Genomic DNA, 57,671 nt, shown 5'->3' with positions numbered 1-57,671 from the left:
ATATGGCAGCTAAAACATTCTGCGCTTCTGTCATTACCGATCCCGTAACCAAAAAAACGTCATGGCCAGTGGAATATCAGTTTACACTGTATTTTAACCGTCCGGTCGGTGGTGTGATGTCTGCCAGTTCAGCCATTATGAGCACATCCTCAACCGAACTTTTTTTAGACATTGAATCACTATATAGTCGTTATAATTTCGTTATATCAGCAGAAAAAAAATTCAACTGGTCATGGTATGCATCAATATTGGTTAACATTACCTGCACCCATATTAAAAACAAAGAAAACAGCACATCGAAAAACTTCTATATCACTCAGAAAAATACGCATGAAGAATACAGCATTATGCTACCAGATCCTGAAAACTATACTTTTTCAGCAACCAAAGAGTATAGCACTCGTGCTAACACACCCCATATACCAGTAAAGTTATATCAGCCTACTAGTCAAGATGTCACTCTATTTTCACGACTCTACAAACAACGAACGCTGATAATATCCCCCAAATTAAACTGGATAAAAATAACACAAATTTTAGTCAATGTGACTTACTGCTATGACCAACCCACCTCGAAATCGTTAAAAGAAGAGTTTTATTTTTCCGAAGATAAATCAGAAGATGCATTATTTAGCGCAGATCAACCCGACCCGAAATTATTACTTATCACTCTCGACATCATAATTATTAATAATGATGGTGAGATTGAGGAAAAAACACTAAAAACCGATGAAGATCATATTTATATCACTAGTCAATCATGAGGAAAAATCATGTTATTATTGAGAGAAAAGACAGTCACAATTAAAAACATCACGTTTTTTTCTGATGACTCAGATGAAAACCAATTCTGGTATTTACCTGGCAATATTCATATTGCCGTGCGCGATGGGAAACCCGTATTCTCATTAATTAAATATACCGGAGATGACGCCAATCAGCAGGGAGGATACATCAACTTTGAAGTCAATACCGCCGTCGATGAAGGTGAACTCAATATCGCATTTACCGACTATCTGAATAAGCTGAATATCAAACCCAAAAATGCCCGTAAAGCCCCCGTCCCCTTTAACAATGGCACGGTAAACTTTTTTGTGCTGGATGCACAAAATGCCAATGGCCAGTTGATCAGCGCACAAAGTCCCAGCCTATTTGGTAATAACACGGCTATTTTCAGTGCCAAACTAACGCCACAACAGGCGGTTATTCTGGAAGCTGCATTTAATCAGGCACAGGCACCAGCGGCCGTCGCTTACAATCTCACCTACACAGGTATTACCCCTGCATTGAAGGTGGATGTCACCGCAGAGTTTGACAGCGTATATAAAGAGTTCGGTGCCAAATTTGGCATTAACATTCCCATCCCTGTCGAAACACCAGCCAGTTTTTGGCTCGGCTTTGACAGCGTGATAAAAAAACTGGAACAAGATCAAAAGCTCGTCATCAAGGTGACCGAAAGTATGCCCGGTGACGAGGCGGAAAAAGAAAAAGAGTGGGCGTTACAGTTCGTCAAAGAAGAGCTGTTAAAGATATTTTTCAATGCAACCATTAAGCCGAATGAAGAAAGTAACGAGCAGGCAAAATCGGCAAGTGCTTCTATTCTGGAATCATTGATTGGCAGTAAAGATGAAGAAGAAAAAGGCGGTTTATTTCCCTGCGCATCATTGGAATTAAAAGTAGTAAAAATTACCGAACATAAAACCTTATCCTTCAACTACACGTCATCAAAGGCGATTACCCAGGCAGCGGTGCCACAAAACTTTATCGGTACCGACACGTTAAAGGCCAAAAAAGAGAAGCCCTATTTTATTGAAGTGAACGTCAACGATCCTTTCTTTCAGAAAATCGAACTTCAAATCTTCGGGCCAGATGGTTTTCAAGAACTGGGTATTAAAGCAGCGGCATTTAAGGCCAGTTATAATAATAATGTCTACACTGGTGATGCCTTTACTGAGGACGGTAAAGAATGGCAGAAAAACATTTCCAGAAGCAAAGACCGGAATGAATTATTCGATATTCAAGGCGATTTTATCTTTAAGTCAGCAAGCAGCACCGGCTGGGAAGGTAATAGCAGCTATCAGTCAAAATTCAAAACCGCCTCTAACGCTATCAGCCTCGATCCGAGTAATTTACTCACTTTCAATGAAGTTGATATTTTCCTCGATCGTACATTTTCTTGGGATAAATACAATCAGGTTCTGGTTGAACTCACCTATTGTGATGACAAAGGATTGAAGAAAAACAAAAAATTCACTTTTAACCCCGATAAAACCGCGGTGCAAACCTTCAAGTATCGCTGTCTGACAGAAAAACCCTGGACGGTTCATTATACGATTACCTATCTTGAGGTCGGTGGGCATACCCGGGTGGTCGACGGTACGGATAATCCGCCAAGCATTGTTATTCCGGCATGAACCACGGTCAATAATTATGGTTGAACGCGCTGCGGTGTTACCAGCGGCCTTGAACGCCCTGGTAACCACTTTGTGCCATCACGTGCCGGATTTAGCAGATACGCTACTACCCGATGTCGACCGTTTCAGTCAGAAGCGGATGGCATCGGGACTGCTTTCTGCGGCATTTAATACGAGTTTATTGGCCTATAATGGTTGTCCACTGGAGTTTACGACATCTAGCATAAAACCGCGGGCTGTAGCCTGCACGTTCGATACTTTTCTCCCTTTATCCACCCAGGCCCGTGATATTGGGACCTTCAGTACGGAAAATGCCCCGTACACCTCATCAAACTCGTCAGCATCTGTTGCATCCTGTTTCGCACACATAGCCCATATACAGGGGCTGGGTACGCCTCCCCAAGCGCTAAAATTTGGTTCATGGTTGGGTCGGAAATATGCCGCTGGCAAGGTTAAAACCAAGGTCTATTCCGAAATACCTCCGAACAATCAGGCTTTAATCGCTCTGTATACCTCCGCGCTAAACCACGCCAATAGCTACTATCCTCTGCATCAGCTAACCGCAGCCGGGCTATCGCTCCTGATGATTGGCTATTACCCGGATCGGCCTGATACATCAACCGAATATTACTATCAGTGGCACAGCGCGGAAATAACGTTGGCGGACATAGCCAACGTTATGCGGTTATTTGGCTCTGAAAGTAAGTTTCCTCCGTTGGCGGCGCTGCTCAATCAGGTATTAGCCAACAGACCTAATCCAGGTGAGTTTCCTGCCACCACCTATGGTTTTAGCCTGGTTTATAGTCCCCAACGCCAGTTGGAAAGTTTTAGCCTGTTTACGATGGCACCGCGCTTTTTAGGTGGTAATACTCAGGCCGCTCAGAAAATGAGTGAACTATTGCAGCACGTGGTACACCCCATGCCACTGCTACAAACGCTAATTAAAGAGAACGTGCCACTTCAGTTTAATGTCATCGGCTTTACAGTCGATGCGCAGGCAACGTGTGGTATCAGTTGTACCTTCAGCCCACAGAACGATCGCTGGTGTGACGTCCCACTGCTCGATCATAGCCAGCCACCGCCATACGATATGGCTCTGGATACGATTCTCCAGCAACAGCAGTCAGAAAACGGGGCATTTCTGTCCAGTGTCAGGACGCCCGATGGTCAGTGGCATCAGGATGCCAATGCCTTTGTCACTGCACAGGTATTAAGGACGCTCGACTACAATAAGCAAACTGCCCCCTATATCGATCGCGCACTGGATTTTCTCGCCACTTGTGAAACACGCCCTGGCCATTTCAGCTTCTGGCCCCGTCACGCTCATCCTCCGTGGATGAAAAACCAGATTATTGACGCCGATATTGATGACACGGCGATCATTACCGAAATGCTGTATAAGTTTGAGCGTATTTCATCTGATGCTGTTCGCCAGACGCTGATTGAGATGAATGGCTACCAGCTACAGAAGGTTGATGCCCGACTAACCGCACCACAGCATCAATGGGCTGAATGCCAAACCTTCCACACCTGGATGAAGCAAAATAATGAGATTACCCAGATCGACTGTTGTGTTAATACCAATGTATTAATTTTATTGTATCGTTTTTATGGTGAGCAATGCGTAGATTTATCGGCTTATTATCGGATTAGTACCATGTTGAAAAAAGCCGTAGTTTGGAGTAAAGGCGAATACCAAAGAGTAACCCAATTAACCCCTTATTATGCCCATCCCGCAGAATGGTTGGCCACGCTTGAATATGCCAAAAATATCGGTATCGATACGCTATCGGACATAATTACACCGTTAAAAAAATGGCAGTTCGCTAATGATACAAGGGAAATACCGCTTTATCGTCGTCATGATGGACAGTATCTGTGGACCTCATCCTATCTATCAACGCTGAGGCGTTGCTCTGCACTCTATGACACAAAGGACACCCATGAACATATTTCTCAATGACCTGGTTACGTTAAACAAAATCATTCTGGAAAATGCGCAGCAACAGTTTAGTGAAAACGTTAACCTGACCCGAAAACTGCGGACCTCTCTGGCATCGTTGCCCGACGAATTGACGGCGCAGGTCAGTACCGAGAATGTCTCTGGCGAAATACGCTATCAAATTGAAACCATAACTGATGGTATAAGTTGGACGATGGTTTTGAGTTTCGATCTCAATAAAAACGTCCCAGAAATGCCTTATGTAGTCCTCAATTTTAATCAGTTTGGAAAATTCAATGAGATGATATTTCAGGACGTAGCGCGGAAAGCCGGAAAACAATATCAGGCTCAACTAAAACTCACCCGACTTGAGCAGCGAGATGCGTTACTAAGAGCCTTATCTAACTACGATGCGCAAACCACGCTGGTCATCGCCATTAAATCCGATACAGGTATGCTGAATACCATTACCGATCCTAAGATATTTTATTTTGCGGAAAATTATTATCCTTATATCTATCGTGGCATTGCACCACCGAAACCGCGGTTAGAATTAATTCTCACCCCAATAAGATATGATCAAAGTTGGTATAACTATTATCAGGATAATATTCGTAAAGAATATCTTTATTATTTACCGGATACATTCCTATTAGCAAGTAACAGCAGTGACAACGATAAACCCATGTTGTCGATCACTTTTTCTGCACCAGAAGGAGCGACAGAAACGGCCCAGTTTAATGTGACCTTTGACTATTTCCTGCTGCCAAAGGTGACCAGACAACGCATTAGCGATGCCGAAACAACCTTTATTCAATCCCAGCCACAAGGCAAGTTGATTCCGTTTTCCAGCGCGCATCGCCTTAAGTTACAGTTGTCATTACCAGCGGGAAAAACCGAAGAGACCAATGCGATCATCAACCTGCAAAGCGGCATTATTGATTCGTTCACGCTGCCAGCAGCACAATTTGCAAAGATTTGGGACGCACTGTTTACTGCATCACAGCATCTGTTGCTCAATGGTGAACTGGAAGTTCAACAGGAGGGATTCAACCCTGACAATATTCCGGTACGACTCAGAATGCCGATTGAATATAAAAACAACCCTCTGCCGTTTATCGATCAGTCCACTCCAGTGGAAATTGTCAAAACGCTGGAATTTATCAGCAGCAGCGGCGCCTACGATCCCAGTGGTCCGAAACCCATTGAGCAGATATTAATCAGCATTAGCAACCAGACGATAGCACTGAATAGCGATCATCCTAGTAAGACAGTCAAAGTGAAAATGTCAGCCTTGCAGCTTATCCTTAATCCACAGGAAAAGCTGATCTACCATTATGATGTACAGATTCATTACAAAGATGGGGCAAAGAAAGATCTTAAAGATTTAACATCGACCTTCGAAATCATATATGTTCCGTAGTGTCACCGTGTTCGATAACGTTTTCTCCATACGATAACTGAACGCCGATATCCAGCAGTTCGAAACTGGTAGCATAAATCACGAATCGAGAAGAACGCGCCGGTGAGCCAGGCAGCAACGGTTCACCGAGCGATTGCATTCTCTCTGTAATATTAATGACCGTATTTAAAGTTAAAGCCTAATGCGTCACCCGTGGTGTCGTATTCGCGGAAGTTGTAGATCAGAGGTTTCCATTTTGACGAATCAACAACATCATTCGCGCCTAGTAGCTCGCTATCCACCCAGACGTTGACAATATCCAGCTCGACGAGAATAAAACGCCCTTTGTCCGTCGTGCTGACGGTTTTACATTCCGCCTGAATAGGACATTCAATCACCCGAGGCGGCGTAATATCGCGAGAAGATTCGGTGTGAAGGCCAACTTTGGAGAATTTATCGTGGCATACCTGAACGCCCCATTTTATCTGCCCCTCAGATAGCGTATCGCTCCCGGTCAACTTACCCAGTTCTTCAACCTTCTCCCAAAGTTTATAATCAGGAATATTAATCACAACATCAGATCCGGATAATAAATTACTACAGGTCTTACTTCCTTTAGTGACACCGATAATAATTTTATCGCCGAGAGAAATTGACGACGATACAGAAGCAACATTGATATTTCCGTTGTTATTATCCATCGTCGTAACGAGAAAAACTGGGAAACCATAATAAAATGAACTGAGTTTTACGTTCTTTTTCATTTGAGTTTAAACCTCATCATCAAGTAGCGTTATATTTTTTCATTTTTACTCTTTTGATTTATTTTTAACAATAACCCTAATTGAGTACCAATAAGGGTATTTTTTAGACCCACCATCCCCAATAAGGGGAGCATCAAGAAATAACTTAATGTAACTATTCCTTGATGTTAGTTTTTACCTCCGTCAACCAGGTGAGATAAATAGCCAGCGAGAGAAACGTTGATCCCTGATAATACGGTATTTCCGCAAAGCGTTGCGACATTGTAAAAATTAATTAGCAGAAAATAATTCACAAACATTAAAAGAGGTATATGATATGCACCATATGGTTTTTTCCTTCCCGCCCGTCATGTGGTTGGGTAAAACATGAGGTTTAAACATGGAACGAATTGTCATACCAGCGAATTATGTTCACACCCGTACCACGCCTTTTTGGACAAAGGAAACTGCGCCGGCGTCTATCTGGCAGCGTCATTTGGATGCAGGGACACGACAAGGCGTTTACCCACGTTTGTGCGTGATGCAAGGGACAATTCGTTATTATGGTTATACCGATGAGACCAGTCCTGAGCCCGTCGAAACGCTGACTATTGAAGCCGGACAATTTGGTGTATTCCCGCCAGAAAAATGGCACAGAATCGAAGCGTTATCTGATGACACACTATTTAACGTAGATTTTTATGTCGATCCAAAAATTCTGATAGAAGGTTGAGGTAAACATAATGACAAGTGAAAATAAAGGGTATTCATTAACACTATTGAACAGCGACAATAAGGAAAAGGCAGAGAAAGTTTATCTCAAGCCGATGGCTTTTTATGTGCCTGATTTCGCCGCAGGCGCAGTTGTAGAATTACTCAACGAACTGTCGTCAACCAGCGAAAATAAAAAAGGTTTTCTGCTGACGGTTACGAATAATAATAACGGCGTGTCCGTCGACAAAGATCTCTCTACGGTCGAAGAATTAAAAGACAAGACAGTTTCATCTGAAGCGGTAAAAGAACTGGTTAATATCGTACGTGGTTACGATGCGGATGAAGAGACTAACGTCTGCGGCTGGTAAAGCAATATAGTTTCATCACTATGAAAGCTGCTCGTGTATACATTTTTCCGCCGCTCGAATGATTTAAACGTTACCTTTAGTACCCATACTCATAAAAAAATAGGCGCTGGATGTCTTTTGACTTAACAAGCGCCCCTGTACCCTACTCTTCGATTATTCAAAATAGCCATTCATGCCGCAATACAAGCTTACCAACGGCAACCATCGATATCACTACGCTGTTTATCCGCATCGTTCGCTAATCCAGGAAGCATAGCCACATTAGCATTAGCTGACTACCTTATTCAGTCATGAGATGCCTGTCTATAGCGGTTCGTCTAACCCAATCATCTCATCCTGAAGAAACAGGACATGCAAGTTAATAATTATCATGATTATTATTAGCGCAAGTAAATTAAGAGAGGAAAGAAAATATACTTTCAAAGCCTATAAAGCGTTATTAAAATAACCATAAATACTTAAACATTTTTTATATAATGCCGATTTGTTATTAGATCACGCGGTCTGCCTGCGTTTATGGCTACAGCACACAGCGTCGTATTCCGCGCCCAATGGACTAAGAGCACCACGCCTGGCAACGGCGCACGCTGTGACCTAAGGGTGACGTATGCCAACGTCAATACTCACGACTCAGATGTAGAAATTACCATGAGATAACACCCGTACTGAAAAATAGCTGAGCACCCACTCAAGCATTTTTTATGAATAGGGATAAGCAACATGGGTCGTTACTTATCCCTGAATCACAACGAGTGAGAAGAACGAATGATTAACCTCAATGGCCTTTCAAAAAGTACGGTGGCAGGTACACAGTCCACCACTGACAGTCGCTCGATAAAAAAGCAGGAAAACGTATCCGAAGACTCACCGTCCGCGTCTACAGTGTCTGATGGTTATTCAAATAAAAAGAGTAGCGGCATTACAACGCTGGCAAAACAGCTCAGCGACGCCGCCGTCAGGGCCGAAGCCAGAGATGCTAAAAGCGACCGCAGTACATTGGCGACCAGAGCCAGGAACGTGGATGATGAACTGGTCGGCATGGGCTATGTCAGTAGTAAGAAAGCGCACGATGCGGAAGTCCCCAATAGCGATGACCCCGAGCGATTAGCCAGAGCGAAACAAGCTACAGCGTATACCAATGGTCAAGGCAGTAACCCCTTCAAAGGCCTGTCTCGTGAACAGCTGGCGCTGATTACCTATGACGACAGCGGAACCTTTACGGTGAATGAGCGGCGTGCGGCCTGGAGCGAGGCTTATGACCAGGAGCAAGTGTGGCGCACGATGGCCATGGCACAAAGCAAACTGGAGTGGAATCGCGGCGAGTTTAAACAAACCGAATTTTTCAAAATGGTGTTAGATCACCATGAGAGTCTGCCATTAATCGAACAAGCGCAGGCACCGGAAGGCTATGTACCACGCCTGAAGTACCTGATAGAAATGGACTTCAACTTTATGACGGGGGAATCAGGCAAAGATGCCGATCCGTTCAACCGCCTGTTTGAACTCCTTTCCCCCACCAAACTTCACTTAGAAGATGGCAAACTCACTCTGGATGCAATCAAAGATGCCTGATGAGCAGATGATGACCTCTGCATAGGCATTTACGATTGTGCTGTGATGACCTCAAAAGCGCGGGTTTGATCTTTTTTTCGCGTGATTTTATTGGCGTACATTGCAGCATCAGCCCGGCGAATCACGCCATCAGGCTCCTCGACGGAAGGATCTGCCGTGACAATCCCTATACTTGCGCCCAAATAGTCAATACTGACCGTACCGAGCGAGTAGTTACCCTGCAACAAGGGCGTGATATCATCCCTGAAGGAAGCAATCACACGCTCATTCTCTCCCGGCACAATGTTTACCATGCGGGCAAAAACAAATTCATCACCACCGAGACGCCCGACAACATCACCAGGGTTGCCCCACATGAGCAAACGCCGACCAACGTCTTGCAAGAAGATATCACCGGCTTCGTGGCCGAACTGATCGTTAATTCTCTTAAAGCCATCGAGGTCAATAAACACAATGAGCGCCTGCTGATGGTCATTTTTTGCCTGAGAAAACAGCGCTTCCAGCGAGTAAAATACCCCTCGACGGTTAAGCAACCCAGTCAGTGAATCGGTGTAAGAATATTCATGTAACGCGGCGTTTGCGGCCGTTAACTGCTGCACCAGCCACTCTTTCTGCACCTGCTGAGCAATAAGCTGTGCGAATAAACTCAGGATTTGTTCACCTTTGGTCGTCAGCGGCTTATGGTCGGAGCTCGCGGCACAGAGAGTGCCATACAACTGCCCGTCCTCCATGCGTACCGGCGTACTGGCATAGGTCATAATACTCAGCGCTTTCGCCGTCTGTGAATCCCCCCAACATTCGGCCACATTAGGCGTGTAACTTTGCCCTTCGTCCAACGCACGTTTGCACAACGTGTCATGCCACGGAACCGAGACACCTTCGGGAATATTGAGCGTTTTAGTGTTGTGAGCAAACAGGATATTTTGAAAGCCCGCTTCGGTGTCAACCTGCGTCAGGTAAGTCGATTCCAGATCGGTGACCAGCTCCAGCATGACCAATAACTGGCGAACGAGCCCCTCGAAAGAATCCTCCGAACGTAATGCGTTCGAGAGGTGAGAAAGCAAATTATCAGTCATAGCAATAGATCCCAACGGTGCATATTTAAAAAAACAATAAATTCAATAGTATATTTCGTACATCAACCTATCATTGGTGCAAACAGACGATCTCTCCATACTATAGAAACCATACGTGTTTTCGCCGTTCATCTGCCCATTTGCACTCTGCGAGTCTACCTCGTTCTGTTGTTTATAATCGGCTAAAAAACGCCATATTTTATTCAACATGCCTGAAATGCATCGGCCTCGTCAGGCGAAGCCCTCCATTCTGCTATTGCCATCACACTTACCCATCAAGGCGGCACGATCTGTTTGACATTCCCGCGCACAAGGACTTACAACAGCAGCACAGGCGTGTAACTAGTTTTCTAGGCAAGACCTGAAGCTATCCCACTCAACATCATGGGAGGAGCTTCAGGTCTTTTTTCGTTTCTGGATCAGGGGAACCGTCGTATGAGCCACACAGCAGCAGATAATAACGCGACAGCCTATGCCACCACCGCGGAAAAAATCATCACACTCGTCGGCGGGATTGATAACATTGAGCACATTGAACACTGCTCTACGCGGCTACGGCTGAGCCTTTACGACAATAGTCAGGTGAACCAGCGCGAGCTGGAAAAAGTGCCGGGCGTGCTGGGCGTTCGGGTCAACGTACAGTGTCAGGTGATCATTGGTAGCGAAGTGATGCAGGTGTACGAGGCGGTGCAGAACCTCGCCGCAGGCCGCAAAGAAACGGGCCGCGCCGTGCCAGCAAAAACCAACCGCACGGCTTTTGTCATCGATTTTATCATCAGCATTTTTCAGCCACTGGTTCCTGCCATTGCCGGCGGCGGCGTGCTCAAATCGCTGTTGCTGCTGCTGGACCTGCTCGGCTGGCTCACCAAAGACAGCTCAACCTACAAGGTGCTGGATAACATCGGTTCCGCCCCGCTCTATTTTCTGCCGATTCTGGTGGGAATCACCACCGCAATGAAGCTGAAAGTCAATGTGCTGGTCGCCGTTTCCGCCGTCTCAGTTATGGTGCTGCCTGCCATGTCTAAACAGCTGGCGGAAGGCGCGGAGTTTCTCTCTCTCGATCTGAAAAACGTCGCCTATGCCTCGCAGGTTTTCCCGGCAATTCTGTGCGTCATTTTCTATGCGCAAACCGAAAAGATCTTCAATCGCTACTCGCCGAGCGCCCTGCGTATTTTCCTGTCACCGATGCTCTCGCTGCTGGTCACCGTGCCCGTCACGCTGCTGGTTCTCGGCCCGCTCGGCTATGAACTTGGTGCGGGGCTGGCTAGCGTGATCCTCTGGCTGTACAGCAAACTGGGCTTTGTTGCGACGGGATTACTCGCCGCTGCGCTGCCATTCATGGTGGCGTCGGGGATGCATAAGCCGATGCTGCCTTATGCCGTTTCCTCCATGAGTCAGTTTGGTAAGGAAATGCTTTACCTGCCCGCGTCACTCGCACACAACATCGCCGAATCGGGTGCCTGTATGGCAATAGCGCTCAAGAGCAAAGACAAAACGTTAAAATCGACGGCACTTTCCGCCGGTATTTCCGCCCTGTTTGGTATCACCGAACCCGCGCTGTACGGGATTACGCTGCTGAATAAAAAAGCGCTCTACAGCGTGATCGCGGGTAGCCTGGTCGGCGGCGCGTTTATCGGCTGGATGGCGATCGAAGCTTTTGCGCTGGTTGGCCCCGGCCTGGCCAGTATTTCCATGTTTGTTTCGCCGGAAAATAGCTGGAACATCGTCTATGCCATTGCCGGTGCGGCGATCTCTTTTGCCATCGCCTTTCTCTCCGCGCTGTTCCTCTGGCGGGAAGAAAAACCCGTCGCTGCGGTAGAGGAAGAAGAAGCTCATCACGCTATCGCTGAATGCCAATTTGCCAGCCCGATTGAAGGAAAAGTGATCCCGTTGGAAAGCGTAAATGATGAAATCTTCTCCAAACGAATCATGGGTGACGGCATTGCCATCATCCCCGAGAAAGGCGTGCTCTACGCTCCGGCGAACGGCACGATTGAGAACGTGTTTGAAACGGGTCATGCCGTCAGCATGCTCACCGACAGCGGTGCCGAACTGATTTTCCATATCGGCATCGACACCATCAAACTCAATGGTCAGGGCTTTCAGCCGAAAGTCACGGCCGGGCAACAGGTTAATACCGGTGATGTCCTCGTTGAATTTGACCTCGATAGCCTCATCGCTGCGGGCTACGATCCCGTCGTCATGATGGTTATCACCAACAGCGAGCGCTTTCGCGTGATATCGGAAGCCACTGACGCCGTCATCCATCCCCACACCATCATCATGACCTTAAAGGAGTCTGTGTAATGGATAAAAACATCGCATTCCCGGAACACTTTTTATGGGGCGGCGCGATTGCCGCCAATCAGGCCGAAGGCGCATGGAATGAAGACGGCAAAGGGCCGTCGGTCGCGGACGCTATTACCTGGAAACCGAATATCGATCTGAAAAATTACCATGCCCACATGGCGCTAACGGACGACAATGTTGCCGATGCGTTCAACGGCAAAAATGATGCTTTCTATCCCAAACGGCGCGGCATCGATTTCTATCACCGCTACCCAGGCGATCTGGCGCTGTTTGCCGAAATGGGTTTCAAGGTGCTGCGCGTCTCCATTGCCTGGTCACGCATCTTTCCGACCGGAGAAGACAGCGAACCGAATGAGGCAGGCTTGCAGTTTTACGACGATCTGTTCCGCGAGATGCGCAAGCACGGCATCGAACCGCTGGTGACGCTTTCACACTACGAAATGCCGCTGGCGCTGAGTGAAAAATACAATGGCTGGGCACACCGCAACGTGCTGGATGCCTTCGTACGCTTTAGCAATGTTTGCTTCGATCGTTACAAGGATCTGGTGCGCTACTGGCTGACTTTTAACGAGATCGACAGTATCCATCGCCACCCGTTTACCACGGCAGGCATCCGTGAAGAGAAAAGCGCCCCGGGACAGGCCAAACAGGATATTTATCAGGGGCTGCACCACCAGTTTGTGGCCTCAGCCATCGTCACCCGCGACTGTCATGAAAAGATCCCAGGCAGTCAGGTCGGCTGCATGCTGACCAAGCTGACGACCTATCCGCACTCCTGCCGCCCGAAAGATGTCGAAGCCGCGCTGAAAAAGAACCTCGAAAACTATTTCTATGCCGATGTGCAGGTGTTTGGTGAATATCCGCCGCTCATCAAGCGCGACCTTGAGCGACGCGGTATTCACATCACCATGCAGCCCGACGATCTGGCTATTCTCAAGCAGCACACCGTGGATTTTGTGTCGTTCAGCTATTACATGTCGCTCACCGAATCCACACAGCCAGACGCCGAAAGAATACCGGGTAATACCGTTCTGGGCGTGAAAAACCCGTACCTGCCGGCCTCAGACTGGGGATGGCAGATCGATCCTATCGGGCTGAAAATCTCCCTGCTGGAGCTTTACGATCGCTACCAGAAGCCGCTGTTTATTGTCGAAAATGGTCTGGGTGCGAAAGACGTTGTCGAGAACGGTAAAATCCACGATCCTTACCGCGTTGACTACTTCCGTTCACATTTCGAGCAAATGCGTGAAGCGATTGGTGAAGGCGTTGAACTGATGGGGTTCACCAGTTGGGGAGCGATTGACATCATCAGCGCGGGCACCTCACAGATGTCGAAACGCTATGGGTTTATCTATGTCGATCAGGATGACGAAGGCCACGGCTCTCTGGCGCGTCTGAAAAAGGATTCGTTCTACTGGTATCAGAAAGTCATCGCGACAAATGGCGCCGACCTCACCTGACAGGCAGACACTTGCCGCAGGCCGTGTGGCCAGCGGCAGGAAACGGCGATAATTGGAAAAAGCATGATTGGAAGAAAAACGTGATTAAAGTGAAAAAAGCGTTAAATAACAGCATGCTGTTAGTCGATCATGAACAGCAGGAAATGATCCTGTTGGGCAAAGGCATCGGATTTGGTGCCAGACCCGGTTCGTTGATTGATGTGACGCACGTTGAGCAGGTTTTCATTCCACTGGAAAATCTGAAATCACGGCATTTCCTTTCATTGACCGACACGATTCCTGCGGCTTTTTTTGACATCACCCATGAGATTGTCACGCTGGCGCAAAATCAGTACGCCGAAAAGCTTAATTCGGTGCTGTTCTTTACGCTGGCGGAACATCTCTATTTCGCGGTTGAACGTAGCAAAACGGGCAACCATTTCATCAATAAGCTCAGTTGGGAAGTCAAACGCTATTACCAAAAAGAGTACGCGATCGGCGTGCAGGCAAAAGATCGCGTGTCGGCGCGTTTTAACGTCACGCTGCCTGATGACGAAGCCGTCAATATCGCGTTTCACCTCATTAATGCCGCCGGCAGCGCCGAAATTGCGGATGCCCATCAGCAGGTTCAGTTAGTGAACCGTCTGGCAGAAATTGTCCGCTACAAACTCAATAAGAATATTGACGTCAACGCCGTCGATTATCTCCGTTTTATCACCCATCTACGCTATTTTTCCGAACGGATGATTGCTCGCAAAATCGCACCGGGGCGCACGGACGATTTTTATCAGGAACTGCTGAAACACTACCCTGAAGCGATGGCAATATCCTGGGCTATCAGGGATTACGTGCAGGAAAAATACCAGATGGCCTTGCCGAAAGAAGAGCTCACCTGGCTGACCATGCATATCAGCAGGCTGGCCGAAAGCCAGACGCCGTAGCGCTCGCCTCACACCAGATAATCGCCCGGCGCTGTTTTTACCCGCTCGCAGCTCAATAAGGCCACAGACCATCTCGATAGGTGCTTATGTTGACCCCCATCACGATAACAACGCGCAAGCACTAATGAGATTGCAAACAAGAGTGATTATCATATATAGTTTTTGTCACCTGCCGAAAATATCTCCTTATTTTATTAATTTACGCATCACATTCACTCTGGAGAAGATAATAACATGTCAAAAACGCTGTCCGTTCTGCGCAAAAAAGCGCGCCTGCTGACGCTGGCTTCATCGCTGATGGTTGCCTACACCCTGCCTGCTGCCGCCGCAGATGATTCTCTGACGCTCTATACCACGCGTGAGCCCGGCTTGATTCAGCCGCTGCTGGATGCGTTCACTAAAGAGACATCGGTTAAAGTCAATACCGTGTTCATCAAAGACGGTATGCTGGAGCGTGTGAAAGCCGAAGGCCAAAACTCACCGGCTGACCTGCTGATGACCGTTGATGCCGGTAACCTGATCGATCTGGTCGAAGCCGGTGTCACACAGCCGATTCAGTCCAGCACGCTAACCGATGTCATCCCTGCTGCGCTGCGCGATAAAGACAACCAGTGGTTTGGCCTGTCGATGCGTTCCCGCGTGCTCTATGCGGAAAAATCTCTGCCGCTGACCGGCATTACGTACGAAAATCTGGCCGATCCGAAATGGAAAGGCAAAGTATGTATCCGTGCAGGTCAACACCCTTACAATACCGCGCTGGTTGCCGCAATGATTGCGCACCACGGCGAAGCCAAGACTGAAACCTGGCTGCGTGGCGTGAAAGACAATCTGGCGCGTAAAGCCACCGGCGGTGACCGCGACGTCGCGCGCGATATCCTCGGCGGCATTTGCGATGTGGGTCTGGCAAACTCTTACTATGTCGGACACATGAAGAATGCCAAAGAAGGCACCGACGCCCGTAAATGGGGCGATGCCATCAAAGTGGTTCAGCCTAAATTTGAAAACGGCGGTACGCACGTCAATATCACTGGCGCAGCCGTTGCACGCCATGCACCGCATAAAGATCAGGCGGTGAAATTGATGGAATATCTGGTTTCTGCACCGGCTCAGCAGCTCTACGCACAGGCAAACTATGAATATCCGGTTCGCAAAGGCGTCACGCTGGATTCCACCATTGGCAGCACAATCGGCGAAGTGGATGTCGATAGCATCCCGCTGACCGACATCGTTAAATTCCGTAAACAGGCCAGTCAGTTGGTAGATAAAGTTGGATTCGATCAATAAGACCGGTTCGTCAACCCTGCGCGGCGCCTTCGGGCGGCCGCGCCTCTTTTTTTCTCCGCTTCGCATCGCTGCCGTTATCATTGCGCTCGGCGTACTGGCCCCGCTGGTATCCCTGCTTTGGCTAGCCGCTGGCGCGGGTGTCGGCCATTGGGATCACCTGATGCGCTACGTGCTGCCCGATGCCGCGCTCAATACGGTGATTCTCCTGCTCGGCGTCGGCGTGCTGGTTATGGTGATTGGCGCAGGCTGCGCCTGGCTGGTGACGGCGTTTGATTTCCCCGGCAGACAGTTCGTTAGCTGGGCACTGCTGTTACCGCTGGCGATGCCAACCTACATTGTCGCTTTTGCCTGGCTCGATCTACTGCATCCCATTGGGCCAATTCAGGAAGCGATCCGCAGTGTGCTGGGCTACGACAGCCCGCGTCAGTTCCGCCTGCCGGACCTGCGTTCCATGACGGGCGCAATTCTGCTGCTCGGTCTGGTGCTCTATCCGTACGTTTATCTGACCATGCGCGCGATGTTTATCAGCCAGCCAGCACACTTGCTGGAAGCCGCCCGCACGCTGGGCTTGAGCGCAACGGGGACCTTTTTGCATGTTGCCCTGCCGATGGCGCGCCCTGCGCTGGCCGTTGGCACCAGTCTGGCCTTGCTGGAAACGCTGAATGATATTGGTGCCTCCGAGTTTCTTGGAGTGAATACGCTGACCGTGACGGTTTACACCACCTGGGTCACCCGTTCGGATTTACCTGCGGCGGCACAAATTGCCTGCACCATGCTGACGGTGGTCATCCTGCTGCTGACGCTGGAATATTACGGCCGGAAAAATCAGCGCTACGGAACCAGCCGACAAATGCGCGGCATCATGCCCGCGCCGTTGAAAAGGGTTCGCGCCTGGCTGGCAACCTGCGTGACCGCATTACCGATCCTGCTCGGCTTCATCGCCCCTGCCCTCTTTCTGGCCTGGGAAAGCGCGAAACGACTGGGTGATAGCGTGACGATCTCCGCCGGGCTGATACGGTCATTACAGAACTCGCTGCTGCTGGCCGTTGGCGTCACGCTGGTCGTCACCGTCGTAAGCCTGATTATTGCGTGGTATGCCCGCCATTCGGCCATCACCGACCGTTCACCAGAACGCCGCCGCACGATACTGAGAATCGCCTCGCTGGGCTATGCCGTGCCCGGTACGGTACTGGCGATTGGCATGCTGACGCCCGGCATGGCGACGGATAATTTTCTCGCCGACTTGCTAGGCTACAAGGGATTGCCGCTGCTTTCCGTTGGAATTCTGCTGGTGATCTGCTGCGCCATTCGCTTTATGGCGATTGGAATTGGTGCGCTTGATGCCGGACTGACGCGCATTCCTCCCGTCATGGAGCAGGCGTCACGACTGCTGGGCGAAAGTGAATTCGTCACGTTTTTCCGCGTACACCTTCCCCTGCTGCGCCCGGCTCTGGTGACCAGCGCGCTGCTGGTGTTTGCCGACGCGATGAAAGAACTCCCCGCCACGCTGCTGCTGCGGCCGGTCAATTTCGAGACGCTGGCAACCGTCCTCTATGCCGAAGCCGCCAGAGGCACCTATGAAGAAGGCGCGATCGCCGCGCTGCTGATTGTAATGGCGGGTACGCTCCCTGTCGTGCTGCTGGCACGCAGTCAGTTAAAAACGCCAGTAGAGAAAAAATGAAAATCATGAGGAAGAGTCAAGGTGTCTGAGGCTACACTCGTTCTGAATAATGTCCACGTCGCCTACGGGCATAAGCATAATTTTCATCACGTGCTGAACGGTTTTTCCATGCAGGTTGCCGCCGGTGAACTGGCCTGCTTGCTGGGTGCATCAGGATGCGGTAAAACCACGGCTTTACGCGCGATTGCAGGTTTTGAGCACCTGACTCAGGGAACGATTCACGTCGGCGGACGCTGCGTGGCTGGCCCAGACGTGCATCTGCCGCCGGAACAGCGCAACGTCGGGATGGTATTTCAGGACTATGCGCTGTTTCCCCATCTGACCGCCGCGCAGAATATTGCCTTTGGCCTGAGAAAACAGCCGAAAGATCTACAACAATCACGCGTCCGCGCCATGCTTGAACTGGTCGATCTTGCCTCCCTGGCGCAACGCTACCCGCATGAGATGTCCGGCGGACAACAGCAGCGAATCGCGCTCGCACGGGCATTGGCCCCGCAGCCTGCTGTGCTGCTGCTCGACGAGCCGCTATCCAGTCTCGACCCCGACAGCCGCAAACGGCTGGGGCAGGAAGTGCGCGACATCCTGCGCGATGCCGGACAAACCGCGCTTCTCGTCACACACAGCGAACAGGAAGCCGAGCTGATGGCCAGCCATATTGGCTATTTGAAAGAAGGCGCGTTGCAATGGCGGGAACGAAGCTGAGACGGATTACATTATTGTAAAAACAGGAAGCATACACCGCGCTTCCTGTTTTTAATTATCATAAACAACGCTACGCTTTGCCCTGCCGGTGTTTATCCGCATACTCGGGACTGTTGATCCACTGGTGATCCGCTTCCCAGGTGAAACGCCACTGGCGCGTAGGGCCAGCCATCACATTTAGGTAATAGCTGTCATAGCCTGCGAGAGTGGCGACCGGGTGGTAGCCACGCGGCACCTGCACCACGTCCTTATCGTATACCGCCATGCATTCATCTAATGAACGGTCATCGGTATAGACGCGTTGCAGGCAGAACCCCTGCCCTGGATTCAAACGATGGTAGTAGGTTTCTTCCAGATAGGTTTCCTGCGGCGGATTATCGACATCGTGCTTGTGGCTAGGGTAAGAGCTGGTGCAGCCTTCATCGGTGTACACTTCGACCACCAGCAGGCTATCCGCGGCTTTGTCCTCCGGCAAAATATTATGCACATAGCGCTGGTTATTACCGACGCCACGCTGCTCGGCGTCGATATCTTGCGGCGCAATCAGCCGGGTCGGATGTGTGCCAAGCCCCGGTGCGGCACAAACCGCCAGTTCCAGCGCCGTGTGCGCCGTTACCGTCACCGTCTCTCCCGCCGTGACATAAACCGCATACGGTTTTCTGCGCTCAAACGGGCTCATTCTGTCGCCAATCTGCTCAAAGCGCTCACCCGGCGTGACAACCGTCGCTTTGCCGCTCACCAGCACCAGACAGCGTTCGTTATCGCTGGCAGGCAGTGATAGCACCTGTTCCGGTGCCAGTTGATATACCTCGAACCCCACGTATCGCCAGCCCGCCGTTTCCGGCGTGATGTGCTGCGTACGACCATGTTCGTCAGGGGCGCGATGGCGTGATAACAGTCGGGACATCTTTTGCCTCCTTATCTCTCCCCTGCGTCAAGCTTCCCGCACGTTGGTGTGCTGGCAGCTTGACGGTACGGGGGATATCACCACGAATCAGATCAATTCCGCCTGCTGGGCGAAACGCTGCAAGTTATTGTAGCCCAGCGTCGCGTACGTCAGCGGATGCGCGACAGCCGGATCTTGTTCCGCTTCGACCACCAGCCACCCGCTGTAATTATGGGCTTTCAGGATGCTGAACACTGCCGGATAATCGACACAGCCATCTCCCGGCACGGTAAAGACGCCACTCAGTACCGCGTCCAGAAAACTGGTCTTGCGGTTTTTCACGTCTTTCAGCACGTCTGGACGAATGTCTTTGCAGTGAACGTGATTGATGCGGTTAATCCAGCGCTTCGCCACCGCCACCGGATCGGCACCCGCGAATGTAAAGTGTCCGGTATCCAGCAGCAACCCCACTTCCGGCCCGGTATGTTCCATCAGATTATCCACGTCCTGCGCGCTTTCAATCACCGTTCCCATATGGTGATGATAGGCAATCTGCACGCCCTGACTTTGCGTGTAGCGCGCAAACTCGGTCAGTTTTTTGCCATATTCCGGCCAGCGTTCTTCGGGGAAACGCGGGCGCAGATGGACCGGTTTTTGTTGGTCGCCGTGAATCGCGCCCGTCACTTCGGCAAACACCAGCACCGTCGCGCCGAGGTCGCGCAGCAACGCCAGATGCCCCTGCACCGCTTCAATCTCTTCTTCTACTGAACGGGTGAGCAGTTCACCGGAATACCAGCCGGAGACTAAGCGCAGATCGTGCGCTTGCAAGATCGGCCCCAGCACGCTGGCCTGACGCGGGAATTTATTCCCTAATTCAAAACCGGCGAAACCAGCCTGCCGCCCTTCGCTCAGACAGGTTTCCAGCGGGGTGTCCGCGCCCAGAGAAGGCAGATCGTCATTGGTCCAGGTGAGTGGATTAATACCAAGTTGAACAGTCATGTTATGTCCCTTTATTCGATCATATAGAAATGGGTTAACCGCGCTGACGCCAGACGGCAATCAGTTGCAGGTAGTTATGTTTAACTTGCTCAATCAATTCGGCGTCATCGATCTCGTTACGCAGCCATTTTTGTGCTGGCTGGGCAAACAGGGTGCGACCGACGGCAAAGCCTTTCACAATCGGGAAACCGACGGCGGCGCTGAATCCCTGCTGTAACGTTTCCAGCGGCGCATCCAGCCCCAGAATCACCACGCCCCGACAGTAAGGATCGCGCTGCGCCAGCAGCGGTGTCAGCTGTGCCCAGCCTTCGGAGGACAGCGGAGGCAGTTTCCACCAGTCCGGCCGTACGCCGAGGTTGTAGAAGCGTTGAATGGCACGCAGATAAAGCGCATCGCTATGCGGCATCCCCGCAGGCAGAATGACCTCAAGCAGCAGTTCATGGCCGGATTGACGACAGGCCTGATAGACCTCCATCACCTTCATTTCCTGCTCGCGCCGCAGCGCGTGAGCGTCTTCCGGGTGGAAGAACACCAGACATTTCACGACATGTTCTAGCGGCCAGCTCACCAGCTGTGAGCCAATATTGCCGCGCTCCATCATTAACGGGCGCGATCCCGGCAGCTCAATTGGCCGGCCGATCCACCAGCCTTTTCCAGTGATGTCATTCAGCGCATCCTGTCCGAACGTGCCGTCGCACAGCAGACCCGCTTTGCCGTCCAGCCCTGCCTGTTGTGCCGCGTCATAGCTGGCACGCAGAATCAGCTTCTTCAACGCCGGAATACGGCTGATTTCCGTGCCGCAGTTCAGCGCCATGTCTTCCAACTGGCTGCGGTGATCGAACGCGATCACGCATAGCTCGTGCCACTGTTTACGACGCGTCGTAACGCGGTGCAGGTGGTTAAGTTCTTCGTCCAAATCGGGACGTGGGACACTTGCCGCGCGGGCCAGATAGTTATCCAGCTCGATCTTGCTTGGCATCGCTGGCGCACAGCCGTGGCGTGATACCACCAGCGCGCCGCAGGCATTGGCATATGCACAGGCTTTCTCCCAGCCTTCACCGTTGAGGTAGCCACGCAGCAGACCGGACATAAACGCATCGCCCGCCCCCAGCACGTTCAGCACATCCACGCGCACACCTTTGATCGTGATGCCTTTATCCAGATGGTCAGGAATCGCGTCGCTAAACACCGAGCAGCCCAGCGCCCCGCGTTTGCACACCAGCTCCGCCTGCGTGTGCTGGCGTACCGTACGCAGCGCCTGCAAGGTATCCGTGCTGCCGCCCGCAATGTGGAACTCCTCTTCGGTGCCGACAATCACGTCGAACAGCGACAGCACCTGCTGTAACTGCTCCGTGACCGCCTGCGCTTCAACAAAACGGGTTTCGCCATCGCCCAGCGACGTCAGCCCCCACAGCACCGGGCGATAATCAATATCCAGCGCCGTCTTCACCCCGTTACGCCGCGCATATTTCAGCGCCGTCAGCACCGCTTCGCGCGTGTTAGGATGAGAGAGATGCGTGCCGGTAATCGCCAGACAGCGTGACGATGCGATGTAATCCTCGGTGAAATCTTCCGGCGAAATCGCCATATCGGCGCAGTTATCGCGGTAGAAAATCAGCGGAAAGGTATCGCGATCTTTGATGCCCAACAGCACCAGCGCCGTCAGACGTTCCTTATCGGTAATTAAATGGCTGGTGTCGCAGCCAACCTGATTCAGCTCTTCACGCAGAAAGCGCCCCATATGCTCGTCGCCCACCCGCGCCAGCATAGAAGAACGCAGCCCCTGTCGCGCCGTGCCGTAAGCCACGTTGCCGGACGACCCGCCCAGATACTTGGCAAAGCTGCCCATATCTTCCAGACGCGCGCCGATTTGCTGCCCGTACAAATCGACAGCAACGCGCCCCATGCAAATCACATCAAACGTCTTTTCCTTACTCATAGCAGCCAATCCTGTAAAAAAAGAAGAAATCACATCAGTTGGCGTATTAGCCCACGTCGTCCACATTCACCCAGCGTGCCGTTTCGTGTGACTGCACGATCGCATCCAGAACTCGCGAGACTTTCCAGCCCTCTTCGAAATCCGGCCACATCGGGACGTCAGCCGCAATGCCGTCGATCAGATCGCGCACCTCCACCGTTTTCTGATCGTTAAATCCAATACCGTGTCCGGCGCTGGCGCAGAAGGCCGCATAGTCAGGATGCTGCGGTCCGGTCAGCAGCGTTTTGAATCCCTGCCGGTTCTCCGGTTCGTCATGCCGATAGAGCTTCAGTTCCGCCATGCGTTCCTGCGTGTAGCTCAGGGTGCCTTTTGTACCGGTCACCACGTAGGTCAGCCCCATTTTACGGCCGCAGGCGATGCGCGACGTTTCGATCACGCCGCGCGCGCCGCTGGCGAAACGCACCATCGCATGCGCCTGATCTTCATTTTCGACCTGGACTACTTCGCTGCTGCCCGAGGCCGTCGGGCGTTGTGCAATCACGGTTTGCAGATCGCCGCAGACGCTGGCGATATCCCCCACCAGATACTGCGCCATGTTGACGATATGCGCCGCCAGATCCCCCAGCGCCCCCAGCCCGGCGGTTTCTTTGAAACAGTGCCAGTCCGCCGGTTTGTTCGGATCGGCCAGATAATCTTCGTTGTGCGTGCCGTAAAAATGCACCACCTCGCCAATCTCGCCGCTGGCGATAATCTCTTTGGCCAACTGCGAGGTCGGGTTCTTCATGTAGTTGAAACCCACCAACGTTTTCACGCCTGCCCGCTGTGCGGCATCAACCATTTCTCTGGCATCACGCGCGTTCAGCGCCAGCGGCTTTTCCGAGTAAACGTGCTTACCGTGCTGGATGGCCGCCATCGCCATCGTCTTATGCAGAAAGTTCGGCGCGCAGATATCCACCACGTCGATGTCCGGGTCCGCCACCAACGCACGCCAGTCCCCCGTTGAGCGCTGAAAACCGAACTCCTGCGCCCGTTTGGCCGCCAGCTCCGGCGACACTTCTGCCAGCATCGCCTTCACCAGGTTGCCTTTCAGCGGGAAGACCGTCGGCGCCTGCGCGTAAGCGATGGCATGTGCACGGCCGATATAGCCGGTGCCGATTAACCCAATGCGTACATCCTTCATATCCACCTCGGTGCAAAAAAAGAGTCGGTACGGGTGCGGCTCAAATAGCGCCGCGACGGCTCTTGGCATAGGTGTCGAACGCCACGGCCAGCACGATAATTAACCCGGTGATAATCTGTTGGTAGTAAGCCGATACGTTCATCAACACCAGTCCGTTAATCAGGATCCCCATGATGATCGAGCCGATAATGGTGCCGCTGATCCGGCCGTAGCCGCCCATCAGCGAGGTGCCGCCGATGACCACCGAGGCGATGACGCGCAGCTCGAAGGTGATCCCCGCGACTGCTTCTGCACTGCCGAGACGGGCGCTGAGAATAAAGCCCGCCAGCCCGGCCAGACAGCCAATCACGACGTAAACGCTGACCAGCACTCGCTGCACATTCACCCCAGCCAGACGCGCCGCTTCGGTGTTGCCGCCGATGGCGTACACGAAGCGGCCCCAGCGGGTTTTATGCAGCGCCAGATAGCCCAGCAAGGCGACCAGCGCGAAGATCAAGATTGGCACTGAAATACCGAGAATCTCGCCCCGACCCCACCAGCGATAGCCGGGATCAAAGCCAGCAATCGGCGCGCCGTCGTTCATCACCAGCGTTAACCCGCGCCAGATCGTCATCCCGCCTAGCGTGACGATGAACGGCGGCAGACGCAGTTTGGTGACACCCAAACCATGCAGGAAGCCGATGAAGGTGCCCATCGCCAGACAGATGCCCAACGCAACCAGCCAGCTCAAGCCATACCAGGCATCGGGATCGACGGTGGTGAAGTTGTCGCCTTTAATTACCGAGGCGGCGGTGATGGCACACACTGCCAGAATTGAGCCAACGGACAGGTCGATCCCGGCAGTCAGAATGACGAACGTCATCCCTACGGCCATGATGCCGTAGATGGAGACTTCGGTCAGAATGTTGGTGATGTTGCGCTCGGACAGAAAATTGCTGTTCTGCGACTGAAAGAAAATCAGCAGCAGAATCATGAAAATAAACACGCCAAAGCGTTCAAAAAAGGCGATTGGGTCAAAACGTCCACGCGGATTGGACGGCGTAATGCTCTTAGAAAGCGGCTGCTGGGACATGCGTCACCTCCGTTATGCTGCGTGTAATGCGTCGTGGCAAATGGCCATCATCGTCATCAGTTTTTCTTCTGTGGCGTCATCGCCATGAATTTCCCCGCTAATCCGCCCTTCACTGAGCGTGATAATGCGGTCGGAAATTGCCATGATTTCCGGCAGGTCGGAGGAAATCACAATCACGGCGACGCCCCGTTTCGCCATATCGAACAGCACCTGATGCACTTCGGACTTGGTGCCGACATCAATGCCGCGCGTGGGCTCATCCACAATCAATATTTTGGGATTCAACGCCATACAACGAGCAAGAATCACCTTTTGCTGGTTACCGCCCGACAGTTTGCGTACTTCCTGCTCGCTGTTCACCATCTTGATGTGCAGCGCCTGACGGTAGGCGTCAATGAGATCGTCTTCCTTGCGGGTGTTCACAAACCAGCGCCAGCGCATGAGCGACGAGAGGTTGGAGAGTGAAATGTTTTCCCTGATCGATAACCCCAACACCGCGCCTTCTTTCTTACGGTCTTCCGGCACCAGTGCGATGCCTTGCGACAGCGCATGCAGCGGCGTAGACGGATGGTAAGGGGTGCCATCCAGTACAAATTCACCGGTTGAGAACGCGTCGGCGCCAAACAGACAGCGTGCAATTTCCGTACGGCCTGCGCCTACCAGTCCGGCGATACCGAGCACTTCACCCGCATGCACCTGGAAATTGATGTCTTTTAGCGCGATGCCGTGTGCATCCAGCGGCGGTTTTTCCCGGCTTAAGCCCTTCACTGCCAGCCGTACCGGCTTATCCTGATGATGCGTTTCCGAAGGCGGACGGCGGTTAAATACCACGTCACGGCCGACCATCAGGCGAATAATCTCCTGCACATTTGTGCTGGCAACATCGCCGGAACCGGTGTAGCGGCCATCCTGAAACACGGTAAACCGATCGCACAGTTGGAAGACTTCATGCAGCCGGTGCGTGACATACACCACGCTCACGCCGCGTCCTTTAAGCTCGCGCACCACGCGGTGCAGGCTGTCGACTTCACTGTCGCTCAGCGCCGCCGATGGTTCATCCATCACAATCAGCTTGGCGTTCAGCGTCAGCGCTCTGGCGATTTCCACCATTTGCTGCTGCGCCACGCTCAAACGCGCCACCTGCGTTGTCGGCGCAATGTTCAATTTCAGGTAGTCCAGTACCGCTTTCGCCTCGCGGTTTACCGCCAGCGCATCCACGAACACGCCGCTGCGCTGCGGCTCGCGCCCCAGGAACATGTTCTCCGCTACGCTCATATTGGGCAGCAGATTAAATTCCTGATAAATGGTAATAATCCCCCGCTTTTGGCGCTCAACCGGCGATTCGAGCGGTAACAGCGTCTCGCCGCCAAACCAGATGTCGCCGCTGGTTTGCGGCTGCGCCCCAGCCAGCGCTTTTAATAGCGTCGATTTACCCGCGCCGTTTTCGCCCAATAGCGCATGAATCTCTCCCGGCTGTACGGTCAGCTGTGCGTTGCTCAGCGCCCACACGCCGGAGAAGCTCTTTGCCAGATTGGTGATGTTCAGTAGGGGTTCCGTCATGTTTACCTTCCTCCCGCAAGGCCGCGCGGACGCGGCCTGCTGAATACCTGTTATATAGAGAGCGACTTATTTACCCGCTTCGCCAATGCGTTCGGCATCGTTCAGGTTATCTTTGGTAATCATGGTGGGTTGGTAGTCTGCCCCGGTGATAGGCGCTTTACTGCGGATGTTATTGGTCAACTGCGTCAATGCAGTCGTTACCGCATAGCCCGGACGTTGATCGGCAGTCACGGCCAGCCAGCCGTCACGTACGCGAGCCAGCGCTTCCGGCACGGCGTCAAAGCCAGTTACCATCACGTCGCCGGGTTTCAGGCCTTGCCCCTGTAACGCTTCAATCGCGCCCAGCGCCATGTCGTCATTCGCAGAGAGGATGACCTGCGGACGCTTAGGCAGCGACGGCAGGACGCTTTCTACGATGCGCATCCCTTCGGAACGCATCCAGTTCCCCGTCTGATCGGCCACAATGCGGTACTTGCTGCCGCCCGCTTTCAGGCTGTCGCGAATCCCCTGCGTCCGCTCGATATTAGAAGAAGAGCCCGGCTGACCGGTCAGCAGAATGATCTCTGCGCCATCTGGGAATTTGGTTTTGACATAGTCGGCAATCGCCTGACCGCCTTTGTAATTATTCGCCCCAAAATGCGGCACGGCTTTTTCCGTTTTCACCGAACGATCCAGCGTCACCACCGGCAGTTTGGCATCCTGAATTTCGGTCACGGCGCTGGAAACGGCATTGACGTCATTCGGTGACACCACGAAGCCGAGTGCGCCACGCGTGATGGCATTTTCCAAATCGGCAGCCTGCTTCGGCGAGCTACCCTGCCCATCCAGCACCTGCAAATTCACGCCCAGTTCTTTGGCGGCTTTGACGGCGGTGCGCTGCATGTGAACTTCAAACGGCATAGCGAGATTCGGCGTACTGAAAACGATTTGTTCATTTTGGGCCTGAGCAAGACCAGACAGACCCAGTGCGATGGCGATTGCGGTAACGCTGATGATCTTTTTCATATGTCTTTTCTCTTCATCTGCTTCTGTTATGGGTATGGGTGTAGGGTTGAAAGCAGGTAAAACACGATGTGCCGATGCGGTTACACGGCGACCTCCTTGCCTTGGGCCAGGGATTCAAAGGCTTTATCCGCCAGATTCAACGCACGCTCACCGTCCAGACCGGAGCACTCCGGCTGGGTGCGGCCATTCAGCACGTCGACAAAGTGCTGCCACTCTGCCGCGTAGGCCGCGTGATAGCGTTGCAGGAAGAAATATTCGGGTTTCGCCGCCAGACAGCCGTCGTCGGTCCACTGCTCGACCACGTTTTCGCGAATATTTCCCGCGCTAAGCACGCCTTTCGCGCCATGCAGCTCAAGGCGCTGATCGTAGCCGTAGCCGGAGCGGCGGCTGTTGACGATGGTCGCCATCGCGCCAGAGGCGAACTTCAGCACAATAAACGCGGTATCGATGTCGCCCGCTTCACCAATGGCCGGATCGACCAGATTGCTGCCTTGTGCAAAGACCGACACCGGCTCCTCGCCCATAATGAAGCGCGCCATATCGAAATCATGAATCGTCATGTCGCGGAACATACCGCCGGAAACGCGAACATATTCGGCAGGCGGTGGCGACGGATCGCGGGAGATAATCAGCAGAGATTCCGGCTTGCCGATGCGCCCCTCGCCAGCCAGCGTTTTGACGCGGCGGAATTGCGGGTCATAGCGGCGGTTGAAGCCCACAAACAGCGGCACGTTCTGCTGTTTGACGACGGTCAGGCAATCGCGAACGCGGGCAATATCCAGATGCACCGGTTTTTCGCAGAAAATAGCTTTGCCATGTTTGGCAGCCAGCTCAATCAAGTCGGCGTGCGTGTCGGTCGCGGAGGCGATCAGAACGGCGTGCACTGCCGGATCGTTCATGACTTCATCCACGGTTTGCACTTTGGTATGGTAGCGTTCGGCCAGCGTCGCGGCATTAGTTGGGTTGGGATCGACAACCGCGTACAGATTGGTTTCTTTGTGTGCCGCGATGTTCACTGCATGGACCTGACCGATGCGGCCCGCGCCCAGTAAAGCGATGTTAAACATAGGTGCTCCCTTGCTGCCTGAGTGGCGTTTAATGCCAGACTGAAAAAGTGACGGATAACGGCTAGTCGCATTCTCCCCAGCCCCATCATCACCCGCTCTTTACCGCGAATCCTGATAGGTAAAATAAAACATTTATTTCAGTTTTGTATAAATTGAAAATTATGTTTTTGCGTGCCAGTTAACATTTTCATGACATCTTCGCTGTTTTCTGCAACCCCAATCACACATCTAATGAGTATGTCTGTGGCGGTATACCGGAATGTCAGAGGATCGCTCAGACGCTGGCGTAAAAAGGAGGGAAAAATGAAACCGTGGTTTGAAAATGAAATGGACATTTCAGATTGGTTCAGGAATATAAGGGAGGATTAGGCAACACTACAGATCGCAAACTTCATCTGCACAGACTGTCTCTTCATCACATTTTATTCAGATTCAGAGACAGTTTCGTGCGCTACAATAAAGACATTCCATGCCACCTCGTAGCACGCGCCCGACACAGGGCGGCTCAGTTGCCGTCGCCCTGTGAACCCTGGCTTTCGGCTAAATTATGTCGCTACGCGATGCCATCGGTGTTCATGAGCACGATTCGAGCCGCCAGTGACGCGTTCCCTACGCGGCACTGGCTTTCGCGGCATCCATGCCGCTCACTCGATGCTCACGTCCACCGCTGCATAATTTTTACGCCGAATAACACCCAAATCCCACTTACATCCCGACATTATTTGTGACTCAGAAATAGCCACTAAGGGGAGATCACCTAATATTGCCGTGCGCGGGAGAGCGCGGCTTTCACACTATTGGCGGCAGACTCGATCTCTGGGTTATCCGCAACCTGCGCCGTGCCGGTGCGCCACCAGGATTCGTAGCCGTGCGTCATGGTCTTCGGTAGCACCTTGATATCCAGCAGCACCGGCCCCGCATGCTGGCGTGATTCCACCAACGCCTGCCTAAGCGAGGCTTCATCATGCACTCGCCACGCTTTACAGCCGTAGCTTTCCGCGTTCTTGGCGAAATCGACCGGAATGAGCGCCCCGCGCAGTTGTCCCGATTCCGCATCGCGGTAGCGGTTTTCCGTACAGAAACTCCCCATTCCCTGACTCATTTGCAGGTTGTTGATGCAGCCGAAGCCCGCGTTATCGAACAGCAGCACGGTGATTTTAATACCTTCCTGTACCGCCGTTTGCAGTTCGGTGTGGAGCATCAGATAGGAACCATCACCGACCATCGCGTAGACGGGCTGCTGTGGTGCCGCAAGGCGTGCGCCAATCGCCGCCGCAATCTCGTATCCCATGCAGGAGTAGCCATATTCCAAATGGTAGCTGTCCGGCGTCTTCACCTGCCACACGCGCTGTAGATCGCCCGGCAACGAGCCCGCCGCGCCCACCACAACCGCGTTGTCTTCCAGCTCTTCATTTAGTATGCCCAGCACGCGCGTTTGCGTCAGATGGGTATGCAGCATCTGGCGGTATTCATCCAGCTTGTCTTCCAGACCGTCCACCACTTCCGGCACCAGTTCGCCTTTGTCCTGCACGGTAAACAGCCGCTGTAGCTCGCGTTCCCATTCCGCACGAGCCTGTTCAACGGCCTGCTGCCAGCCGCTGCGATACGACACCGTCGCCAGCCGTTCGGCCAGTGCCTCCAACCCGACGCGCGCATCGGCGATCAGTGGCAGTGCATCCAGTTTTAGCGCATCAAATTCGGCCACGTTGAGCAGTAAAAATTCGACGTTCGGGTTCTGAAATAGCGACTTGGAACCGGTGGTAAAATCGGTTAAACGCGTCCCGACACCGATAATCAGATCCGCCTCGTGTGCCAGCCGATTCGCCGCCAGCCCGCCCGTCACACCGATACCCCCGCAGTTCAGCGGATGTGAGGAAACAATCGCGCCTTTGCCCGCCTGCGTTTCGCCAAACGGAATCGCAAACTGCTCGGCAAACTGCGCCAGCGCATCATGTGCGCCGGAATAACGAACGCCACCGCCGCAAATCAGCATCGGACGGCGCTTGCTGGCAATCAGCGTTGCCGCCTCATCCAGCCGTGCCGCATCTGGCGGGCGACGTTCGAGGTGATGGACGCGTTTGCGGAAAAACGAGGCCGGATAATCCCAGACTTCCGCCTGCACATCCTGCGGTAAACACAGCGTTACCGCGCCGGTATCGGCCGGATCGGTCAGCACGCGCATAGCGTTAATCAGCGCACTCATCAGCTGTTCAGGACGATTAATGCGATCCCAGTAGCGAGAAACCGGTTTAAAGCAGTCATTGGTGCTGATCGACAGATCGTGATATTGCTCAACTTGCTGCAACACCGGATCCGGTTGGCGGCAGGCGAAGAGATCGCCGGGCAGCAGCAGCACCGGAATGCGGTTGGCGGTAGCGGTCGCGGCGGCAGTCACCATATTTGCCGCCCCCGGCCCCACCGACGAGGTCACGGCATAGATTTTCCGCCGCTTGTGCTGTTTAGCAAACCCGACGGCGATGTGCGCCATTCCCTGTTCGTTGCACCCCTGATGCACAGTGAGACGGTTTGCCTCCTGCTCCAGCGCCTGGCCGATGCCCAGCACATTACCGTGACCAAAAATGGTCATGACGCCCTGCACAAAGGGGGATTCTTCACCGTCTACGCTGAGGTATTGCTGGTTGAGAAACCTGACCAGCGCTTGCGCCATGGTGATGCGACACGTATCCATTGATCTACTCCTACCTGTTTTATCCAGACGGCTAGCCACCGTGCTGGCCATAGAAACGATTTCTATGTCAGTCGGCATAAAGTTTCGTGCGTGTTGCGCAAATTACTTCTTTTCCACACTGCTGCACACGCCCGACACGGGGCAGCTCAATCGCCGCTGCCCCATGACCCCAGGCTTTTCCACGGGAAATTGCGTCGCTACGCGATACCTTCGGCGTTCGTGCCCGTAGCCGGGCCACCAGTGACGCGCTCCCGACGCGGCACTGGCTTTCGCGACATCCTTGTCGCTCACCCGACGGTCACGTCACCTCAGCGCAATTTTTTACGTGAAAGAAAAAACAATAAAAATCTGCACTGCTATTTATCGTAATGAACCAGCCGGAGTTTTAGTTCTTTCATAACATCCTCACTCTAGCGTGGGCATGATGAAGCTGCTGGCGTGGTGTTCCAGACGGACGCTGGCAGGCCAGCGGCTGGTGACGGTTTTCATGCGGGTGTAGAAGCGTACGCCGTCGTTGCCGTGGACATTCAGCGGCCCAAAAATGGAGCGCTTCCAGCCGCCGAAGCTGTGGAACGCCATCGGTACCGGAATCGGGACGTTCACGCCAACCATGCCGGCCTGCACTTCTTCGCAGAACTGACGCGCCGTTTCACCATCGCGGGTAAAAATAGCCGTACCGTTACCGTATTCATGGTTGTTGATCAGCGTTACCGCCGTCTGGTAATCCGGCACGCGCACCACGGACAGTACCGGGCCAAAAATCTCTTCCTGATAGATCTTCATTTCTGGCGTAACGTTATCGAACAGCGTCGGCCCAATAAAGTAGCCTTGCGGGTGCCCTTGAACAGACAGCGTGCGGCCATCGATACGCAGCGTCGCGCCCTGATCGATGCCACTTTGAATATAGTCGGCAATCTTCGCCCGGTGCGGTGCGCTGATCACTGGCCCCATCTCATTTTCCTGCCCGTCCACCAGCCCCGGTCCGACGCGCATCGCGTTGATCTGTGCGTTCAGACGCTGATTCAGCGCTTCCGCCGTGTCATCGCCAACAGCGACCACCACTGACAGCGCCATGCAGCGTTCGCCCGCCGCGCCAAATGCCGCGCCCATAATCGCGCTGGCCGCCATGTCCATGTCGGCATCCGGCATCAGAATGCAGTGGTTCTTCGCCCCACCCAACGCCTGACAGCGTTTGCCGTGCGCCGATGCCGTCTGATAAATGTATTCCGCCACCGGCGTCGATCCCACAAAGCTCACCGCCTGCACGCGTGGATCGGTCAGCAGGACATCCACCGCTTCTTTATCCCCCTGAACGACGTTAAACACGCCGTCTGGCAGGCCCGCTTCTTTCAGCAGTTGCGCCAGCAGCAGCGAGAGCGACGGATCTTTTTCAGAGGGTTTCAGCACAAAGGTATTGCCGGTCGCCAGCGCAATCGGGAACATCCACATGGGCACCATCGCCGGGAAGTTGAACGGCGTAATTCCAACACACACGCCGAGCGGCTGCATAAGTGAATGGCTATCTACACCGGTGCCGACATTCGCCGAGTGCTCGCCTTTTTGCAGATGCGGAATACCGCAGGCAAATTCAACGACTTCCAGACCGCGCGTCACTTCCCCCACGGCATCGGAATACACCTTGCCGTGCTCCTGTGAAATCAGCCGGGCTAGCGTATCCATTCGTTCTTCCAGCAGCGCTTTGAAGCGAAACAGCACGCGCGCGCGACGCAGCGGAGAGTGTTTTGACCACGCAGGGAATGCCGCCGCCGCACTGGCAATCGCCTGCTCGACTTCCGCCTTATCAGACATCACAACCTGGCGAATCTGCTCGCCCGTCGCGGGGTTATACACCGCGGCGTAGCGTTGGCTGTTGCTGGAGGCAATCGCCCCCTGAATGAAGTTAGATACGGTTTCCATGTTTACACCTTTGTGGGTTTTGAGGAGACAAACGGCTGATATCGGATTACAGTATATGAAATGAATATTCCATTTAACGTAAAAATAAAATAAATGTTGATTATTGTGATCCGCTGCGAATTTTTAGGTAAACTTGAAAGCAGCTGTCCATAAAGACAGGTGAGCAGCCTCTGAAAATAGCCGTATCGGTAAAAGGTGTGCCGCCGGACATGTCGTACAGATAAAACAGCCGTATCCAGAAATGAATTTTCTGTTCCGTTTCAGGCGCCAGTCAGGAAATCGCGCTAATGGGATAGGTTCTTATACGTCTTTGGGAGATAACCCGATATGCCCATGGCAACCAGCCTGAGAGAATTACAGGAACAGATCCGCGAACGCTATGATTCACTCAGCAAGCGGTTACAGCAGGTGGCGCATTATGTGCTGGATAATACCAATAGCATCGCTTTCGATACCGTCGCGGTGATCGCCGAACGCGCTGACGTTCCCCCCTCAACCCTGATTCGCTTCGCCAACGCCTTTGATTTCAGCGGCTTCAACGAAATGAAACAGCTGTTCCGTATGAACCTGGTGGAAGAAACGGCCAGCTATACCGACCGGGCGCGGCTGTTTCGGGCGATGGAAGCTGACGCCGTGCCAGAAACGCCGCTGGATATTCTGCACGAGTTTGCCCGCTCAAACGCGCAGGCGATGCAGCAGCTCGCGGCACGCACTCCGCAAGAGGATCTGCAAAAAGCCGTCGATCTGCTGGCACAGGCGGATACCATCTATATCGTCGGGCTGCGGCGCTCGTTCAGCGTCGCCACTTACCTCACCTATGCGCTTAGCCATCTGGAAAGCAGCCCTATTCTGGTCAACGGCCTGGGCGGCATGTTTCGTGAACAGCTCAGCCGTGTCAGTGCACGCGATGTGGTGGTTTCCATCAGCTTCTCGCCCTATTCACAGGAAACCGTGATGGTCAGTGAGATGGCCGCGAAGGCCGGAGCGCGGCAAATTGTCATTACCGACAGCCAGATCAGCCCGCTGGCGACGCTCAGCGATGTCTGCTTTGTGGTGAAGGAAGCGCAGGTTGATGCGTTCCGTTCACAGTCCGCCACGCTGTGTCTGGTGCAATCGCTGATGGTATCGCTGGCATACCGACAGGGAAACGGAAACGGCGCAGAACAGAGCGAAAAACAGCAGCGCGGCTAGCCAGTAGCCAGAACCGTTTAATCAGCAGGATAACCATGTAGGGAGAGCCGTTTTATGCTAAAAGTCATCGCACAGGATTTTATTAAGCCTGAGTGCATCGAAATCGTTATGCCGCTGTACCGTGAATTAGTAGAGAAAACCCGACAGGAACCGCTGTGCATCTCCTATGAGCTTTTTATCAATCAGAAAGATCCGGGGCATTTCACCTTTATCGAAACCTGGCCGGATAGCGCCGCGCTGGATATTCACTGCCAGACCGAGCACTTCCAGCGGCTGGTGCCGATGATCAATAGCTACCAGCGCGCCGAGTGCACTTTCCTGCTGATGGATCCCTTTGACAGCACGACCTCCTCGCTGTAACCCATCCGATTTTAGGTCGCCTGGCGGCCTAAATATCGTCGTAATTCCTCGTTATTCTGCTTTCGTTGATGCCAAATTTTAATTCATTTTTTTTGAATTAAAATCTCAATTTTTTCTTATTTCACATTATTCACAACCGGATAACATACAAAAACCCTCTGACAACCCAAGATTTAACGGTTAAGTCAGCAGGATAATGAATATCAAACAAATTAAATAATTTGATATTCATTCTAATGATTCTGCTTATGCCTTCTTATTCTGGCAACAGCCGCAAAGAATAAAGAGTGCATCGGTAGATATCGGCTCTCATTCAGGAGGAATCGATGTTTAAACTAAAACAGGTGGTCGCATTTACGGCGCTGATGGCGACGGCAGCGACCAGCTATGCGGCAGTAGAAGCCGATAAGCGCCCGATTAACGAGCTTTATCAAAATGCGTTACGGGAAGGCGGTATTGTGACCGTCTACGCAGGCGGTGACACCCCGGGTCAGCAGGATGGCATCAAACAGGCGTTTGAGAAACGCTTTCCGGGCATGAAACTCAACGTCATTGTGGATTACAGTAAATTCCACGATGCCCGCATTGATAACCAGCTGGCAACGAATACGCTGGTGCCGGATGTGGTACAACTTCAGACCTTGCAGGATTACCCACGCTGGAAAAAAGAAGGCGTGCTGCTGAACTATAAACCTATCGGCTGGGACAAAGTGTACCCCGCGTTTAAAGACAAAGACGGCAGTTGGACCGGCGTATTTGTCGATGCGTTCAGCAACGTGGTCAATACAAAACTCATTGCCGAAAATGCCTGGCCAACAGAAGCGAATGACTATCTACGTCCCGATCTGAAAGGCAGCATTGTTTTAACCTATCCAAACGATGACGACGCCGTGCTGTTCTGGTTTAAGCAGGTCGTGGATAAATACGGCTGGGAGTATGTCGCTAAATTCAAAGAACAGAACCCGGTTTACGTTCGTGGCACACAGGCTCCCGCAGACGATGTTGAAAGCGGTAAGTCAGCAGCAACATTCTCAACCGACGGTGCACTGGCTCCCGATCAAAACGCAAATTCGCGCTTCGTTCTGCCCAAAAGCGATCCGTTTGTTTCCTGGGCCCAACGTGCAGCCATTTTCAAACAGGCTAAACACCCGGAAAGCGCCAAGCTGTATCTGAGCTGGCTGCTGGATAAAGAAACGCAGAGCAATGTCTGGTATATGTGGTCGGTGCGTACTGACGTGGCACCACCCGCTGGTTATAAACCTATCTGGGAATATAAGAACACCAGCCCGCAGGCTTTTGCTGACTTTATGAGCGATCGTGCGGCGGTAGAATCGTTCCGTGCCCAGATCGGTCTGTATCTTGGTGAAGTAAAAGGTGAACCGTCCCCAGGTAATCTGGGGCTGCATCCCAAAGAAGCTCTACCTCATTAATATGTTATTTGTGTTCTGATTATTCTGCGATAACCCCGTCTTCCGACGGGGTTATTTTTAGGCTTACTTTTTGTACAGCGATAATTATGGGCGAGGTGGATAAATTCCATTTAACGCGATACAGGCTCTTAATGCGGTTTGAGGCGGAATATTAGAAACAGGCAGTGAAGCGCCGTTATTACTTACGGCGACCGTACCACCACCGCCAGTTATTTCTCCTCCGCTGACACCCGCCAGCGGAACCTGTGTAGTCGCAGCCCCCGGTGCCGCATAAATAAGCGCAGCAGGTTTATCAGGCGTGGCTAGCTGGTTAGCTGCCTTGGTAGGCGTATTTGACGTGCCCTTATCTGTCGTTGCGTTGATGACAACAGGCTTCTGCGTGCCTGCGATAGGCGTGAACGTCGCTACATGACTGTGAACAGGCATTTGAGCAACGGTCAGCGTGTGAGTTTCCGCTCCACGTTTCTCCCCAAAGGCAACATTCTCCATTCCAGGCCCTTGACCTAACCCAATCGGGCTTCTGCCACGTAAGTCTGGGATACCAAACGTTGTACGCCCATCCCCTCCATAGGTCGTCCCCACAAGACTGTATAATGCCTGATAACTATTAATAGGTAAGACCTGTCCCAGCGCTTCAGTATAGTTATTCGGGCAATAACTTGCTGCTGTATAACAAATAGACCCCGTGTACGCTTCGCTGCTACACGTCGCGTGCGCTACTTGAGAAACGGAAAACAGAGAAAGCCCTGTTGCTGCCATACATAAATACGTTTTCAGACCACTTTTCATATGAATTTTCCTTATGCCATCCCATTGATAATCACGACAGGGTTTCCCCTCTCAGATAAACGGCGGTAATAAAATAGTCGTTAAGTCATATCGGCGATATTTATCATCGATTTATTGGCTTAATTATTTATGTAAAAACTCAAATTTCATTTCATGAATCCATACAAAGAGAAATAAAAAACCACAATAAAAAGAAATTAATAAGAAAAAGAAAATGTGGAATTATCGTGATGACTATTTACTGCATTCCGATAGAGATTTAAAAAATCAACATCTCATGGAATGCTTTTCAAGAAGAATACCGTGATGGGAGCGGAATACTATCCGCCATATGGCTATGAAAATACGCTTAGGCTATTCGGCCTAGAACCCGCTTTCTCTCACACCTAAAGCGGCAACCTGACGCCATATCCCGGCGAACAGCGATTCCGCTTCTCCGTTCATCACCACAAGGCCACGCAGTGGCTGTAATGGCAGCGTCGAATCGGTAGCGACATCAAGGTTTACACCATACCAGCCCTGAACCGGGCGCAGCTGTTTCTGCTCATCCCGCCTTACCGCTATCGGCCCGCCGTGCTCGGAAGCCAGTATGTTATGCTCAATGAAGGCAATACCCGTTGGATCAATATCTTTCAATATCACAGGTACCGCGGCACGTGCCGGATCATCAGCAATAAACTGGCCGGACATCCCAGCAGCAATGCGATTAAGTTTGTCTTCACGCAGATAACCACGCAGACGACCGCCTTCGCTGCTCACAACGCGCAACAGCGGCAGATCAGCATCCAGCCACCGTCCCGGCGTTAAATCGACAGCAATGTCCCTCACCACACCAGACTGCGGTGCACGGATTTGCAACCGTTCCTGCTGTGCTTTCAGGCCACGATATTGTGCCAGCGCCGCCGCCAGCTCCTGTTCCAGAATCAGCGAGTCGCCCACTGTGTCACGATTCGCCGCCTGACGGCGCATTTGTAATTGCAGGATGCCGATACGCTGACGAATAATCGCCAGCCGGAAATCGAGATCGCCGGATGTCAACGTCAACAGGGCATCGCCCGCCTCAACCCGCTGTCCATCCTTGACCTGTAGCTGTTTCAGCTGTGCGGCCACGGGCGAATACAGCGTACTGACGCGAGAGGCTTCCAGCACTGCTGGTATTTCTACCTGACTGCGCCAGGGGAAAAACAGGACTATGAGCAGTAGCAATAAACACAGCACGGTACGCCAGACGGCGCGGCGCTGCGAGCGTTTGCGCTGATGCCACCACTGTGCGCACTCTTGCACAACAGGCAGAACAATGAACCAGCCGACCTCAACCAGCATCAGGAAGATACCCAGCACTTTGAAAAAATAGTGATAGACCGCCAGCGCAATACCAAAGAACAGGAAGAAACGCCACACCCAGGAAGCATACCCCCACAACAGCAGCCTTTTCGCCATCGGAGGCGACCAGCGCTCCGGCGGCACGTCTCCATAGCCAAACAACTTTTCTCGCAGGTGCCAGCGGCACAGGGCATAGGCGCGCCCTTGCAGATTATCGATACGCCAGGCATCACTCAGTATAAAATAGCCATCAAAGCGCATCAGCGGATTAACGTTGATGATCAGCGTGGTAACCCAGGTGGCGCTGGAAAGAAGGAACGCCGCCGAATGCAACGGCCCTTCCGGCAACAGCGACCAGGCCAGCAGCGCCAGCGTCGCCAAGAGCAGCTCCGCCAGAATTCCCCCTGCGCCAATTAGCACACGCGCACGATGATCGCCGACCCGCCAGGCATCGCTGACATCGGTATACAACATCGGAAACATCACGATGAACGCCACACCCATACTCTGAACCCGGCAGCCCGCCTTTTTTGCCATGTAGGCGTGGCCCAGCTCGTGAATAAATTTTGCGAAAATCAGGGCGCAGCCAAATGCCATCATCCCTTCAAGGCTGAAAAGATGCGGAAATGAGCTGTGATAGCGTGGCCAGTCTCGGCTGACCAGGAATATCCCCAGCAGTAAAATCAGCGGAAACATCACGCGCAGCAGCATGGCGCCATAACGCTGTAGCCACGGCCACGTCTTATTCAGAAAAGGATCGGGACGCCACAGCGGAATGCGGAAAAACAGATACTGGTGCAGCACCTGTTTGATCAGGCTACGGCGGCGGCTGGCCGCTTTCGCCTCGTAGCTGCTTCGTTGTTCCTTATCGCTACCTGCAATCAAATCGTGTGCACGTAAAAAGCGCAGGAACTGCTCCAGATCGTCATTCCCAAGCGGTATACCGGGCTCTTTATTCACCGCGGTCATCACCTGTTCCGACTCACGTAGGGGCCAGTGACGCAGCAGGCGGATTGCCGTGCTGTTCAGTTTAAAATAGCGGCCAGAAATCGTATCCGCTAACGTCCACTGCGGGGAACCATCTCGCGCTGGCGCTGCCGGAGAAAGGTGTAGATCGTCACGCAGTGGAGGTAAAACAGCCATTAGAATCCAACCGTTTTGCGCAATGCCGCGACAGGACGGCGGAACAGATAGACGCCCAGCGGCACATATTCCCCATAAACCTTCGCCGTGCCGCGTAAGCCGATACGCGGTGCGTCGGCGATAAAACGGGCATCGAGTCGATAAGCCAACGTGCTGCGATCGGTTAACGCCGCTTCATAGGCGATACGTTGTAGCATGGCGTCATGGCGTTTCAGTGGATCGCTATCCAGGAAGAGTGCCACATCGGCTTCCACCGGAAACTGGATCGCATCGCCCACATCCAGCTCAATCTTCAGTTCCGCCTGCTGAGGATTAGCCAGCTCCATCAGGCGTTCCCCTGTTCTGACGGGCTTCCCGCGCAGCCGATCGCCATCGGCAAACACAGCGATACCATCACGCTCCGCCCTGACTTCACTGCGCGATAGCAGATCGTTGGCATACATCAGTTCGGCACGTTTTTGCTCGACCTGCGCCGACAGCAAATCAAGCTTCGATTTGGAATCTGCATCCTGAAAAGCCCGCTGCGACCCCGATCGCCACTCAGCTTCGGCTACACCCAGCGCCCGCTCTGCCACATCAGCCTGAGCTTTCAGCGTGGTGTTATCAAACCGTACCAGCACCTCATCTTTCTTCACGACCTGATTTGGCTTAACCGTGATTTCAGCGATCACACCATCCAGCGGGGCTGTCACGATCCGCCCATCCAGCGGCACAACTTCGGCGGGAGCCAGTACCGACTGACGAACCGGTATCAGCAGCGCCCCAATCAGTACCGCAACGGCAACCAGCACTTTAGCTTTTGGCACACCCGGCCGCCACGCTTTGCGCGGTTCCAGCGCCAGCCAGGCATGCGCATAGGCATCAGCCAACTGCTCCATCAGCGTCCGATCGGTTTCCTGCCACGGCAGATCACGTGCATACCATAATCCGCCAATCAGCTGTCCCTGCCGATCCCTCAGCGGTACCCAGAGCGCTTCTTGTGCAGACAGCGTTTGCCAGTCATTCTGCGTTTGCGTATCAAACCAGTCGGCACGCACCGTCGTGATTTGCTCAGCGGCTTTTTGAGTAACCAGTTGCTTGCCTGCACGTTCAATAAACGCGACAAACGGTGCATGCGGGTCGGGAACGGAAACCCCGGTGACGGCACGTACACGCCCATTGATCACCAGCGCGACATGACGGAAACCGAACAGCTTCTGGCTGTCATTCACCATCGAGTAGGCGAGCGTTTCGCTATTTTTGGCGCTACGCGCCAGACGCTCCAGATGAATGAATTCGGCAAATACCCGCTCAACCGTGAAGGAATGCGATTCGCTCACGGTTGCCCCGTGAAGCGAGCACTGCCGCTCATTCCGGCGAGCAAGCTATTATCGGGTTTGAGCACTCGCCCAATCAGCGTCAAGGTCTGGCTGCTTTCATCAATACGTGCGCCAATGCGCAGCACTTCCGCCTGTAGCGGCACGCCAGTTTCATCGGGAATGAAAGTAAATGCTTGCTTCGGTTTGAGTGAAGCGAGCCAGCGTGACGGCACCAGAACGTTGATTTCCAGATGGCGGTTATCCACAATTTCCAGCAGTGGCATCCCCTGACCGACATATTCCGAGACCTGAACTTTCCGCGATACAACCTGACCAGAGAATGGGGCAACAACGCGACAGCGGTTCGTCTGGATCTGATAAACCTGGCTTTCCGCCGTGGCCTGCGCCAGACGAGCCTCCGCCACTGCGACCGCATTGCGGCCGACGGATTTCATCTCGGCCAGTTGCCTGTTCTGACTCAACTCCTGCTGTGCCGCCCTCATGGCAGCCTGCGAAGCAGCAAACTGTGCCTGATAGGCCGAGCAGTCAAAACGCACCAGCAAATCGCCCTTCTGAAACGCTTCACCGTCGCGAAACGGCATCTCAACCACTTTCGCATTCAGCTCACTGGACAGTGTCGCCTGATCCACCGCTCTTAATACGCCTCTGGCCTCTCTCGCCGCCGCCTCTGCCGAAGCATGGCTTACCGGAGCGAGCTGTAGCTCATCCTCTATCTTTTCTGCCATCGCGGAATACGGCACACCGGAGAGTAACGCCATTAGCACGAGGGAAAGTGTCGTTTTCTTCGGCAGAATGTTATGCAGCGTCCTGCGATGAAACATCATGTGCAACGGCATCGTTTTACGAAATAGGATTTTCTTATTCAACATCGTCATCCAACACGCAGTGTGTTATGAGGCGGTCTGGAGGAGAATACCCAGACCGCACACCGTTCCTTACAGCGAAAGGTTACCGGTCGCCCAGCGCTTCTCCGTTTGGTCAAGCGCCTTCCCTACCGACGGGATATCATTCAAGGTTTGCGTTGCTGGCAGAGGATCCAAGCCCGCGGTAACAAAGATCTGGCCATACGCATTACGCAATTCAGCATAGGCCAAATCATTGCGCAAAGAAGTATTCACCGCGTTCAACTCGCCCTGAATCAGCTGTAATTCACCGATATTGCCGGCCTTGTAGCGGTTATTCAGCTGTTCAAGGATATCGACATCCAGCTTCTGTAACTCTTTACCGGTACGGTATTGGCGCTGCGCTTCATTGAAATTGGCGCGAGCCACATAAAGTTGCGCCAGTACCGCCATCGACATCGCCTGACGGCGCATTTCGGAAACGGTTTCGCCCGCTTTTGCCACATCGATAGCGGCCGGACCGGAGAACAGATTGAACAGGTTCCAGGTTACCTTCACCCCGGCATCCGCCCAATGCTGGTTAACCAGAAACGAGTTGCTGTCGTAGTTTCCTCCGACTGACATTTCAATCCCCGGCAGCATGCGAAGCAGTGATTTACGCGTTTCCGCCGCGCTGATACGGACCTGATAATCCTGTTCACGCAGTTCAGGACGGCTCACTAATGCGGCCTTCTCCAGGTCGCTAAAGGCGACTTTCAGCTCCGGCTCGACGAGTTCACTCTCCTTTGGCAAGACCAGTTTGTAATCTGTACCCAGCGGTAAATTCATCAGCGTTGCCAGCTCGGTTTTCGCCAGAGACAGCGCACGGCGCTGCTCCTCCAACTGGCGCGTCGCATCCAGCAGTGCGCGCTGGTAGCTGTAGGCTTCAATAATGTCACCGACTTTTTGCGCCGACATTTTCTGGCTGTTCTCACGCGCCATGTTAACGCGTTCGATTAAGGCATCAATACGGTGCAGCAAACGTTCAGCCGCCACGGCTCGCCAGTAGGCCGACTGCACATCCTGCACGATAGTGTGCGTCACTTTTCGGCGACGTTCTTCGGCGATCCAGCGCTTATCCGACTGTTGATGCGCCGTAACATAGCTGACGCCAAAATCGAGAATATTCCACACCATATTCAGATCCGCGACGCGGCGGGTTTGATCCTGCGAGGTTGACGGCTCCAGCGAGGTGACGCCCCTTTCTATACTGCGGCTACTGGAAGCACTCACGTTGCTGCGCGTCACATATCCCGCATTGGCCGCCATTTTTGGCAACATATCAAAACGCGCCAGATCCACCTGCTCCTGCGCCAGCGCCTGTTCCATCACTTTTAAGCGCGCTTCGAGGTTATATTTCAGCGCCCTTGCCATCGCATCGTGTAACGTAATGGGTGCCGTCACGGGCTCTTGATTGCTGAACATCACGCGCAGATCGTTATCCGCACGTCGGGTACTTTCTGCTTTATCGAGCGGCTGAGTTGATACCGCACATCCACTGACTAACAGCGCCAGCAGCGTGACGCTGAAAATTTTCGGGCATCTTTGCATAGTCAATTCCTTACCCCTGTTTTTTATTGTATTCATCACACCCTGCCACCGCCGTTTCAGGCTGGTTTGCTCATGTTTTGGAATGCGCCTTCGAGAGAAGCGATTTGCAGACGTTCATAATCATCCAATGCTTTTAGCTGCTGGCTAAATACGGGCGCGCCAAAAACGGAGACAGGCGACATGACGGATGTCGAGTTGCCCTCCGACACGGACTGCCAACTGCCGCCGCTGAACACCTCAAGCGCGGTATTACCTGGGATGATATTGTTCGCAAACATCCCCGCCAGAGTGGATTTCCCCCCCATCGGCTGGTTGAAATCAGAGACATTGCTGCGTGGTATACCGGGTTCGTAACGATTCACGCCATTGTTGGAAAAGGCCACGGCAACCGCAGAACTGCCTACTGCACCACCGCCTTGTGCCGCTGCGCTAAACACGCTGGCGGTTCCCGGCGTAGAGCCTTCCGCCGTACCGGCATTAAAGAGTGAAGACGGTGCTCCCAGCAGGCTATCGCCACTGGTCGACGCCGCCGCAACTGTCAACAGCGACAGCTGGCTTTGGACCACTGCGTTATTACCCACAATCGCCACCGCGGGCCTGCCAGCATTCGATTTGAATTCTGGATCGCCATCCGGTTGCGTAGAAGACAGGACGCGTAAGACAAATGTGGTGCTCACGCTCGCGCCCGCTGCATCCGTTGCGGTAACCAAAATTGACAGATCGCCGCTATTCGCGCGTCCCGGCGATCCACTAAAGGTGCCGGTTGCAGGATCGAAGCTCACCCAGGCTGGCAGCGCGGAGCCATCCGCTCGGGTTGCACTGAGGCGCAGCGTATCGCCCACATCAATATCAGAGAAGGTGTTAGCAGGAATCTGGAAGCTAAATGCCCCATCACCATTCACCGTTTGGTTGCTCATGCCGGTGGTGGTCGGCGCATCATTAACGTTATTCACGACAACCGTAAAATCGCTGGACACCGAGACGCTGTTTTTATCGGTTGCGGTAATACGAATCGCTAACGATCCCACATCAGCATTTTGCGGCGTACCTGAGAAGGTCTGCGTCTGAGGATTGAACACCAACCAGGACGGCAGAGCCGAACCATCGGACAATGAGGCACGGTAAGTCAGACTATCGCCCGCATCATTATCAACAAACGCGTTAGCGGGCAGCGTGAAGGTAAACGCACTCCCCTGGCTAGCGGACTGATTTCCAATACCATTGGTAACTGGTGCAGTATTGCTATGAACGTCGCCGCTGATCCCCTGACCGTTCAGGTCGTTGCCGGCCAGATCCGTCACCCCACCGTGATTACCGGTAAAGACCAACTGCACGGCCCCCGCCCCTGTCACATTGGTTAAATCAATTCGATAGGTTGTCGGACTCAGCGCTGTCACTGCACCAATTGTCGCCGTGGTGCCGTTGGCGTTAAGCAGAGAGAAGTCACGAACATCTAATCCTGTCACCGCTTCTGAAAAGACCAGCGTGTAGCTCAGTGCCTGCGAACCTGACGTTTCCGTCAGCGTCAGGCTGATCGGCACAGGACGAACGGTATCGATGCTAAAACTATCGGAAGTGGCGCTGCCCACGCCCGCGTTGCCCGCCGCATCGGTGACGCCAGCGTAGGTCAGACCAATCGCCGTGCTCGCGTTGGTCACGTTGGCATTCGGAGTAAAGGTCGCTGTCCACGTCACACCGCCGTCGCTGCTGGTCACGTTACTTAGCGTGCCGTCCGCCACCGACAGGTTGGCATTACTGAAACCGCTCACCGCTTCGGAGAAGGTAATGGTAACTTCAGCACGTTCACCCGCTTTCAGGGCGCTGTCGCTCACCGCTATCGTCGCGGTCGGCAGCGCCGTATCAATACTGATATTACCGGAGATTTCGCTCCCCACGCCCGCGTTGCCCGCCGCGTCGGTGACGCCGATGTAATTCAGCCCAATCGCCGTGCTCGCAGTGGTCACGTTGGCATTCGGGGTAAAGGTCGCTGTCCATGTCACACCGCCGTCGCTGCTGGTTACGTTACTTAACGTGCCGTTTGTCACCGACAGGTTGGCGTTGCTAAAGCCCGTCACCGCTTCCGAGAAGGTGATGGTGACTTGCGCGGTCTCGCCCACTTTCAGGGCGTTGTCGCTCACCGCTATCGTCGCGCTCGGCAATATCGTATCAATGCTGATATTACCGGAAGCTTCACTGCCCACACCCGCGTTACCCGCCGCGTCGGTGACGCCGATGTAGTTCAGAGCAATCGCCGTGCCCGCATTGGTAACATTCGCGTTCGGGGTAAAGGTCGCTGTCCACGTCACGCCGCCGTCAGTGCTGGTCACGTTACTTAGCGTGCCGTCTGCTACCGACAGGTTGGCGTTGCTGAAACCGCTCACCGCTTCGGAGAAGGTGATGGTGACTTGCGCGGTCTCGCCCGCTTTCAGGGCGTTGTCGCTGACGGCTATCGTCGCGCTCGGCAACGCCGTATCAATGCTGATATTACCGGAGGTTTCGCTGCCCACGCCCGCGTTCCCCGCCGCGTCGGTGACGCCGGTGTAGGTCAGCCCAATCGCTGTGCTCGCGTTGGTAACATTCGCGTTCGGGGTAAAGGTGGCTGTCCACGTAACGCCGCCGTCAGTGCTGGTCACGTTACTTAGCGTGCCGTCTGTCACCGACAGGTTGGCGTTGCTGAAACCGCTCACCGCTTCCGAGAAGGTGATGGTGACTTGCGCGGTCTCACCCACTTTCAGGGCGTTGTCGCTGACGGCTATCGTCGCGCTCGGCAATGCCGTATCAATACTGATATTACCGGAGATTTCGCTGCCCACGCCCGCGTTCCCCGCCGCGTCGGTGACGCCAGCGTAGGTCAGCCCAATCGCCGTGCTCGCGTTGGTGACGTTGACATTCGGGGTAAAGGTGGCTGTCCACGTCACGCCACCGTCAGTGCTGGTCACGTTACTTAACGTGCCGTCTGCTACCGACAGGTTGGCGTTGCTAAAGCCCGTCACCGCTTCCGAGAAGGTAATGGTGACTTGCGCGGTCTCGCCCGCTTTCAGGGCGTTGTCGCTGACGGCTATCGTCGCGGTCGGCAGCGCCGTATCAATGCTGATATTACCGGAGGTTTCGCTACCCACGCCCGCGTTGCCCGCCGCGTCGGTGACGCCGGTGTAGTTCAGGCCAATCGCCGTGCCCGCGTTGGTGACGTTGGCATTCGGGGTAAAGGTGGCTGTCCACGTCACGCCGCCATCGGTGCTCGTTACATTGCTCAGCGTGCCGTCCGACACTGACAGATTAGCGTTGCTGAAACCCGTCACCGCTTCCGAGAAGGTGATGGTGACTTGCGCGGCCTCGCCCGCTTTCAGGGCGTTGTCGCTGACGGCTATCGTCGCGGTCGGCAATGCCGTATCAATGCTGATATTACCGGAGGTTTCGCTGCCCACGCCCGCGTTGCCCGCCGCATCGGTGACGCCGGTGTAGGTCAGCCCAATCGCCGTGCTCGCGTTGGTGACGTTGGCATTCGGGGTAAAGGTGGCTGTCCACGTCACGCCGCCATCGATGCTCGTTACATTGCTCAGCGTGCCGTCCGACACTGACAGATTAGCGTTGCTGAAACCCGTCACCGCTTCCGAGAAGGTGATGGTGACTTGCGCGGCCTCGCCCGCTTTCAGGGCGTTGTCACTCACCGTAATCGCCGCGGTCGGCAGCACTCCATCGACAACAATGGCTTTCTGCGCCGCCAGCGAATTAAGGCTATTAAGCCCTGGCAAGGTCAACACCGCCGTGCGATTAATATTGTCCTGAATCGTCGCACCATTGAGCGACAGCGCAGACGTGTTGGCGTAGTTCAGATCGGCGCTCAGATCGCCACTGCCCACGGTATATGAGAAGGTCAGTGTGTTAGATCCGGACCCCGCCACATACGTCGCCACGCGATCGAACGCGCCCGTTTCAAGTAATAGGGTCGGCACACCGCCAGTGGTATCGACAACGACAGTGGTATCAAATGCCACCGTAACCTGAATGGTTTGCCCTATTTTATAGATTCCATCGGCGCTACTCGCACTGACGCTGGTAATCGTGGGGTTATTCGGATTCACCGTAATCGCAATGGTATCGGTGTCAGTTTGTGCCCCGCCGGAGCCTGAGCTGCCTAAATCATTACTGACCATTTGGATCGACGCACTGCCGTTATAGCCGCTGGTTGGGGTAAACGTCAGGCCATTTAACGCATTGTTAATATTGGTCAGGCTGCCCTGGAAGGTCATCGTGCTATCGCCTGTGCCCGACCCCACGTTGAAAACCAGTCCGGAGAATGACGATAAGGTCAGTAATCCATTCGTCGCAGTTAGCGTCACCTGCATGGTGTTACCACCGATGTCGACGTCACTGACAGAAATCAGGTTGCCGTTAGCGGTATTAAATACCAGCGAACCATCCTGTTGTACCACCTGTGCCGTAGGTACGCCATTGACTGGCGCGTCATTAACCGCATCAATACTCAGCGTCACGGTGCCCGACGCGGTTTTAGCTCCGCCGCTTCCCGAGTTACCACCGTCATCAATGCCGATCGTCAGCGTGACGTTCCCTGTTGCATTACTGGCCGGGCTGAATAGCACATTACTGCCCGCGATATAAGCATTGATAGTGGCAATAGACCCCGTCAACGTCAGGCTACTCGTGCCATTTCCCACTACGCCAACGCCGACACCGTTAGCATTAAGCACGCCGCTGCCCACAGATAAGGTCACCGTGACGTTATTACTATCGGCATCAACATCCGCAAAACTGATACCGGTAATCGCCTTCGCCAGATCTTCCGTTACCGTGATCGAGGCGGGCGCACTGATAGTCGGTGAGTCGTTCACCGCCACCACGGTTATCGTGGAAGCAATCGACAGCGTAGTGGTGTCCACTCCGCCGTTACTTGTTCCGCCATTATCAGAAATACTCATCAACGTCACAGTACGAGCAGGCCCCGTGGGGTTTTCGCTGGTATTGCGATAAGTGATGCCGTCGATCGCCGTGGCCGCCGCCGAGGCGCTGATGCCACCCGCTTTACTCAACGTTAGCGTGGCGGTGCCCGCAGTCACGCTAACGGAATAAGACAAACCGTTCGTGGTCGTGGTGCCACTATTGCCGCCGATCAGCGCAATGGTTGTTCCATCGATTTGCAGTTGTTCACTGCTGCCATTCGATACGTTACTGACAACAAGAGATAACTGCGTGATGGTCTGCCCGGCTTCAACCGTGCTGACTGAAACGTTACTGAAAAGATCGACGGCGCTACCGTTTTCGGTATAGGTCACATTATTGCCGGTGGCAGACAGCGTAGGGGCGTCGTTCACCCCAGTGACGCCAACGGTCACCATTGCGGAAGCACTCCCGCCGTCGCCATCATTTACGGTAATGCTAACGGAACGCGTCGTGATGGCAGGATCGGTTGTATTGCTGTTTTGATAAGACAGGGCACGGACTAATGCCTGAACGGCTGCTGGCGTCGAACTGGCGTTCAACGCTACCACCAGGTCGTTCACACCAGAGCCCCCGGTAAAGGAACCAATCACGACGCCACCATAAGTGACATTCGATCCAGACACGCCGATTTGTCCGATCCCCGTCCCCAGATTCATGATGCCTAACACATCTTCACTACTGTTACGGTTAGTGGTGATCGCTACCCGCACGCTGCCGCCGTTGAAATCGGCTGAATCCACATCCGTAAGCGTAGCATTACCGCCCGCGTCTAAACTAATCGGTAACGCGCCCTCGGTAAAGTTAACGCTATCGCCGTTCAGGTTACTCATCACCGGTGCGGTATTAAATCCACTGACAGTGATGCCGTTGCCGGTCAGATCTGCAATATTTCCACCCGTTATAGGCCCGTTCCAGTCGTCGGCGGCGGCGAGATTATAGGTCGTCCCACCCGAAGAGGACGTACCGTTCTGGTTAAGGATCGCACTAAGTCCGGCTCTATCGGTGGCGCTTAATACCACGATAAAAGAAGTGGCGTTGACGATTTCAACATTACTGGTTGCGCTGAGCGTATAAGTGCTACCGCCTTGACCGGTGAAAGTGAGCTTAGAGAGGTCAATATCATTATTCGCCCCGCTCTGCTTCACCAAATTGGTGCCAGTAACCGCCAAGGTGCCCGTCGAACTGTCGTACGTCGAAGAGGTGATGGTGGGCATTTGCACATTACTGACAGTGACGCCGTTACGAACCAGATCGGCTGGAGTAGAAGATTGTGTGGCATCCCACCCCGCAGCCGCGGCCAAATTAAAGGTTGTCCCACTTGCGGCCGACGTCGTACCGTTTTTGTTTAGCAGCCCTTCAACGTTGAGCTGGTCAATCGAATTCAGTGTGATACTGAATGTGGTGGCATTGACTGCGGTCACATTGCTGCTGGTTAGCGTGTAGGTATTGCCGTTTTCACCCGCCAGCGTCAATTTGGACACATCAATGGTGTCACCCGCGACCATATTAGCCCCAGTCACCGTCAACACATTGGTATTGGCGTCATAGGTGGCTGCCGTGATCCGTGGAATAACCGCAGCCGTTCGCACGTCGGTGATGTTGATATCCTGTAATACCGCATATCGACTGGAGGTAATCACAACCTTGGTAGCACCAGAAATCGTGGTGAATGAGCTAACCGCCTGAAGGTTGGTTTTACTCGCATCGAAATTGAAGGATTCCGTTGAATTATCCGCGTAGGTCACCACGATATTCACTGTGCCGCTATCAGCAAGCGCACGGAACCCGTTAAAATCAAACATATAACCAGAATTGGGGGCGATCGTCAGTTTTATATCGCTCCCTCCAGTGGAATTATCAGCGCCCTCCAGCGCATAGAGCCCACGATTATTTACATCCCCATCGAGATATAAACCACCGGAATTTTCACCACCAGAAAAAGTAACAGGCCGCCCTCCGACGTCTCGTACTAGCGTGGAGGTATATAAATCGCTATCGCTATCGGTGAACGTTATCGTCGTCAATGCGCCGCTGTATGCGCCAATGACCATTGCCTCAGTATCAATATCGCCGGTATTCTTCTCTAATACCCAATCCCCACCGACCGCACTGCTGCCCGTGACATCAACGGATGCAGCAACATCCGCGCCAGTAGCCTGGGCCAGATTCGCCAGGAAAGCATCACCCTGTGCGCCACCGGCAATATCACAACCGTAAAGTAGTAAATCTCCCTCGGTGGTTAATGCCGCACCTAAAGCCGCAAGCTGTGCCTGCACCTCGCTCGATTTCAGCGATGATTCCGTCAGTACCTGCGTCCCCAGATTCACTTTGCCTTCAGAACCGTGGGAAAAGATATGGATAGCGTCATAGCCGGTATGCGTCGCTGCCCAGTCGGCCATTTGCTGCAAACCATCCCGCGAGCCGTCAATCAATACGACCTCAACGCCGGGCTTAATCCCCGAGACCAACGTTTCATAATCCTTCACCGACGTATCAACAAAAGCGACTTCCTTACGCGAGGACGTCGTGCCATCAGCCACCGCCGTAATATCAATATCCTGCGTCGCGGCGGATTGGGAATCATGGGGAGGTTGATCTGCCGTAGAGGCATGGGCGTTGGCAGCAGCGTGATCGGCAGTCGTTTCCGATGAGCTTGCTGCGGTGTCATTCACCGTTGCTGCAATCGCACCATCAAATAATATACGCGGCTCAAGAACATAGACCGGTAGTGAAGAAGCCTGCGCCGCCGGCTTACTGACCGCATTTGCTGACTGGGGATGCTGGGTAAACCAATTACGCCATGCCATAGCGGGACTCCTTTAAGCGGCGCTGTTCCTTGCCCGATGTTTAATTTAAATGATGTTTTTTGGTGACCTGATATCACACACTCGCGCCATTCCCGCCGACAGAGGGTATCGGATAAGAAAGGAAAAGACTGGAGAGATAAGACCTTGCTGACATATTTTCATAAAAACATATCTATTAACAATAGCTTTTAAAAAGAAATATTCCCGAAAAAATCTTAACAAAGGCTAATGATAGAAATATGTTATAAATATCAAAAAAATAGTATTTCTTTGCGATATTTCTCCACTTAAACGTCAAGTTTCACTACATGAATCCCCACCTGCTTTATGTAAAGAGAAAACAGGAATGACTCGTATTATCTCTCCCCTAATTTCTAAAAAATTAGCCGGGATAGTTCGTTATCGTTTTAGAGTGGTATGGTATTACTGAAGGTATAAAAGAAGACGAAACCCCAATCACCACCTCAATAGCGATAAGGGTCTATTGATCGTTATCAGACAGAATAAAGCATTCAGACTATGGTCTGGTGCATTCAGGCAACTTCAGTTCGACGACGGCCTTTATTTTTTGCCCGGTAGAGCGCCATATCCGCTGACTTTAACCAGTCAATATATTGGCCCATTTCCGGTGAAATCTCCGCAATGCCGACGCTGACAAACACCGCCAACTGCGGGGTCTGATTCAGGAACTTCAGCGACAAACTCTCCCGAATGCGACTCACGGCATCCAACGCTTCTCCCGCGCTGGTCTGCGGCAAAATAACGGCGAATTCATCTCCGCCAAACCGCCCAATCACATCCGTTTCACGAAAACCAGATGTCAGCTCGCGCGCCAGTAGAAGTATCGCCTGATCGCCGACGTTATGCCCAAAATTATCGTTAAAGGCTTTAAAATGGTCGATATCAAACAGGACTAACGTCGCCGTACGCTTATAACGCTGACAAAGGTCGAACTCGTGTTTCAGCAAACGTTCCCAGTGGTGGCGGTTATAGAGGCTGGTCATTCCGTCATGGGTACTGACTTCCATCAGCATACGCTTGTGCTCCGCCAGCTTCAGCGCGGTGTTATAAGTGACATAACCCAGAAAAATCGGGTAGACCAACAACATTGGCAGACAGGCATAAATCTGTATCGGTGTCGTATCCAGTGAAACCGGCACCGCAAACAGCACAAGAACCGACACGCAGGCAACACACTGTAATAGGATGCCCTGAACAAATAGCTTGATTCCACCGCCGGCCGTGCCGTTCATCCCGACCATCGCAGCAATCACCGCGCTGGGCAGGAGATTCACGCCCATAAACCCTATCCAGATGCCACCAAACACCACATCAAACAGTAAATTACGTTTCTCGCACCGCATAGGATCGCGCGACCGCAGGGATAACAGGTAGGCAATGTGAGGCCAGACAAAGGCGTTAAGAAGGAGCAGCCCCCACAATAGCACCGGTGTAGGCTTGGTAATCAGCACGGAGGCAATGAAGAGAGAACACAGTATCGTACCGACAATGCGTGGAATATAGACCCGCTGGGAAAAGCGTAGCCCTGAGCGACGTATATCTACCGTCAAAAACGTCGGCGGCGAGGCTGACATAACGACCCCCATGCGGTTCACTAACGAATAGCGAGAAAAAAACATTATGACTGAAAGCCTGTCAGCAATAGTGCGCTGTTTTTTAATTTATTTTGTTACATAACGAACCGATACAGTAAAGGCCAACAGAGTAACACAAATGTTAACTCACGGTGGTCTTACCCGTGACGGCCATTCCGTATCGATTAATGCCGCAGGTGCGGCCGTTATTAATGACCGGTGTAATTAATGATTAAGAGGGAGAGGGTTGTAAACGGTTGATGTGAATGGTCAGGAACATAATCTCATCAGTGGTGAGTTGGCAGCCGTAGTTTTTTTCCACATAGTCATACACTTTCATCGCGCAGGCATAGGCCCGCGGCATCAACTCGGTAATCCCCTGATAGATGGAATCATCGCCGTGGCTCACGGTTTCCCGATTTAACAGGCGCAGGGCAAAAAACTTCAGATGCGTCACCAAACGCTGATAATTGAGAGAATGTTCATCAAACGTGATGTGGAGATCGTATTTCAGAATGGTCAAAATATCTTTAATGATGCTCGCGCTTTGCATCGTGCTCTGCATATCGCTGTTATTCGTCGCATTTGCCAGATGCAGCGCAATAAACCCCGCTTCATCCTCCGGCAAATCGATATCCAGTCTGGCGCGAATCAGTTCCAGCGCCTCCAACCCAACGGCAAATTCACTGTGATAGAACTGGCGAATATCCCATAGCATCAGATTCTTGATCGTCTGCCCTTTCTTATGGCGTTGAATGGCAAAGTTAATGTGGTCGCTGAGCGCCAGAAACAGCGTGTCCTGCACATCAAGCCGCAGCGTTTTTTGCGCCAGCGTAATAATTTGCTGCGTCACGGCCAGACAGTCCGGTGGAATATCCGCCAGCAGTTGTGACAGCACATCCGCCATACCGTCGCTTTTCTTCACGAACTGGCTTTCAATACGCTCTTGATCGATAGGGTCGCCCACTTTTTTGCCAAAGCCGACGCCTTTACCTATCGCCACAATTTCCCGTCGGTCATCTGCCAGCACCAGCACGGCATTATTGCTCAATATTTTTTTAATTATCATCGCTCAGCCGTCCTGTCTGATGGGAAGGCACACAGGCCTTCCCTACCGTTTAACGCCTCAACGTGATATCGACGAGGCATTTTCTTTTATCATTTACGCTTCAGAGCTATCCAGCCCGTTGTTTTTAATGACATTAGCATACCAGTATGCACTTTTTTTACGGATACGCCGCAAATCTTTCAGATCGAACTCTTCACGATTGACGTAAATAAAACCATAGCGTTTCGAGCATCCCTGATGGGTGGAAATGAGATCCAACGCCGACCATGGCGTATAGCCGAAGACATCCACACCGTCAGTGATCGCAAGCTGAATCTGCTCAATGTGGCGTTGCAGGTAGTCGATGCGGTAATCATCGTGAACCTCACCGTTTTCATCCAGCGCATCAAACGCGCCCAGCCCATTCTCCGTAATGATCAGCGGTAAATGATAGCGATCGTGCAGTTCGCGCAGCGTATTGCGGAAGCCAATGGGATCGATTTCCCAGCCAAAGGCGTTTTTCTGCAAAAATGGATTGCTTGCGCCACGATGTACGCCTTCTTCACCTGATTTCAGGTGCTGATCGCCGCCACGTGCAATTTCATCCGAGCCATCGCCTTTACTGGCTTCAACCGTTTGCGAAGTGTAGTAGTTAAACGCGATGAAATCGGGTTTGGCCGATGCCAGAATATCCATATCGCCGGGCAGAATCTCCGGCGTATAGCCTTTTTCTTCCATATAGCGCCAGGCCGCGGTGTTGTAACGCCCGTATACCGCCATATCCAGATACAACCAGTTGCGGATCGCGTTATAGTTAAATGCGGCCATCACATCTTCAGGCTTCGCGGATGCCGGGTAAATCAGCGCAATGTTGGGTGCCGGACCAATTTTCGCGCCGGGCACTTTTTCATGCAGCGCATTCATGGCTTTTGCCTGCGCCACCAACATATTGTGGTTCTGCTGATAGAGATTCTGTTTCGGGTTTTCCAACGTAGGATCCAGCGTACCCAGTGCGGAACCGTGCAAAATCATCATGTTCTGTTCGTTGATGGTCAGCCAGTACTTCACTTTTGCGCCGTATTCATCAAACAGCACGTTGGCAAAACGTTCAAACGCATCCACCGTTTCCCGGCTGTACCAACCACCTTTGGCCTGTAACGCCTGCGGCAGATCGAAATGGTACATCGTGACGATCGGCACAATACCGTAATGCAGCAGCTCATCGATAAGATTGTGATAAAACGCGATCCCTGCCGGATTTACCTCACCGCTACCATCGGGAATGATGCGGCTCCAGGCGATGGAAAAACGGTAGGTTTTAAAGCCGATATCGGCAAACAGCGCCACATCTTCTTTGTAACGATGGTAATGATCGCTGGCAACTTTAAAGTCCGTGGTGCCCTCAGGATAGGACGTTCTGGCATCAATCACTGATGGCCCCTTGCCGTCCTCATCCCATGCCCCTTCTACCTGATAAGCCGATGTCGCCGCGCCCCACAAAAAACCCTCAGGGAAACGTTTAAGATGACGGTATTTCACTGTTTTTCTCCTTTCCTTAACGAGATCATGTCAGTAAGACATCACTGATGTTATGGGTGGCGCGCGATCGGGCTGGATTCAGGCAAAAAAAAACCTGATACGAACATGTCTGGATCACATGCGTCGTATCAGGTTTCGCTCGGGCCTTGACCCGATCACGTCCTTCTTATCGGGTTATATCCGCTAACCGCCGTAGACTCAAACCGAGGTCGGGTAATCTGTGATGAATATCACCGATAATGTCCTCACCTGAGTAGGATTTGCTCCCTGCGCCGGCTCTCCCGGAAATGCGGACTCACTGTTCGTGCCCATCGTCGTGTTCCCGTGCACCATTGAGCCTTACGAGCCGCTTTAACAGCCTCAGCAGCTTCATGCCATCTGGCGATCCCAGCCCTGTACAGGCATCCCAGCCTTCAGAAGCCACAAATGCGCCATTATTGCCCCGCACGATATCCTTGCAGCTATTACGGTTACGGTACAGCAAAGGGGGGATAAACAGCGATGCCGAGTGGGTCAGCGCCAGCATACGCGCTAATAACCCTGCCCACAGCGGTGCGACAGCGCTGGTTCCGCCAACCACGCCTTCCCGCCCGTTAACTTCAACCAGATAGCCCGTTTCAGGATCGGCATTGCCGCTCACATCAGGTACGCCACGGTGTTGCAAGGGATGATGACCGCCATATTTGTCTACCAGAGACAGCCCTAACTGCCAACCGGGCAGCGCAAAGTACTGGCTGACGCCACCACCCGTCGCGCTGCCGTCCCGACTATGCCAGGTGGTTTCTTCCATCGCTTTTTGCAAGCGAGTGCCGCCGCAGGCTAAAACATAGGGGCTGGATGCGGGGAAATCGACATGCAAACCATGGGGCTCACCGTCTTTTGAACCGCGATCGCCAGAAGCCACGCACACCGTAATTCCTAGCGCAGCCGCGGTCTGAAAGGCCTGGTTGTACACCTGTAATGATTGCGCCGTCCATTGTGATTCGCTGGATCCCCAGCTAATCGAGATCACCGACGGTGCATTTTTCTCATCATAAATCGCAGCGTTGAGCGCTTCCAAAAACCCGGCATCCGTATTCGGAGCAAAATACACCACAATTTTGGCAGCCGGCGCCAACGTACCCGCGATTTCGATATCCATCTGCACTTCGATATCAATCGGGCTCACGTCTTTATCGCCCTCTAACGAGGCAGGGGCATTCCGGGCGCCGCCCACACAAACATCGACGACCTGCGGTGGGGTGACACCCATGCGTTTAAAATAGTGCTCTAACTGCGGCAGGCGGTATCCGCCCCCTAGCTCAATAATGCCAATGCACTGCCCCGCGCCGTCGTGCTCCGGGAAATGATAGAGCTCCGCCAGCTCGAGCGGCGTATAGCCCATCGGACGCTTTGCCGCATTGGAGAACGCATCATTGATACGTAGGCAGCAGTTCGTCGCCAGACGTTCATCAAGACCTAATACGGCAATCACTACACCCTGTAGATATTCCGGCAGGTAAATTCCTCCCGCCCTCCCACGGAATGTCCCGTGTTTGTGGTCATACCGGGCTAAACTCACGCGAAACGCCTGTTCCATTTGCCCCACCGTCCCCGTTAAGAAAACGGTGCGGCTGGCGGCGTGTTCGCGTTCGATAGAGAGCCGATGATGCCGCGCAAACGCACGGACATGCTCGATATCGGCCTCATCAGCGCTGAACTTTCTGGCATAATCGGCACGCGACAGCGGCCTGTTGGCATTGATACCGCCAAATTGCGGATCGATGCTATCGTGCAGTTCAGCGTAATACTCTTCATCTGGCGTAGTAAAACGTAACACCAGCATGATTCTGACGCTTTCATTCACATCACAGCGCTCGCGATATGCCGCGTCAGCGATATTTCCGCGCTCACTCCCTTTCAATAATTGGTAAGTCATCGTCTTCTCTCCCACTCAGCTATTTGCCGTCTGGTTCAATGTGACTCAATGCCGCATAAATCTGGCGTTTATCGTTCTGTGACAGATGCTCAACATTAATAGAAGAAAGAAATGCAGCCTCTTGCTGAGGCGCAAAATGCCCGCCATTCGCGAGGTAACGCTTAATGCTAATCAAGAGCTGATCATCAATCGTGAGTAACGTGGGCCTGACCGTGTCATTCAGCGAAAGCGGCGTCCAGTCGTTCTCCGGTGTTGCAAGCCAGTCCGCCATGTAACGATACTGAATAGCTTTGCTGGCGTTCATTAATGACGTAAAAAACAGCTGCGTACTTTGGGGGGATAAACCCACGGCAGCGGATTGTTCCCGCGCCTTATTCAAAATACGTTCCTCTTGCTTCAGATCCTCAACCGGCAGGTGTTGACGGGCCTTATACCCTGCGACGTCCTTCATCAGCACCATCCTCTCCTGAATCAGTTGATAGATTCCAAGAGAACTATCCTGCACGGCCGCATGCAGAGGGAGGCACCAGGCAGAACTCATCACTAACGAGATAACAGCGGAAATAGGCACATTCATCGGATTACACTCTCCTGTCAGCACTAGCATGAAGATCTATGGCTATGTTTTATTTCGCCATTGCGGCAGGAGATAATAGATTTCGCTATATGAATCTTCCATGACGAAACTATTTCAATCATTACCATCGGGACACACTTCTTCTCAAAGATGTGTCGCTCCATCAGGAAAACGGCAATTAATCGTTTAAATTACAATCAGATAGGAAATAACAATCCAGAGTCTTCTCTCCGGGTTCGACATGATTAAGATACAAACGATAACCAAATGAAATAGTTCAAATTGGTTACTAAATAGAATTATTTCGTACCGCAAAGACGCACAAAAAAGCCCGTCGTG

At 52.8% G+C, this 57,671-nt stretch carries 39 protein-coding genes (1 of these 39 running past the window's edge); 16 read left to right on the top strand and 23 right to left on the bottom strand.

The genetic code is table 11. The features are described from left to right. The 4 genes in view from WCT94_RS16170 to WCT94_RS16155 are tightly spaced (at most 16 nt apart) and all read left to right on the top strand, a layout consistent with a single transcriptional unit that may run on beyond the window. On the top strand, positions 1-764 hold the 3' end of the coding sequence (locus WCT94_RS16170; protein ID WP_442955496.1) for a hypothetical protein. Its footprint begins 1,108 nt before the window's first position; 764 of the gene's 1,872 nt are visible here — the last part of the coding sequence; its start codon lies beyond the left edge, outside the window; it ends in the stop codon at positions 762-764. A 9-nt stretch (positions 765-773) separates the two neighbouring features. After that, a complete protein-coding gene (locus WCT94_RS16165) occupies positions 774-2,414 on the top strand; it encodes a hypothetical protein (protein WP_336870375.1) in 1,641 nt (546 codons plus the stop codon). Positions 2,415-2,430: 16 nt separating this feature from the next. Continuing rightward, positions 2,431-4,377 (top strand): hypothetical protein, encoded by a 1,947-nt coding sequence (locus tag WCT94_RS16160; RefSeq protein ID WP_336870374.1) that lies wholly within the window; start codon positions 2,431-2,433, stop codon positions 4,375-4,377. Continuing rightward, complete coding sequence (locus WCT94_RS16155) at positions 4,358-5,779, top strand: hypothetical protein (RefSeq protein ID WP_336870373.1); 1,422 nt, start codon at positions 4,358-4,360, stop codon at positions 5,777-5,779. Before WCT94_RS16160 ends, WCT94_RS16155 begins: the two co-directional genes overlap by 20 nt. Before the next feature lie 152 nt (positions 5,780-5,931). Here WCT94_RS16155 and WCT94_RS16150 read toward each other — a convergent pair whose 3' ends face one another. Further along, complete coding sequence (locus WCT94_RS16150) at positions 5,932-6,522, bottom strand: flavin reductase family protein (RefSeq protein ID WP_336870372.1); 591 nt, start codon at positions 6,520-6,522, stop codon at positions 5,932-5,934. 379 nt (positions 6,523-6,901) lie between these two features. Here WCT94_RS16150 and WCT94_RS16145 point away from each other — a divergent pair, with 379 nt between their 5' ends. From WCT94_RS16145 to WCT94_RS16135, 3 genes are all read left to right on the top strand, one after another. Beyond that, a complete protein-coding gene (locus tag WCT94_RS16145) occupies positions 6,902-7,234 on the top strand; it encodes a DUF1971 domain-containing protein (RefSeq protein ID WP_336870371.1) in 333 nt (110 codons plus the stop codon). Positions 7,235-7,244: 10 nt separating this feature from the next. Continuing rightward, positions 7,245-7,583 (top strand): DUF1869 domain-containing protein, encoded by a 339-nt coding sequence (locus WCT94_RS16140; protein ID WP_336870370.1) that lies wholly within the window; start codon positions 7,245-7,247, stop codon positions 7,581-7,583. A 765-nt stretch (positions 7,584-8,348) separates the two neighbouring features. After that, positions 8,349-9,155, top strand: a complete 807-nt coding sequence (locus tag WCT94_RS16135; RefSeq protein WP_336870369.1) for a hypothetical protein — start codon at positions 8,349-8,351, stop codon at positions 9,153-9,155. A 29-nt stretch (positions 9,156-9,184) separates the two neighbouring features. Here WCT94_RS16135 and WCT94_RS16130 read toward each other — a convergent pair whose 3' ends face one another. Then, positions 9,185-10,231, bottom strand: coding sequence for a sensor domain-containing diguanylate cyclase (locus WCT94_RS16130; RefSeq protein ID WP_336870368.1), 1,047 nt, complete (start codon positions 10,229-10,231; stop codon positions 9,185-9,187). A gap of 435 nt (positions 10,232-10,666) precedes the next feature. Between WCT94_RS16130 and WCT94_RS16125 the strand changes: the two genes are divergently transcribed. The 6 genes from WCT94_RS16125 to WCT94_RS16100 all read left to right on the top strand — a co-directional run bounded on the left by WCT94_RS16125 (position 10,667) and on the right by WCT94_RS16100 (position 18,588). Further along, a complete protein-coding gene (locus tag WCT94_RS16125; RefSeq protein WP_336870367.1) occupies positions 10,667-12,538 on the top strand; it encodes a beta-glucoside-specific PTS transporter subunit IIABC in 1,872 nt (623 codons plus the stop codon). After that, entirely contained in the window at positions 12,538-14,001 is a 1,464-nt protein-coding gene (locus WCT94_RS16120) for a glycoside hydrolase family 1 protein (RefSeq protein ID WP_336870366.1), read from the top strand. The genes WCT94_RS16125 and WCT94_RS16120 overlap by 1 nt, the downstream gene beginning before the upstream one ends. An 80-nt stretch (positions 14,002-14,081) precedes the next feature. Then, positions 14,082-14,921 (top strand): PRD domain-containing protein, encoded by an 840-nt coding sequence (locus WCT94_RS16115; protein ID WP_336870365.1) that lies wholly within the window; start codon positions 14,082-14,084, stop codon positions 14,919-14,921. Positions 14,922-15,155: 234 nt separating this feature from the next. Then, positions 15,156-16,205: a Fe(3+) ABC transporter substrate-binding protein gene (locus tag WCT94_RS16110; RefSeq protein ID WP_336870364.1), complete on the top strand. Its 1,050-nt coding sequence runs from the start codon at positions 15,156-15,158 to the stop codon at positions 16,203-16,205. Beyond that, the gene (locus WCT94_RS16105) at positions 16,189-17,886 is read left to right on the top strand and encodes an ABC transporter permease (protein WP_336870363.1); all 1,698 of its coding nucleotides are present in this window, start codon (positions 16,189-16,191) and stop codon (positions 17,884-17,886) included. The genes WCT94_RS16110 and WCT94_RS16105 overlap by 17 nt, the downstream gene beginning before the upstream one ends. Before the next feature lie 21 nt (positions 17,887-17,907). Then, positions 17,908-18,588 carry an ABC transporter ATP-binding protein gene (locus tag WCT94_RS16100; RefSeq protein ID WP_336870362.1) on the top strand — a complete coding sequence of 227 codons (681 nt, stop codon included), beginning with the start codon at positions 17,908-17,910 and terminating at the stop codon, positions 18,586-18,588. Between the two features lie 70 nt (positions 18,589-18,658). On the opposite strand, the gene iolB is transcribed toward WCT94_RS16100, so the two are convergent. The 10 genes from iolB to WCT94_RS16050 all read right to left on the bottom strand — a co-directional run bounded on the left by iolB (position 18,659) and on the right by WCT94_RS16050 (position 32,902). Further along, a complete protein-coding gene (gene iolB / locus WCT94_RS16095) occupies positions 18,659-19,495 on the bottom strand; it encodes a 5-deoxy-glucuronate isomerase (RefSeq protein WP_336870361.1) in 837 nt (278 codons plus the stop codon). 87 nt (positions 19,496-19,582) lie between these two features. Continuing rightward, positions 19,583-20,473 (bottom strand): myo-inosose-2 dehydratase, encoded by an 891-nt coding sequence (iolE, locus tag WCT94_RS16090; RefSeq protein ID WP_103941545.1) that lies wholly within the window; start codon positions 20,471-20,473, stop codon positions 19,583-19,585. A 34-nt stretch (positions 20,474-20,507) separates the two neighbouring features. Then, positions 20,508-22,412, bottom strand: coding sequence for a bifunctional 5-dehydro-2-deoxygluconokinase/5-dehydro-2-deoxyphosphogluconate aldolase (locus WCT94_RS16085; protein ID WP_336870360.1), 1,905 nt, complete (start codon positions 22,410-22,412; stop codon positions 20,508-20,510). Between the two features lie 46 nt (positions 22,413-22,458). Then, a complete protein-coding gene (locus tag WCT94_RS16080) occupies positions 22,459-23,592 on the bottom strand; it encodes a Gfo/Idh/MocA family protein (protein WP_336870426.1) in 1,134 nt (377 codons plus the stop codon). 40 nt (positions 23,593-23,632) lie between these two features. Then, positions 23,633-24,664: an ABC transporter permease gene (locus WCT94_RS16075; protein ID WP_336870359.1), complete on the bottom strand. Its 1,032-nt coding sequence runs from the start codon at positions 24,662-24,664 to the stop codon at positions 23,633-23,635. A 12-nt stretch (positions 24,665-24,676) separates the two neighbouring features. Next, a complete protein-coding gene (locus WCT94_RS16070) occupies positions 24,677-26,224 on the bottom strand; it encodes a sugar ABC transporter ATP-binding protein (protein WP_336870358.1) in 1,548 nt (515 codons plus the stop codon). Positions 26,225-26,290: 66 nt separating this feature from the next. Continuing rightward, positions 26,291-27,229: a substrate-binding domain-containing protein gene (locus tag WCT94_RS16065; RefSeq protein ID WP_336870357.1), complete on the bottom strand. Its 939-nt coding sequence runs from the start codon at positions 27,227-27,229 to the stop codon at positions 26,291-26,293. Between the two features lie 80 nt (positions 27,230-27,309). Further along, on the bottom strand, positions 27,310-28,296 hold the full coding sequence (iolG, locus tag WCT94_RS16060; protein WP_015839610.1) for an inositol 2-dehydrogenase: 987 nt from the start codon (positions 28,294-28,296) through the stop codon (positions 27,310-27,312). A gap of 757 nt (positions 28,297-29,053) precedes the next feature. After that, positions 29,054-30,985, bottom strand: a complete 1,932-nt coding sequence (gene iolD, locus WCT94_RS16055) for a 3D-(3,5/4)-trihydroxycyclohexane-1,2-dione acylhydrolase (decyclizing) (RefSeq protein WP_336870356.1) — start codon at positions 30,983-30,985, stop codon at positions 29,054-29,056. 405 nt (positions 30,986-31,390) lie between these two features. Further along, on the bottom strand, positions 31,391-32,902 hold the full coding sequence (locus WCT94_RS16050; protein ID WP_336870355.1) for a CoA-acylating methylmalonate-semialdehyde dehydrogenase: 1,512 nt from the start codon (positions 32,900-32,902) through the stop codon (positions 31,391-31,393). A 327-nt stretch (positions 32,903-33,229) separates the two neighbouring features. Here WCT94_RS16050 and WCT94_RS16045 point away from each other — a divergent pair, with 327 nt between their 5' ends. The 3 genes from WCT94_RS16045 (at position 33,230) to WCT94_RS16035 (ending at position 35,883) form a co-directional block, all read left to right on the top strand. Further along, positions 33,230-34,093, top strand: a complete 864-nt coding sequence (locus WCT94_RS16045; protein WP_336870354.1) for a MurR/RpiR family transcriptional regulator — start codon at positions 33,230-33,232, stop codon at positions 34,091-34,093. A 54-nt stretch (positions 34,094-34,147) separates the two neighbouring features. Beyond that, positions 34,148-34,453: a putative quinol monooxygenase gene (locus tag WCT94_RS16040; RefSeq protein WP_336870353.1), complete on the top strand. Its 306-nt coding sequence runs from the start codon at positions 34,148-34,150 to the stop codon at positions 34,451-34,453. A gap of 326 nt (positions 34,454-34,779) precedes the next feature. Further along, positions 34,780-35,883, top strand: coding sequence for an ABC transporter substrate-binding protein (locus tag WCT94_RS16035; RefSeq protein ID WP_180777284.1), 1,104 nt, complete (start codon positions 34,780-34,782; stop codon positions 35,881-35,883). An 84-nt stretch (positions 35,884-35,967) separates the two neighbouring features. Here WCT94_RS16035 and WCT94_RS16030 read toward each other — a convergent pair whose 3' ends face one another. From WCT94_RS16030 to WCT94_RS15980, 11 genes are all read right to left on the bottom strand, one after another. After that, on the bottom strand, positions 35,968-36,672 hold the full coding sequence (locus WCT94_RS16030; RefSeq protein ID WP_336870352.1) for a phage tail protein: 705 nt from the start codon (positions 36,670-36,672) through the stop codon (positions 35,968-35,970). 363 nt (positions 36,673-37,035) lie between these two features. Continuing rightward, positions 37,036-39,138 carry an efflux RND transporter periplasmic adaptor subunit gene (locus tag WCT94_RS16025; protein ID WP_336870351.1) on the bottom strand — a complete coding sequence of 701 codons (2,103 nt, stop codon included), beginning with the start codon at positions 39,136-39,138 and terminating at the stop codon, positions 37,036-37,038. Beyond that, positions 39,138-40,457 (bottom strand): efflux RND transporter periplasmic adaptor subunit, encoded by a 1,320-nt coding sequence (locus WCT94_RS16020; protein ID WP_336870350.1) that lies wholly within the window; start codon positions 40,455-40,457, stop codon positions 39,138-39,140. Before WCT94_RS16020 ends, WCT94_RS16025 begins: the two co-directional genes overlap by 1 nt. After that, positions 40,454-41,326: an efflux RND transporter periplasmic adaptor subunit gene (locus WCT94_RS16015; RefSeq protein ID WP_336870349.1), complete on the bottom strand. Its 873-nt coding sequence runs from the start codon at positions 41,324-41,326 to the stop codon at positions 40,454-40,456. The genes WCT94_RS16020 and WCT94_RS16015 overlap by 4 nt, the downstream gene beginning before the upstream one ends. Positions 41,327-41,392: 66 nt before the next feature. After that, positions 41,393-42,889 carry a TolC family protein gene (locus tag WCT94_RS16010; protein ID WP_336870348.1) on the bottom strand — a complete coding sequence of 499 codons (1,497 nt, stop codon included), beginning with the start codon at positions 42,887-42,889 and terminating at the stop codon, positions 41,393-41,395. A gap of 56 nt (positions 42,890-42,945) precedes the next feature. Beyond that, on the bottom strand, positions 42,946-50,655 hold the full coding sequence (locus WCT94_RS16005; protein ID WP_336870347.1) for an Ig-like domain-containing protein: 7,710 nt from the start codon (positions 50,653-50,655) through the stop codon (positions 42,946-42,948). A 533-nt stretch (positions 50,656-51,188) separates the two neighbouring features. Continuing rightward, positions 51,189-52,250 (bottom strand): diguanylate cyclase AdrA, encoded by a 1,062-nt coding sequence (adrA, locus tag WCT94_RS16000; RefSeq protein ID WP_336870346.1) that lies wholly within the window; start codon positions 52,248-52,250, stop codon positions 51,189-51,191. Positions 52,251-52,482: 232 nt separating this feature from the next. Continuing rightward, the gene (gene licT / locus WCT94_RS15995) at positions 52,483-53,319 is read right to left on the bottom strand and encodes a BglG family transcription antiterminator LicT (RefSeq protein WP_336870345.1); all 837 of its coding nucleotides are present in this window, start codon (positions 53,317-53,319) and stop codon (positions 52,483-52,485) included. A gap of 93 nt (positions 53,320-53,412) precedes the next feature. Further along, positions 53,413-54,837, bottom strand: coding sequence for a glycoside hydrolase family 1 protein (locus WCT94_RS15990; RefSeq protein ID WP_336870344.1), 1,425 nt, complete (start codon positions 54,835-54,837; stop codon positions 53,413-53,415). A gap of 295 nt (positions 54,838-55,132) precedes the next feature. After that, positions 55,133-56,755: a S53 family peptidase gene (locus WCT94_RS15985; RefSeq protein WP_336870343.1), complete on the bottom strand. Its 1,623-nt coding sequence runs from the start codon at positions 56,753-56,755 to the stop codon at positions 55,133-55,135. 19 nt (positions 56,756-56,774) lie between these two features. After that, on the bottom strand, positions 56,775-57,332 hold the full coding sequence (locus WCT94_RS15980; RefSeq protein ID WP_336870342.1) for a chorismate mutase: 558 nt from the start codon (positions 57,330-57,332) through the stop codon (positions 56,775-56,777). Positions 57,333-57,671 lie beyond the last annotated feature (339 nt).

Source organism: Pectobacterium sp. 1950-15 (genome assembly GCF_037136835.1).
Lineage (GTDB): Bacteria > Pseudomonadota > Gammaproteobacteria > Enterobacterales > Enterobacteriaceae > Pectobacterium.
The sequence above is the reverse complement of the archived record's forward strand: the minus strand, read 5'-3'. Positions and strand labels throughout refer to the sequence as shown.

Excerpts from the sequence above, each read along its gene's own strand:
- WCT94_RS16080 (WP_336870426.1), bottom strand. The coding sequence starts at position 23,592 with ATGAAGGATGTACGCATTGGGTTAATCGGCACCGGCTATATCGGCCGT.
- WCT94_RS16010 (WP_336870348.1), bottom strand. The coding sequence starts at position 42,889 with ATGCAAAGATGCCCGAAAATTTTCAGCGTCACGCTGCTGGCGCTGTTA.
- WCT94_RS16005 (WP_336870347.1), bottom strand. The coding sequence starts at position 50,655 with ATGGCATGGCGTAATTGGTTTACCCAGCATCCCCAGTCAGCAAATGCG.
- iolG (WP_015839610.1), bottom strand. The coding sequence starts at position 28,296 with ATGTTTAACATCGCTTTACTGGGCGCGGGCCGCATCGGTCAGGTCCAT.
- iolD (WP_336870356.1), bottom strand. The coding sequence starts at position 30,985 with ATGGATACGTGTCGCATCACCATGGCGCAAGCGCTGGTCAGGTTTCTC.
- WCT94_RS16140 (WP_336870370.1), top strand. The coding sequence starts at position 7,245 with ATGACAAGTGAAAATAAAGGGTATTCATTAACACTATTGAACAGCGAC.
- WCT94_RS16160 (WP_336870374.1), top strand. The coding sequence starts at position 2,431 with ATGGTTGAACGCGCTGCGGTGTTACCAGCGGCCTTGAACGCCCTGGTA.
- WCT94_RS16050 (WP_336870355.1), bottom strand. The coding sequence starts at position 32,902 with ATGGAAACCGTATCTAACTTCATTCAGGGGGCGATTGCCTCCAGCAAC.
- WCT94_RS15985 (WP_336870343.1), bottom strand. The coding sequence starts at position 56,755 with ATGACTTACCAATTATTGAAAGGGAGTGAGCGCGGAAATATCGCTGAC.
- adrA (WP_336870346.1), bottom strand. The coding sequence starts at position 52,250 with ATGTCAGCCTCGCCGCCGACGTTTTTGACGGTAGATATACGTCGCTCA.
- WCT94_RS16150 (WP_336870372.1), bottom strand. The coding sequence starts at position 6,522 with ATGAAAAAGAACGTAAAACTCAGTTCATTTTATTATGGTTTCCCAGTT.
- iolE (WP_103941545.1), bottom strand. The coding sequence starts at position 20,473 with ATGACTGTTCAACTTGGTATTAATCCACTCACCTGGACCAATGACGAT.
- WCT94_RS16125 (WP_336870367.1), top strand. The coding sequence starts at position 10,667 with ATGAGCCACACAGCAGCAGATAATAACGCGACAGCCTATGCCACCACC.
- WCT94_RS15980 (WP_336870342.1), bottom strand. The coding sequence starts at position 57,332 with ATGAATGTGCCTATTTCCGCTGTTATCTCGTTAGTGATGAGTTCTGCC.
- WCT94_RS16065 (WP_336870357.1), bottom strand. The coding sequence starts at position 27,229 with ATGAAAAAGATCATCAGCGTTACCGCAATCGCCATCGCACTGGGTCTG.
- WCT94_RS16130 (WP_336870368.1), bottom strand. The coding sequence starts at position 10,231 with ATGACTGATAATTTGCTTTCTCACCTCTCGAACGCATTACGTTCGGAG.
- WCT94_RS16120 (WP_336870366.1), top strand. The coding sequence starts at position 12,538 with ATGGATAAAAACATCGCATTCCCGGAACACTTTTTATGGGGCGGCGCG.
- WCT94_RS16110 (WP_336870364.1), top strand. The coding sequence starts at position 15,156 with ATGTCAAAAACGCTGTCCGTTCTGCGCAAAAAAGCGCGCCTGCTGACG.
- WCT94_RS16015 (WP_336870349.1), bottom strand. The coding sequence starts at position 41,326 with ATGTTGAATAAGAAAATCCTATTTCGTAAAACGATGCCGTTGCACATG.
- WCT94_RS16030 (WP_336870352.1), bottom strand. The coding sequence starts at position 36,672 with ATGAAAAGTGGTCTGAAAACGTATTTATGTATGGCAGCAACAGGGCTT.
- WCT94_RS16040 (WP_336870353.1), top strand. The coding sequence starts at position 34,148 with ATGCTAAAAGTCATCGCACAGGATTTTATTAAGCCTGAGTGCATCGAA.
- WCT94_RS16155 (WP_336870373.1), top strand. The coding sequence starts at position 4,358 with ATGAACATATTTCTCAATGACCTGGTTACGTTAAACAAAATCATTCTG.
- WCT94_RS16045 (WP_336870354.1), top strand. The coding sequence starts at position 33,230 with ATGCCCATGGCAACCAGCCTGAGAGAATTACAGGAACAGATCCGCGAA.
- WCT94_RS16135 (WP_336870369.1), top strand. The coding sequence starts at position 8,349 with ATGATTAACCTCAATGGCCTTTCAAAAAGTACGGTGGCAGGTACACAG.
- WCT94_RS16070 (WP_336870358.1), bottom strand. The coding sequence starts at position 26,224 with ATGACGGAACCCCTACTGAACATCACCAATCTGGCAAAGAGCTTCTCC.
- WCT94_RS16145 (WP_336870371.1), top strand. The coding sequence starts at position 6,902 with ATGGAACGAATTGTCATACCAGCGAATTATGTTCACACCCGTACCACG.
- WCT94_RS16035 (WP_180777284.1), top strand. The coding sequence starts at position 34,780 with ATGTTTAAACTAAAACAGGTGGTCGCATTTACGGCGCTGATGGCGACG.
- iolB (WP_336870361.1), bottom strand. The coding sequence starts at position 19,495 with ATGTCCCGACTGTTATCACGCCATCGCGCCCCTGACGAACATGGTCGT.
- WCT94_RS16075 (WP_336870359.1), bottom strand. The coding sequence starts at position 24,664 with ATGTCCCAGCAGCCGCTTTCTAAGAGCATTACGCCGTCCAATCCGCGT.
- WCT94_RS16085 (WP_336870360.1), bottom strand. The coding sequence starts at position 22,412 with ATGAGTAAGGAAAAGACGTTTGATGTGATTTGCATGGGGCGCGTTGCT.
- WCT94_RS16025 (WP_336870351.1), bottom strand. The coding sequence starts at position 39,138 with ATGGCTGTTTTACCTCCACTGCGTGACGATCTACACCTTTCTCCGGCA.
- WCT94_RS16165 (WP_336870375.1), top strand. The coding sequence starts at position 774 with ATGTTATTATTGAGAGAAAAGACAGTCACAATTAAAAACATCACGTTT.
- licT (WP_336870345.1), bottom strand. The coding sequence starts at position 53,319 with ATGATAATTAAAAAAATATTGAGCAATAATGCCGTGCTGGTGCTGGCA.